The sequence below is a fragment of the Paenibacillus oryziterrae genome (assembly GCF_042610485.1).
In the GTDB taxonomy this organism is placed as follows: domain Bacteria; phylum Bacillota; class Bacilli; order Paenibacillales; family Paenibacillaceae; genus Paenibacillus_AQ.
Genome location: NZ_JBGJZO010000002.1, coordinates 403,451 through 461,121 on the forward strand (window position 1 = coordinate 403,451; position 57,671 = coordinate 461,121).

General features: G+C 47.6%; 42 protein-coding genes, 1 tRNA gene, 2 other RNA genes and 2 pseudogenes (2 of these 47 running past the window's edge). 13 read left to right on the forward strand and 34 right to left on the reverse strand.

Going from position 1 to position 57,671, the window contains the following annotated elements; genetic code table 11:
• Nucleotides 1-17 carry the 3' end of a hypothetical protein gene (locus tag ACAN55_RS04175; protein WP_379128488.1) on the forward strand. 385 nt of this gene lie to the left of the window's left edge, so only the last 17 of its 402 coding nucleotides appear in the window; the start codon falls outside the window, past its left edge; the stop codon is at nucleotides 15-17.
• A gap of 161 nt (nucleotides 18-178) precedes the next feature.
• Here the strand turns inward: ACAN55_RS04175 and ACAN55_RS04180 are convergent, their stop codons facing one another.
• The 3 genes from ACAN55_RS04180 to ACAN55_RS04190 form a co-directional block, all read right to left on the reverse strand.
• Nucleotides 179-2,953, reverse strand: coding sequence for a glycoside hydrolase family 3 C-terminal domain-containing protein (locus ACAN55_RS04180; RefSeq protein WP_379128721.1), 2,775 nt, complete (start codon nucleotides 2,951-2,953; stop codon nucleotides 179-181).
• 243 nt (nucleotides 2,954-3,196) lie between these two features.
• Nucleotides 3,197-7,429 carry a carbohydrate binding domain-containing protein gene (locus tag ACAN55_RS04185; RefSeq protein WP_379128490.1) on the reverse strand — a complete coding sequence of 1,411 codons (4,233 nt, stop codon included), beginning with the start codon at nucleotides 7,427-7,429 and terminating at the stop codon, nucleotides 3,197-3,199.
• A gap of 246 nt (nucleotides 7,430-7,675) precedes the next feature.
• Nucleotides 7,676-8,695 carry a LacI family DNA-binding transcriptional regulator gene (locus tag ACAN55_RS04190; RefSeq protein WP_379128493.1) on the reverse strand — a complete coding sequence of 340 codons (1,020 nt, stop codon included), beginning with the start codon at nucleotides 8,693-8,695 and terminating at the stop codon, nucleotides 7,676-7,678.
• A 165-nt stretch (nucleotides 8,696-8,860) separates the two neighbouring features.
• Between ACAN55_RS04190 and ACAN55_RS04195 the strand changes: the two genes are divergently transcribed.
• The 3 genes from ACAN55_RS04195 to ACAN55_RS04205 all read left to right on the forward strand — a co-directional run bounded on the left by ACAN55_RS04195 (nucleotide 8,861) and on the right by ACAN55_RS04205 (nucleotide 12,185).
• Complete coding sequence (locus ACAN55_RS04195; RefSeq protein ID WP_379128723.1) at nucleotides 8,861-10,171, forward strand: putative DNA modification/repair radical SAM protein; 1,311 nt, start codon at nucleotides 8,861-8,863, stop codon at nucleotides 10,169-10,171.
• Nucleotides 10,171-11,004, forward strand: a complete 834-nt coding sequence (locus tag ACAN55_RS04200) for a TIGR03915 family putative DNA repair protein (protein ID WP_379128496.1) — start codon at nucleotides 10,171-10,173, stop codon at nucleotides 11,002-11,004. The genes ACAN55_RS04195 and ACAN55_RS04200 overlap by 1 nt, the downstream gene beginning before the upstream one ends.
• A 194-nt stretch (nucleotides 11,005-11,198) precedes the next feature.
• On the forward strand, nucleotides 11,199-12,185 hold the full coding sequence (locus tag ACAN55_RS04205; RefSeq protein WP_379128499.1) for a metallophosphoesterase: 987 nt from the start codon (nucleotides 11,199-11,201) through the stop codon (nucleotides 12,183-12,185).
• A 93-nt stretch (nucleotides 12,186-12,278) separates the two neighbouring features.
• On the opposite strand, the gene ACAN55_RS04210 is transcribed toward ACAN55_RS04205, so the two are convergent.
• Both ACAN55_RS04210 and pflB read right to left on the reverse strand, forming a co-directional pair.
• On the reverse strand, nucleotides 12,279-15,347 hold the full coding sequence (locus tag ACAN55_RS04210) for a hypothetical protein (RefSeq protein ID WP_379128502.1): 3,069 nt from the start codon (nucleotides 15,345-15,347) through the stop codon (nucleotides 12,279-12,281).
• 213 nt (nucleotides 15,348-15,560) lie between these two features.
• Nucleotides 15,561-17,789, reverse strand: coding sequence for a formate C-acetyltransferase (gene pflB, locus ACAN55_RS04215; RefSeq protein WP_379128505.1), 2,229 nt, complete (start codon nucleotides 17,787-17,789; stop codon nucleotides 15,561-15,563).
• An 88-nt stretch (nucleotides 17,790-17,877) separates the two neighbouring features.
• On the opposite strand from pflB, the gene ACAN55_RS04220 reads away from it, so the two are divergent.
• The 3 genes from ACAN55_RS04220 (at nucleotide 17,878) to ACAN55_RS04230 (ending at nucleotide 22,031) form a co-directional block, all read left to right on the forward strand.
• Nucleotides 17,878-18,012 carry a hypothetical protein gene (locus ACAN55_RS04220; protein ID WP_379128507.1) on the forward strand — a complete coding sequence of 45 codons (135 nt, stop codon included), beginning with the start codon at nucleotides 17,878-17,880 and terminating at the stop codon, nucleotides 18,010-18,012.
• Nucleotides 18,013-18,044: 32 nt separating this feature from the next.
• On the forward strand, nucleotides 18,045-20,672 hold the full coding sequence (gene adhE / locus ACAN55_RS04225; protein WP_379128510.1) for a bifunctional acetaldehyde-CoA/alcohol dehydrogenase: 2,628 nt from the start codon (nucleotides 18,045-18,047) through the stop codon (nucleotides 20,670-20,672).
• Between the two features lie 207 nt (nucleotides 20,673-20,879).
• A complete protein-coding gene (locus ACAN55_RS04230; RefSeq protein ID WP_379128513.1) occupies nucleotides 20,880-22,031 on the forward strand; it encodes a glycosyltransferase in 1,152 nt (383 codons plus the stop codon).
• A gap of 130 nt (nucleotides 22,032-22,161) precedes the next feature.
• Here the strand turns inward: ACAN55_RS04230 and ACAN55_RS04235 are convergent, their stop codons facing one another.
• The 4 genes from ACAN55_RS04235 to ACAN55_RS04250 form a co-directional block, all read right to left on the reverse strand.
• Nucleotides 22,162-22,338 carry a hypothetical protein gene (locus ACAN55_RS04235; protein ID WP_379128515.1) on the reverse strand — a complete coding sequence of 59 codons (177 nt, stop codon included), beginning with the start codon at nucleotides 22,336-22,338 and terminating at the stop codon, nucleotides 22,162-22,164.
• Between the two features lie 92 nt (nucleotides 22,339-22,430).
• Nucleotides 22,431-23,333, reverse strand: coding sequence for an aldo/keto reductase (locus ACAN55_RS04240; protein WP_379128517.1), 903 nt, complete (start codon nucleotides 23,331-23,333; stop codon nucleotides 22,431-22,433).
• A 376-nt stretch (nucleotides 23,334-23,709) separates the two neighbouring features.
• Entirely contained in the window at nucleotides 23,710-24,471 is a 762-nt protein-coding gene (locus ACAN55_RS04245; protein WP_379128520.1) for an SDR family oxidoreductase, read from the reverse strand.
• The gene (locus tag ACAN55_RS04250) at nucleotides 24,468-24,860 is read right to left on the reverse strand and encodes a MerR family transcriptional regulator (protein WP_379128522.1); all 393 of its coding nucleotides are present in this window, start codon (nucleotides 24,858-24,860) and stop codon (nucleotides 24,468-24,470) included. Before ACAN55_RS04250 ends, ACAN55_RS04245 begins: the two co-directional genes overlap by 4 nt.
• Nucleotides 24,861-25,136: 276 nt before the next feature.
• Between ACAN55_RS04250 and ACAN55_RS04255 the strand changes: the two genes are divergently transcribed.
• A complete protein-coding gene (locus tag ACAN55_RS04255; RefSeq protein ID WP_379128525.1) occupies nucleotides 25,137-27,518 on the forward strand; it encodes a glycoside hydrolase family 94 protein in 2,382 nt (793 codons plus the stop codon).
• Nucleotides 27,519-27,610: 92 nt separating this feature from the next.
• On the opposite strand, the gene ACAN55_RS04260 is transcribed toward ACAN55_RS04255, so the two are convergent.
• Nucleotides 27,611-28,642 (reverse strand): SDR family oxidoreductase, encoded by a 1,032-nt coding sequence (locus tag ACAN55_RS04260; RefSeq protein WP_379128527.1) that lies wholly within the window; start codon nucleotides 28,640-28,642, stop codon nucleotides 27,611-27,613.
• A gap of 130 nt (nucleotides 28,643-28,772) precedes the next feature.
• Between ACAN55_RS04260 and ACAN55_RS04265 the strand changes: the two genes are divergently transcribed.
• Nucleotides 28,773-29,228 carry a MerR family transcriptional regulator gene (locus ACAN55_RS04265; protein WP_379128529.1) on the forward strand — a complete coding sequence of 152 codons (456 nt, stop codon included), beginning with the start codon at nucleotides 28,773-28,775 and terminating at the stop codon, nucleotides 29,226-29,228.
• Between the two features lie 70 nt (nucleotides 29,229-29,298).
• Entirely contained in the window at nucleotides 29,299-29,694 is a 396-nt protein-coding gene (locus ACAN55_RS04270) for a VOC family protein (RefSeq protein ID WP_379128532.1), read from the forward strand.
• A gap of 196 nt (nucleotides 29,695-29,890) precedes the next feature.
• Here the strand turns inward: ACAN55_RS04270 and ACAN55_RS04275 are convergent, their stop codons facing one another.
• Nucleotides 29,891-30,805, reverse strand: coding sequence for a ketopantoate reductase family protein (locus ACAN55_RS04275; RefSeq protein WP_379128725.1), 915 nt, complete (start codon nucleotides 30,803-30,805; stop codon nucleotides 29,891-29,893).
• Between the two features lie 146 nt (nucleotides 30,806-30,951).
• Here ACAN55_RS04275 and ACAN55_RS04280 point away from each other — a divergent pair, with 146 nt between their 5' ends.
• On the forward strand, nucleotides 30,952-31,500 hold the full coding sequence (locus ACAN55_RS04280; RefSeq protein WP_379128535.1) for a TetR/AcrR family transcriptional regulator: 549 nt from the start codon (nucleotides 30,952-30,954) through the stop codon (nucleotides 31,498-31,500).
• Between the two features lie 146 nt (nucleotides 31,501-31,646).
• On the opposite strand, the gene ACAN55_RS04285 is transcribed toward ACAN55_RS04280, so the two are convergent.
• The 15 genes and pseudogenes from ACAN55_RS04285 to ACAN55_RS04355 form a co-directional block, all read right to left on the reverse strand.
• On the reverse strand, nucleotides 31,647-32,564 hold the full coding sequence (locus ACAN55_RS04285) for a VOC family protein (protein ID WP_379128538.1): 918 nt from the start codon (nucleotides 32,562-32,564) through the stop codon (nucleotides 31,647-31,649).
• Between the two features lie 78 nt (nucleotides 32,565-32,642).
• Nucleotides 32,643-33,080 carry a VOC family protein gene (locus ACAN55_RS04290; RefSeq protein ID WP_379128541.1) on the reverse strand — a complete coding sequence of 146 codons (438 nt, stop codon included), beginning with the start codon at nucleotides 33,078-33,080 and terminating at the stop codon, nucleotides 32,643-32,645.
• 133 nt (nucleotides 33,081-33,213) lie between these two features.
• Nucleotides 33,214-33,321: pseudogene (locus ACAN55_RS04295) on the reverse strand (Rpn family recombination-promoting nuclease/putative transposase); the annotation flags it as partial.
• A gap of 52 nt (nucleotides 33,322-33,373) precedes the next feature.
• Nucleotides 33,374-33,743, reverse strand: a transfer-messenger RNA (tmRNA) gene (gene ssrA / locus ACAN55_RS04300).
• Nucleotides 33,744-34,508: 765 nt separating this feature from the next.
• Nucleotides 34,509-36,518 (reverse strand): annotated as a pseudogene (locus tag ACAN55_RS04305) (type I restriction-modification system subunit M); the annotation flags it as partial.
• A 989-nt stretch (nucleotides 36,519-37,507) separates the two neighbouring features.
• Nucleotides 37,508-37,999, reverse strand: a transfer-messenger RNA (tmRNA) gene (ssrA, locus tag ACAN55_RS04310).
• A gap of 190 nt (nucleotides 38,000-38,189) precedes the next feature.
• Nucleotides 38,190-38,669 (reverse strand): SsrA-binding protein SmpB, encoded by a 480-nt coding sequence (gene smpB / locus ACAN55_RS04315; protein WP_379128545.1) that lies wholly within the window; start codon nucleotides 38,667-38,669, stop codon nucleotides 38,190-38,192.
• 344 nt (nucleotides 38,670-39,013) lie between these two features.
• Nucleotides 39,014-41,845: a ribonuclease R gene (gene rnr / locus ACAN55_RS04320; protein ID WP_379128727.1), complete on the reverse strand. Its 2,832-nt coding sequence runs from the start codon at nucleotides 41,843-41,845 to the stop codon at nucleotides 39,014-39,016.
• A 222-nt stretch (nucleotides 41,846-42,067) separates the two neighbouring features.
• Nucleotides 42,068-42,301 carry a preprotein translocase subunit SecG gene (gene secG / locus ACAN55_RS04325; protein WP_379128548.1) on the reverse strand — a complete coding sequence of 78 codons (234 nt, stop codon included), beginning with the start codon at nucleotides 42,299-42,301 and terminating at the stop codon, nucleotides 42,068-42,070.
• A 220-nt stretch (nucleotides 42,302-42,521) separates the two neighbouring features.
• Nucleotides 42,522-43,808, reverse strand: a complete 1,287-nt coding sequence (gene eno / locus ACAN55_RS04330) for a phosphopyruvate hydratase (RefSeq protein WP_379128551.1) — start codon at nucleotides 43,806-43,808, stop codon at nucleotides 42,522-42,524.
• Between the two features lie 62 nt (nucleotides 43,809-43,870).
• On the reverse strand, nucleotides 43,871-45,415 hold the full coding sequence (gene gpmI, locus ACAN55_RS04335) for a 2,3-bisphosphoglycerate-independent phosphoglycerate mutase (protein WP_379128554.1): 1,545 nt from the start codon (nucleotides 45,413-45,415) through the stop codon (nucleotides 43,871-43,873).
• A 2-nt stretch (nucleotides 45,416-45,417) separates the two neighbouring features.
• A complete protein-coding gene (gene tpiA / locus ACAN55_RS04340) occupies nucleotides 45,418-46,170 on the reverse strand; it encodes a triose-phosphate isomerase (RefSeq protein WP_379128557.1) in 753 nt (250 codons plus the stop codon).
• A gap of 24 nt (nucleotides 46,171-46,194) precedes the next feature.
• Nucleotides 46,195-47,376, reverse strand: a complete 1,182-nt coding sequence (locus tag ACAN55_RS04345; RefSeq protein ID WP_379128560.1) for a phosphoglycerate kinase — start codon at nucleotides 47,374-47,376, stop codon at nucleotides 46,195-46,197.
• Between the two features lie 171 nt (nucleotides 47,377-47,547).
• Nucleotides 47,548-48,558 carry a type I glyceraldehyde-3-phosphate dehydrogenase gene (gap, locus tag ACAN55_RS04350; protein ID WP_379128563.1) on the reverse strand — a complete coding sequence of 337 codons (1,011 nt, stop codon included), beginning with the start codon at nucleotides 48,556-48,558 and terminating at the stop codon, nucleotides 47,548-47,550.
• A gap of 107 nt (nucleotides 48,559-48,665) precedes the next feature.
• On the reverse strand, nucleotides 48,666-49,727 hold the full coding sequence (locus ACAN55_RS04355) for a sugar-binding transcriptional regulator (protein WP_379128566.1): 1,062 nt from the start codon (nucleotides 49,725-49,727) through the stop codon (nucleotides 48,666-48,668).
• Nucleotides 49,728-50,026: 299 nt separating this feature from the next.
• On the opposite strand from ACAN55_RS04355, the gene ACAN55_RS04360 reads away from it, so the two are divergent.
• Nucleotides 50,027-50,101: transfer RNA gene (locus ACAN55_RS04360), tRNA-Arg, on the forward strand.
• A 267-nt stretch (nucleotides 50,102-50,368) separates the two neighbouring features.
• Nucleotides 50,369-50,965: an ATP-dependent Clp endopeptidase proteolytic subunit ClpP gene (gene clpP, locus ACAN55_RS04365; RefSeq protein ID WP_379128568.1), complete on the forward strand. Its 597-nt coding sequence runs from the start codon at nucleotides 50,369-50,371 to the stop codon at nucleotides 50,963-50,965.
• Between the two features lie 84 nt (nucleotides 50,966-51,049).
• Here clpP and ACAN55_RS04370 read toward each other — a convergent pair whose 3' ends face one another.
• The 8 genes from ACAN55_RS04370 to rapZ form a co-directional block, all read right to left on the reverse strand.
• Nucleotides 51,050-51,688, reverse strand: a complete 639-nt coding sequence (locus tag ACAN55_RS04370; protein WP_379128570.1) for a GDSL-type esterase/lipase family protein — start codon at nucleotides 51,686-51,688, stop codon at nucleotides 51,050-51,052.
• Between the two features lie 123 nt (nucleotides 51,689-51,811).
• Nucleotides 51,812-52,891: a PdaC/SigV domain-containing protein gene (locus ACAN55_RS04375; RefSeq protein WP_379128572.1), complete on the reverse strand. Its 1,080-nt coding sequence runs from the start codon at nucleotides 52,889-52,891 to the stop codon at nucleotides 51,812-51,814.
• Nucleotides 52,892-53,174: 283 nt separating this feature from the next.
• Complete coding sequence (locus ACAN55_RS04380; RefSeq protein ID WP_379128575.1) at nucleotides 53,175-53,930, reverse strand: SIMPL domain-containing protein; 756 nt, start codon at nucleotides 53,928-53,930, stop codon at nucleotides 53,175-53,177.
• A gap of 118 nt (nucleotides 53,931-54,048) precedes the next feature.
• Nucleotides 54,049-54,573, reverse strand: coding sequence for a GNAT family N-acetyltransferase (locus ACAN55_RS04385; protein ID WP_379128578.1), 525 nt, complete (start codon nucleotides 54,571-54,573; stop codon nucleotides 54,049-54,051).
• 88 nt (nucleotides 54,574-54,661) lie between these two features.
• Nucleotides 54,662-54,931 (reverse strand): HPr family phosphocarrier protein, encoded by a 270-nt coding sequence (locus ACAN55_RS04390; RefSeq protein ID WP_019914358.1) that lies wholly within the window; start codon nucleotides 54,929-54,931, stop codon nucleotides 54,662-54,664.
• Nucleotides 54,932-55,026: 95 nt separating this feature from the next.
• Nucleotides 55,027-55,956 carry a DNA-binding protein WhiA gene (whiA, locus tag ACAN55_RS04395; protein ID WP_379128583.1) on the reverse strand — a complete coding sequence of 310 codons (930 nt, stop codon included), beginning with the start codon at nucleotides 55,954-55,956 and terminating at the stop codon, nucleotides 55,027-55,029.
• 29 nt (nucleotides 55,957-55,985) lie between these two features.
• Nucleotides 55,986-56,942 (reverse strand): gluconeogenesis factor YvcK family protein, encoded by a 957-nt coding sequence (locus tag ACAN55_RS04400; protein WP_379128729.1) that lies wholly within the window; start codon nucleotides 56,940-56,942, stop codon nucleotides 55,986-55,988.
• A 56-nt stretch (nucleotides 56,943-56,998) separates the two neighbouring features.
• On the reverse strand, nucleotides 56,999-57,671 hold the 3' portion of the coding sequence (rapZ, locus tag ACAN55_RS04405; RefSeq protein ID WP_379128586.1) for an RNase adapter RapZ. 227 nt of this gene lie beyond the right edge of the window; the window shows 673 of its 900 coding nt (coding positions 228-900); the start codon falls outside the window, past its right edge; the stop codon is at nucleotides 56,999-57,001.

Here is a 57,671-nt window from a genome sequence, read left to right on the forward strand (position 1 = left end):
AAGGCTTAATGGGATAATGGCGGTGCCGAATAGAACCCTGCTCTACATGGCCTTACATGCTCGGAGAAAATATCTTTATGAAATGCAAAAAAGACACCCCTAAAGGTGTCTTTTGCTTTTGCTTTTTCCATTCGAATTCATTTGCTTACGTTACTTACGCAGCTAATTCGTTCGTGATTTACACTTGCTTAAATTCGATCCAATCGATCTGCAGACCCGGTTTAACAAAATCCAGCTTCAGCTCATATAGACCCGCTTCAAGCCCGACCTTCACGAGCTTCAAGGTAATCCACTTACCTTCGGTTCCGTTCGTTTGAATTGTAGTCACCACTTGATCGTTCACGATCAGGTTGCAGGCACTCTGGGCCAGATTCGTATCCGGAGACATCACATGGGCAAAAATCCGGTATACCCCTGCTTGTTCAACACTCATAAAGGTCGACCCAGATGATGCCATTTGAATCTGTACACCTTGCGTCATCGACTGTGCTTGCTCCGGCGCAAGAGCCGGATTGGCTTTAAAGGTATCGACCGTTTCTTCAACTACCTGTTCCCTGGAGAACACCGGCGCCTGCATCAAGAACTCGCAAATATTAATCGCATTACGCTGCAATTCACCGCGGGTTAAGGTGCCATTACTCAAGGATTCGATCGTGTTGTCTTCAAAAGCATTGGTCTCCGCGCCATAGTTCGTAACCACCATATACAGGTCATTTTGTGCACGGACCATCCAGTTTGTATTTCTCCGGTCCGCAGGACCTCCGTCCACGCAGTCATTCATGACTGCCCACCAGTCGGTCATCACGATACCTTTGAAGCCCCATTCACCGCGAAGGATGGTGGTATTCAGATCATAGTTGGACGCCGCCCAATGCCCGTTAACCGGATTGTAGGAGGTCATGATCGAATTGGCTCCGCCTTGCTTCACTGCCATTTCAAAGCCCTTCAAGTAAATCTCCCTGACGGCACGCTCGGATACCACGGCATCTACCTTGCTGCGGTACTTCTCCTGGTTATTGCAGGCAAAATGCTTCAGCGTGGCATTCGAGCCGCCTTTGATAATCCCGCGTGTGCAGGCAGTGGCAAAAATCCCGGTCACCAGCGGATCTTCCGAGAAATACTCAAAGTTCCGTCCATTCAGCGGGCTGCGCCGTATATTCAGTCCCGGTCCGAGCAGGGTGTCCACCTGATTTCTCAGCAGCTCCTGCCCTTCCAGCACATAAAGCTCTTCGACCAGTTCTGCATTCCAGGTTGCGGCAAGCAGCGTTCCAATCGCTACCTGAGTCGCTTTCTGACCGCTGTCCATACGAATTCCGGACGGGCCATCCGCCGTGCAGCCTACCGGAATACCGTAATTGAACAGGGCATCGCTTACGCCTCCGAAAGCAGAGGCCGTACCCGGCGTTACCAGTGGACTGCTCATACCTTCGCCTCTGACAATCTCGGCCAGTTCCTGATCGCTCAGCTGGGCAATGAAATCCTTCATGCTGACCTTGTGCTCGTGCACATCCTTCAGCTTATATCCTTGATCACCCGTATGCTCGAACGTTTCAGGGAGATTCTTCTCAATCCGCTCAGACAGCGAAATTTGGCGTGTCGGCACCGGGGCATAAGCAAGCTCATACGAGCCGTCTTGGTTACGTGCGCCAGGCACCATCCGATTGAAGCTCTCCGTCGGCGCAAGCGCCTCTTCCAGCTGCTCTACAATCACCAGTGCTTCAACAACATAACCGGCCTGCCCATCCACGCCAATATGTTCCACGTTCTTCACGCTGCTGCCCGCATACAGGTTGTACGTTCCGGCTTCGAGCACATAGGCTGAAGCATGCCCGGTCACACCTGCATCATCATAGGAAGCCATAGAATGAACCGGGAAACTGACGGTTAGCCGCTGCGATTCACCCGGCTGAAGCAGCTTGGTTTTGCCGAAGGCCGCCAGCGCCTTTGCCGGTTGACCCAGCTTGCCTTGCGGCGCTTCGTAGTAGACCTGAACGACCTCTTTTCCGGCAAAAACAGTCCCTGTATTCGTTACGGTTACGCTAACCTCCAGGTACGCTTCCCCGTCCTTATCGGTCAGTTTAGCTTCCTCAGGCTTTATTTCAAACGTGGTATAAGACAGCCCATAACCAAATTCGTATTGAACCTTCTCCGGACAAAAGGTCTCGAAATAACGATACCCGACATAAATATCTTCCTGATATACATTCTTGAACTCATCACCGTAATTGTGGGTCGACGGATAATCCTCAAGCGAATATGCGATCGTATCGGTTAGTTTGCCGCTAGGCGTCACTTCTCCAACAAGCACATCGGCAATCGCATTGCCACCTTCCATGCCCCCCTGCCAGGCATAAATCACACACGCAATCGGATGTACGTAACTTTCGTCGTTCATCCAGCTCATGTCGATAATATTCGATACATTCAGCACAACGACCGTTTGCTCGAAATAAGCGGTGACCTGCTTCAGCATATCCTTCTCTTCATCCATCAACTGGTAGCTTCCCGGCTCATTGGCATTATCCTGATCTTCTCCGGCAGTCCGCCCGATCACCACGATGGCCTTGTCCGACTTGGCTCTTGCCGCCGACACCAATTCACCCGTTAAAGGCATCTCCTTCTGGTGCCATGGCTCAGCAGCCCAGCCGCCTCCACCGTTATCGAACGGGTGACTCTCTATCCACTGCTCATATACAGCCGCCAATTCCTCATTGACGATAATATTCGTTTTATCCCGCAGTCCGCCCAGCAGGTTGGTGGTGTAGGCAACATTGACACTTCCGCCTGATCCGGTCCCGCTGCGGTAATAATCCACCTGTGTCCGTCCAAAAATGGAAACGTTCTCGTTATTCTGAAACGGCAGCACATTCCCGTCATTTTTCAATAACACCGCGCCTTCGGCGGCTACTGTGCGGCTGAATTCAGCGAACCCTTCCAGCGGCACTCCCAGCATATTTGTACTCAAGTGTGTTCTCTCCCTTTAAGTGATTTCTATTTCTATCCATGATACAAGAATCTATAGAGGAATCAAAATCAATAATATTAATATACTAGCATCCCTCCCAAAAAAGAAAAATCGGTATCTCCTCCAATTTTGATGGGATACTCCTCCTAAGCCATATTAAAAAGCCGCCGGGATATTCCCGGCGGCTTGGCCTGCGGATTGCCGCAGGTTTTTTGAATTTGCAGCGTTCAATCAAGGAGTTGTTGGAGCTGTAACGCTTGCAGCCTCCTGTACTCGTACCAGCTTAATGTTGTCGAATACCAGTGTCTGAGGGACCTCATAATTTGTTCCATCGTCCTTCATTTTGCCCAATCCTAACAGGAACTTGAAGCTGCCGGTAGCCGAAACATCTATAATGGCTTCATACGCAGTCTGGGATGGAGTCACATTGAATGTCTTTATAGGCGCACCCGATTCTGCTAATTCGGCATAGACTGGTCTCGACTTATTGGAAGTCAGATTAAATGAAATTTTATACTTGCCCGGTGTAACGGCAATATGTTCTTGATAAAGCTGAATATGCCACCACTCCCAGCCCATCTGGTTTACCGTTGCAGTCAGAGAACCCTGGGAAAATGCAAAGTCCGCCTGTCCAGCCCATATCTCATTATCATTCTTCTGATTATAGATAGACCATCCACTGTAATCTGTGTCAAAAGTACCGTTAGCGAGTAAATCCCCCCCAACTTCCTCCCATACAGTTTCCGGATTCGGCAGCGCCTCCTGCTTCACGGCAGTAAACGCATAGCCAGCTGCTTCAATTCTTACAGTGTAGTTGCCTGATGTAGGCAACACACCGGATTTTAAAGTCAACTTGCCCTCTTCCAGAGTGTATTGGTCAGCTTCAAGCGCGGCATCATTCACTTTGACTGCATCTACTTCGCCTCTCCATGCCGGATCGTCCACAAACGTAATTTCAATGGGCTGACCCACATGGTTCTGCGTAGTATCGCTAACAAGCTTCGGAGAACGTTGAACCGTTGCCCCCTTCACCTGGAACACTACATTGTCAATAGTCACAACGTGATTGCCAATTTCCGATGGTGTTTCTGCAACTGTGCCCAACAGGAACTTCAAATCCACGGTGTCTTTATCAGACATCTTGAACTCAAAGCTGTAAGGCTGCTTATTAGTCGTCAGGTCAACCGTTTGTTGAAAGTAAGGGTGATAACTTGAGTTCTCTGCAATGATCTTCAACGTCCGTGCCAATGTTGACTGGGCTTCAAAGGATACAACATAAGTAATACCGCCGGATAATGGAAGCTTCTCTTGAATGAACATGTTACTCCAAGCCTTATCGCCTAAGCTGCTTACAGTGAGTGCGGCTACCCCGCTATTCTCAGCAGCTGTAATTGCGCCCCCGCTATCAACAGCCGCTCTCCAACCGTCCAGCCCCTGGCTGAAATCCCCGTTCCACAGCGGGTAGAACACCGTGTCCGGCCCATAAACCACGCTGGTCTGAATCAATTTAACGTTATCCAGCTTGATCGTACCGGCGGCACCGCCGACCTTAAGCACAAGCTGGGCGTCGTTCACGGTATTTTCGTCCATGGTGAACGTCACTGTTTTCTTGCCCGCAGTAGTGGTTAACGCAATATTATTGGCAGAAGCATACGTTGCGCTGCCGTCGGCGCTAATTAAAGCCGCTTCGATGATTCTGCTGCTGTCTGCGCTTGCATCAAAGGTCAGTTCATAGTTCTGATCCTTCATCAGGTATATTCCTTTTTGCAGAACCTGTACGGAATCCGCTGCAGCGTTACCCGCGCTGGAAATACGGACATTCAATTTACGCTCTGCCTCATTTACACTTCCTGTAGCAACAGCGCCATCTAAAGTGTTGACATGCCAGTATGTCATACGGCTAGTATCTCCTTGGTCGAAGCTACCGTTATAGACACGATTGCCATCACCTGCAAGCGGCTTTTTCGGTAAATCTCCATTAATAACTATAGAATCGACATTAAGCCGCTCCAGCCGGACATCGCCAATCCAAACCGCATTGCTGTTAGTGCCCATATTAAATTCAGTCCGGGCGGCAAGGTCAGTGTCCTGCTTCATTTGGAAGTACATGGTGTGCTCTTCCATTTGATCAGACAGTGCGATTACTTGGGATCTCGAATATTTCGCCCATCCCCTGGACTCGCCCCCTGTGACACTAACTCTCATGGTTCGTTCTTCCGCCGCCTTGGCCTTGAAGCTCAGCTTGTAGAACTGGCCCTTGGCGATAGAAACCTCATTCAGCATTTGAACGGAATAAGACTGATTGCCCGCTGAAGTAATGTTGACCTTGGCAAAATTCTTGCCGGCAATATTCTCAACCGTAACATTCCCAGCTCCTCCCTCGCCCTGGAAGAGGCTCCAATACTTCGTATTCTCTACGCCCAGGTTCTTAAACCCTGTCTCGTTCGGCTGGTCGAAATTATTATTGTATACCAGATTTCCGTCTACAAGCGGTTGCCGTGCACCTGTTGCCGGCAATTCTTCTTTCGTGTATGTCGGCACGACCGGTTCACGGTATGCTCTGCCCGTCAGTTCATACATGCGGACATAGTCCACCTTCATGGTTTTAGGGAATACTGTGGAAGCATCCGGATTACCGTCAAAGTTCCCGCCGATCGCCAGATTCAGAAGCAGGTGAAACTCCTTGTCGAACGGCGCAGGATACGCATTGTCGGCTGGCTGGTTCAGACTTACGCTGTACCAGTCATTCTGTGTGGAGTACAATTTACCGTCCACATACCAGCGGATTTCCCCCGGCTCCCATTCAATCGCATACGTATGGTAATCTTCGATCGTGCTGCCGTTCTCAAAAAGGTACTGTTTGCCGGTGTTCACATTATCCGGCCATACCGAACCATAATGAAGGGTGCCGGCTACGCGATCTGGCTTGCTGCCCCAAGCTTCCATAATGTCAATTTCACCCGAGGACGCCCAAGTGCCGTACTCATAATTCTCGGGTAGCATCCAGATGGCAGGCCAAATTCCTTTACCGGACGGAAGGCTTGCCCGCACTTCAATTTTTCCGTATTTCTGAGCGTATTTGCCTCTCGTCACCAGACGGGAAGACGTATAATCCGAGCCCATGTACTTCTCCGCTTCCTTGCGGCCTGTGATTACCAGATTGCCGTTCTCCAGCTTCACATTCTCAGGCCGGTTCGTGTAGTACTCCAGCTCGTTATTACCCCAGCCGTCGCCGCCGCTGCCGATTCCCAGGTCGAAATCCCACTTCGCCGGATCAAGGCTCTGGCCGTTGAACTCATCACTCCATTTCAGCGTCCAGTCGCTGGGCGTTGTGCCAGCAGAAGGAGGCGATGTCATCGGGGCGCTGCTGCCCGCCGGGAGCTGGCCGTCATTAAATTTGACACCCTGTGCCTTGTTGTTCGCTTTCTCGATGGTTCCTTTTCCAGCGATAACGGAATCACCCGCATCTTCGGATACATTCAGCACCTTGATTACCGAATGGGCATCCAGTTCAACCTTAGCCTTGCTGTTAAGGCTCAGTGCTGCCGCCGTTGTCGTTCCCGAAAGAACCAGACGGATTTTGTCATCCTTCTTATCTACATTCACATTCCCCAGGGTGGAGTCAACGATATGAATGCTGTTCTCTCCGCCGCCGCGCACGAAGGTCTCGCCTTTCACCGTAACACGCTCCAGAGTGACATCACCCTGGCTTATACCCTCCGTCAAATACAAATTTCCTTCAATAACAGTATCCGTCAAAATAGCACCGGCGCGGTTAACCACCACATTCCCTGTAATCGGGCCGCCCTTAACTGTTCCTGCCTGGTTCACAAGCAGATCCACCATCCGGTCCATTACCGAAGCAAGCTCAGCGCGTGTAATGGTTGTGCCTGGTCTATAGGTGCTATCCGGGAATCCCTTCAGATACCCTTGGGCAGCCAAGGCCTTGATTGAAGCAAGGGTTGCCGCCTCCGTGTTTGTAAGATCGGTGAACTGAACCATCTTCACGTCAACATCTGCTGCACTAATCTTAAAAATCTGATCTAAGGCAACAGCCGCTTCAGCTCTGGTCAGCGGTAAGGTTGGCTCGGCATTCTGCTTGGCATTCAGGCTGAAATAACCTGCCGATAGCGCTTTCAACATATCGGACGAATACCAGGATCCCGCTGGGATATCTTTCGCTGCTGAAGAAGACATTTCCGTAAAATTGAACGTACGGTTCATCAGCGCCGCAAATTCAGCACGGCTGATGATCTGGCCGGGCCGGATCGTTCCATCCGTGTACCCCTGAATTATCCCTAAACCGGACCATTCATTCAGCGCCTTTGCAGCCCAATAATTAGCCGGAAGATCCTTATACTGCTTGGCCGATGCGCTTGCTCCCGCAGCCGGCAACGCGGCCATGATGAATAGCGTACATGCCAAGACGGCCGCGGTCACTTTACGTTTCCTTTGATGATTCATCGATCTGTAGCTCCCTTCATTCTCAAAGTTATTCTTACTACGATTGCTGCACCGTCCATTCCCAGTCTCGTAACTGCAGACCACCCCATTTACCGAAGTAATTGTAAGCGCTTGCTGATTGTTAAGACGTAATGTCCCACGTAAGACATTTTTGAGCTAAAAAATTGTCCTACGTAGGACATTGTGATGTTTTTAATATAAACCCCGGCCCGAGTGCTTGTCAATCCGGGGTTTATCCTTGTAGTATTACAAGCTTTCTCTAATGATTACCTTCGCCTCAAATTCAATGTTCTGCTTATTAGGGATTTCTTCTAAGCCTTCAATTTTATCGATCAGGCAATCCGTTAAATACATCGCCATCTCCACTCTGGGCACATGCATGGTTGTTAAGGACGGATGAATATATTGGGAGACGATTAGATCATCAAATCCCATCAAAGCAACGCGTTCCGGAACGCTGATATTCCGCTGCAGCAAATTGCGCTGAGCGCCATAGGCCGTCAGATCGTTGGAACAGAAAACCGCCCGCGGCAAAATATCATTCTCTACCCAGTAATCAATGGCTTCTACCCCTGATTCCTCCGTGAAGGACCCGTGAAATACCAACTTCTCCGGAACCTTAATCCCATACTTCCCGGCAGCATCCAGAAATCCCTGCAGACGTTCGGATCCCGCATGATTGTTCAAATCTCCTGTAATGATACCGATATTGGTATGTCCCTGTTCAATTATGTATCGTGTCGCTTCGTATGCGCTCTTGCGGTTATTCAGATACGGGATCGGAATGTCCGGAACGCAACCTGGGACGTTGTTCTGGTCGAATACGCCGATCAGGAATCCCGCTCCCTTTACCATTTCAACCACCGGCTGGACATTAGTCCAACTGATGAGCAGCCCGCCGTCGATACTTTTTTGTCTGTACATGCTCATCATCGGTTTGATATCGGAAACGTCCACAATCGTGACCATGGTCCGGTAGCCACGCTTTGTGCAATGGCTGATGATTGCCCCCACCACAACCCCGTAAAACAAATCGTCCGGGTACAGACGGTAATTGCGTTCGTCCTGCATAATAAACAAGCCAATAGTATTGGCCTTTCGTTTCACCAGGCCTCTGGCGGCAGAACTTGGTTCATAATGATGCTCTTCCATCATGCGCACAATTCTATCCCTAGTTTCAGGCCGGACGTTATCCGGGTCATTCAGCACACGCTGGATTGTTTTGCGTGATACCCCTGCCAATCTGGCGATTTCATTAGCATCCATTTGCTGCTCGTCCTATCTCTTGGAATGGTTCCCATTGTTATATGTAAGTCTAGCATGACCATTCTGCTCTTTCAACGAAATGAACGGACAACCACCAGTTGATTTTGACAGGAACATTTGTTCGGGTTATAATTTCTTCTATAGGGAGGGTTCACCGTGAATGTAATGGAGAAGCTTCAAATATTAACCGCTTCGGCGAAATACGATGTAGCCTGCACCTCAAGCGGTTCGAACCGCGCAGGCCAGGCCGGAGGCATGGGCAATGCGGTCAGCATGGGGATCTGCCACAGCTTCGCGGCGGACGGGCGCTGTATTTCACTGCTGAAGGTCCTTATGACCAACGGCTGCGTGTACGATTGTGCTTACTGCGTCAACCGTAAGTCGAACGCTACTCCCCGTGCCGCTTTTACACCGGAGGAGCTCGCGGATCTAACCATGCAGTTCTACCGCCGCAATTATATAGAAGGTTTGTTTCTCAGCTCCGGCATTATGCGTAATCCGGACTACACCACCGAGCAGATGATCGCCGCACTTGAGCTACTGCGGAATACATATCATTTCAGGGGCTATATCCACGTGAAGGCCATTCCCGGTGCAGATGATGTGCTGCTGTCAAGACTCGGCCTGCTGGCCGACCGGATGAGCGTCAATATCGAGCTTCCTTCCAAGGAAAGTCTGGGATTGCTTGCTCCCGATAAGAGCAAAGATTCCATCTTGAAGCCGATGAATTTGATTAAAGATAAGATTGTCGAGAATACCTCGGATATCGTCAAATACAACCATGCTCCCCGTTTCGCTCCCGCAGGACAAAGCACGCAGATGATCGTAGGTGCGACGCCGGATACCGACTACCGGATTCTGACGCTCACGGAAGGGCTCTACCGGAAGTATAATCTGAAGCGCGTTTTTTTCTCCGCTTATACGCCCGTTGTCGAGCATTCACTCCTGCCCTCACCGGATACCAAGCCGCCGCTGCTGCGGGAGCACCGGCTCTATCAGGCCGATTGGCTGCTCCGCTTCTACGGGTTCGAGGCTAAGGAATTACTGGATGAAGCCGTACCCAACTTTAATCCGCTGCTGGATCCGAAATGCAGCTGGGCCATCAACCACCGGGAGCAGTTCCCCGTTGAAATCAACCGTGCACCGTATGAGATGCTGCTGCGTGTGCCGGGTGTCGGCGTAAGAAGCGCTCAACGGATTGTAAAAGCACGAAGAGCAGGAACCTTGGATTTCCATGCGCTGAAGAAGCTCGGCGTCGTGCTCAAACGCGCCCAATTCTTTATTACTTGCAAGGGTAAAGCACTGGAAGGACTTAAGGTAGGGGAACACACCCTGCTACGCTCTCTCATGTCAGGGCAAGAGCTCTCCCAATATCAGCAGCCGCAGGTCGAGCAGTTGTCCCTGTTCGAAGATAAAGATTTCCTGGCCCTGCCGGCAGCAGGATCAACAGCACTCAGTAGAGGAGATTGGCCCTGATGTTTAGAACCGTCCCCTTGGCATATACCTACGACGGCAGCTTCGAAGGCTTGCTGTGCTGCGTATTCGAGAGCTATCAATGGAAGGAGACGCCGCTCGCTATTCAGTCTGAAGAAGACGAACAAAGCCTGCTGCTCGAATCGAAGTGGATTGATACTGATGATGACAAGGCGGACCGGGTGCTGCGATCGATCCCGATTCGCATCTGCCCTGAAGCAGAAGAATTGGTGCGGTACGGATTCTGGAGCCGCACACCAGACAAGGACCTACTGCTGCTTAACTTTCTGCAGCTTGGATTCAGTCATGGCCATAAGGTGATGGATATGCTTGCCAACGATACAGTGAATGCCCTGCTCAAGTCCGTCCAGCAGCTGAAGCGGGAGGGCCATCTGTATCTGGGATTTGTGCGGTTCTCCATTTATGGTTCCGTCATGGCGGCGGTTATTGAACCGGTCAACTTCATCCTCCCTGTTATTGAGGGTCATTTCTGCGACCGGTTCCAGAATGAAAGCTTCATTATCTACGACAAAACCCACCGTATGGCACTCATCCATCAGCCCGGTAAGCAGGCGATTATTCCGCTCGACGAATGGACACCACCGGAACATGACGCGGCGGAAGAACAATACCGCCGTCTCTGGCAAGGCTTCTACGACGCCATCGGCATTCAGGAGCGCCGCAACGACCGGCTGCGCTCTTCGCTGATGCCCAAACGTTACTGGAAGCATATGACGGAGATGAACGGCGGGGGGAATAGTAGAATGAAGAATAAAGAGAAGCAGGACAAAGCGCCTCAGCACCTGGAGAGCAGGGAGAATAATACGTTACTCTAAAAAAGACACCTGTGAGGGTGTCTTTTTCTATCTGAAATATCTATTAAACAATGCTATACATGGATCATATATCTATCCCAGGCTGTAGGTCAGCCACTGTTCCAGCGGCTTAAGCTTTCTTTTTAATATAAATCACGAGAAATATTGCTAAAATGAGTGTACGTATAGATTTAGAACCAAAGGATGGATGATATATGGACATGAAAATAGATGAGATGGGCAAAATCGCAGATTATTTGGAGGAAACAGTTGGCATGATTCTGGTCACCAGCGATATTCACGGCCATGTGTATCCGACAGATTACAGCGCGAAGGAAGAGTCGCAGCTTGGCCTGGCCAAGCTGGCAACCCTCATACGGAGTGAGCGGGAGCGAACGCCTGACCTGCTGCTGGTGGATAACGGGGACGTGATTCAAGGAACGCCGCTTTGTTCTTTTTTTGTAGAGCAGCATTGGGGAGAAACACACCCGTTGATCACCGTAATGAATGAGTTAGCTTATGATGTGGCGGTACCGGGCAATCACGATTTTAATTACGGTTTGGAAATGCTGCGCCAAGCTATGGAAGATTCGCGCTTCCCCTGGCTTTCGGCAGGAATTGTAGAGACAGAGTCAGGACGTCCGGCATTCGGAAATCCCTATATGGTAAGAACCACCGGCGCAGGGATCAAAATCGCCATTCTGGGCGTCACCACTCACTATATCCCGTATTGGGAGAATCCCCAGCATATCACCGGCCTAGAGTTTCAGGATGCGCTGGAGACGGTGAAGACCTGGGTTCCCCGCATCCGCAGTGTGGAGAATCCAGACCTTATGATTGTGTCCTATCATGGAGGATTTGAACGGGATTTGCAGACAGGAGAGCCGGCAGAGGGGCTGACAGAAGATAATCAAGGGTATGCGATGTGCCTGGAAGTACCAGGGATTGACGTGCTTATTACCGGCCATCAGCATCGGCTCATTACCCAAGAGGTCGGTGGGGTGACGGTGATTCAGCCTGGCTCGGCCGGAGAAGCATTGGGGAAAATCTCCGTTACGTTCCAGCGAAATAAAGACGGTGCCTGGATCATCCGCGAAAAGACAGCCACGCTACTGCTACCTGATGAGACGGTATCAGCTGACACCAAGGTCCTGGAACTTATCTGGCCTTTGGAGTCGGAAACGCAGGCATGGCTGGATTAACCCATCGCTCCTCGTTCGCTTCCTTTCTAGGCTTATGGTATAAATGTAAAAGCCCAATTACCTGGGTATTCCGGGTAATTGGGCTTTTGATGTTTAGGGCTTATCCTTGATCCGGACCAGTAATCCGTCCGAACCGACAGCCAATAGATCCGTTCCTGTCCAGATCATATGATTGACTGAGAACATGTCTTCGTTCTCGTAGAACTTCCATGATATCAAATCCTTAGAGACACCGAGAATATGGTTCTTGTAGTAGCGGTAATCCTTGCCTGTCCACAGGATTCGACCGCTGCTGTTGGCTTCAAGCCGTTCACTAATGAACTGGTCGTAGTTACCCTTTATCGTCGACCAGTTCACTCCGTCCTTCGAGCTATAGATCATATCCGACATGATCAGGAAGCGGTCATTTACCCATTGCACACCTGCAAAGGTGACCCTTGCATCATAATCAAAGGAAGCGGAACTCATCCCTGTCTTCCAATCCTTGTTGTTACTGCCTAAAACGAACGTTTTCTCCTGCCACTTGGTCAAGTCTTTGCTGCTCATAGCCAGTCCCTGCTGATTCTTGGAGCCAACTGCAACCAATGTGCCGCCGTGAGCGGCAAGGTCCGACAGGACACTCGTAGTACTGAGTGATACCTTCCAGTTCACTCCGTTGGTTGATGAATACACTACGTATTTCTTATTATTTATACTATTGGATACCCCCAGCGCCGCAAAACGGGTACCAGTCCAAACCACTTTCTTTAGATTCAAACCTGTAGCCGTCGTTTGCTTCTGCCATTTCACTCCGTCCTTGGAAGTGTACGTGTACGCCCCGCCGACAGCTACGTACAGCTTCCCATTCCATTCAACCGACTGAATGTCATCCTCAGGTCCTGTCTTGAACCGGTCCGAGGACAACACCTTGGACCATGTGCTTCCGTCTTTGCTGGATAATATCATAGGAACGTTATAAGAAAATTCTCCACCTATAATCGTATAACGTCCATTAGCCTTGATCACTTGATTCATGGATTGAGTGATCAAAGCCGGCCGTATGATCTTCCAATTCACTCCGTCCGTGGATAACGCAATCTGTCCACCTTGGCCGAACCCTACGAATCTGCCGCCCGATTTGATCACTCTCATCGCCAGAGAAATATTCTTGATTTTAACCTGACTCCAATGAATCTTATCTTTAGACGTCAACACCGCAATTTCATCCCGCCAGAACCCGCCAAAGATGAAATACTGGTTCCCGTTCTGAATCATTTCTCCCCGTTCATACAGCTTATCAAACACCTCAGGACCTGGCTTCAACGTAAAGGTAATTCCATCCTTGGATGTCAGAACATTTCCGTACGAATCGTAGAGCGTTATGATCCCATTCGCCACTGGCTCCATAAGATTTACATCATAGTTTTTGACCGGAACACCGTTCACGGTGAATCTATAAGTCAACGAGCTTTTGACAGTACCCGACTGCTGAGTCCATCCCGACAGATCGTTAGAGGTATAAACAACCAATTCTCCAGCTTGCTTATCCGAACTGTCGATGACGAACTGATTCCGCTCCTTCGCGCTTCCGTAATAGCGGTACCCGCTTGAAATGGCCGTGTATCTTGCCCCATTCCATAAGATTTCATAAATCTTATCAGAAGGTATGATACCTGTCTGTTTCCAGTCGATTCCGTCGGTTGAGGTGAATACGTAAGTGTGGTTGTCTGCATCATAGCTTGCCGCCATCACATATTGGTTTCTTAACAGGAATACATTTCTCGGGGTCAATGCACCGTCCGGTCCTTCCAGATTAAGAGGGGTCCATTGTTTACCGTCTTTAGACTGGAATATCTTGGGATCACTTGTGTTATAGGTCCAGAAGTAAAAGTTGTTCCCTGTATGCTTAACCATCGAAAAATTGTCTGAAGCAGGTATCTGATTCTTGGCCCAGTGCTCACCGTTGTCGCTGGAAATGAGCAAGCTGGAGGATGCGACCGCAATAATCGTACCCGTACCATTGCTTGCCACCGAATCGATGTTGTTTCCTTTTCCACCCAAGAAATTGTAAGTAAAATGATCGGTCGCCTTTTCAGCAACCGGAGCGAACATCACCTGAGCAGGGATCTTCACAGCAACGGTCTTGGAATCCGTTCCCGTTTCACCTTCCGAATTGCTTCCCCAGCCCCATACGGTTTGATCCTTAAGAATTGCAAAAGAATGATCCGTTTGGTACCCGCTGAATATGGACTCGACGTCGGATAAGCCCTTTACCTGCTTGGGTTCTACTGAGTCTTCAGTATTCCCGGTACCGAGCTGTCCCTTATCGTTCTGACCCCAAGCCCAGACGGTTCCGTCTTCTTTGAGCATCAGGAAGTGGTGAAAGCCTGCGGCAAGTTCCTTGACGTTCTCCATGCCAGAGACTTGAACCGCTTTGAAAAATTCCTTACTACCCGTTCGCAAATAAGGGAGCTTCAACGTTTCGAGATTCGGGTTCCCCCATGCCCAAACGGTGCCGTCCTTCTTCAAGGCATAACCGGTCTGATTCAAGTTCCCTACGGTTATTTGGCGTACATCTGTAAGTCCCTCAAGCTTTCTTGCATCTTCCTTGCGTCCCATCCCCAAGTACCATACGGTACCTTCAGCGGTGACTGCATAGTCGCCCGTCAACTGAATAATGTGCTCCAGTTCCGATATGACCTTAGGCTTCTCAAAGTTATAAGAGTCTGGAGCATACCCGTTCCACATCCAAACCTTACCGTCTGAATCAAGCGCATATGTATAGTAGGGAGCTGTCCCGATAGATTGAATTCTTGTCAGCCCTGGAACCTGTCCGAACAGCTCTTTGGAGGAACCTCCCTCCGCCCGGACCCAAACCGTACCATCCTCCAGCAGGACCGTCGCCGAATTGTATCCCGTCTGCAGATCCTTGATCTTTTTACCTTTGAAAAAATCAATATACTTCGGATTTTTTAATCCTCCGAACATAAAGCTTTGGTATGCGCCCCATGCCCATAGTTCACCTTTGGTATCCAAGGCGTATGACTGCTCAAATGATGCCGCAACTTTCTGGAGGGTAACCACAGGAGCCTGATCTGATCCGGCTGCATCCGCTGCCTGCAAGAAATGCGGTTGATAGACTTGGGAGGACATCAACACCCCAATGAAAATCCAAATAATCATAACTTTTACTTTCAAATGCTTCACCAAACCATTCCTACTCCTTCCTGCCTTGTCAATTTTTTCTGCATTGTTAGCATAATGGATTTGACGACTTTTGTCAGTAATTAGTAGAGAGACTCTACCGCTATATAATATAAAAGACACCTGTGAAGGTGTCTCAGCTGGCGTTAGCGTAATCTGAATTTTCTTAATCGTCCAATTAACCGGCCTCCGTCAGATTTTCTCATGGAAGGTTCTGCTGATAACATCAAGCTGCTGCTCTCTGGTCAGTTTGATGAAATTCACCGCATAACCGGATACTCGTATCGTGAGCTGCGGATACTCTTCCGGATGTTCCATCGCATCCAGCAAGGTTTTGGTATCAAAGACATTGATATTCAAATGATGACCGTCAGCCTCCGTATACCCGTCGAGCAGCGCGGTCAGATTACGGACCCGATCCCCTTCATTCTTCCCAAGCGCTCCCGGGATAATCGAGAACGTATTCGATATGCCATCCAAGGCGTACTCATAAGGAAGCTTCGCTACAGAGGCCAATGAAGCAATTGCCCCTTTCTTGTCCCGGCCGTGCATCGGGTTCGCCCCTGGAGCGAAAGGCTCGCCTTTCTTTCTCCCATCCGGCGTATTCCCGGTCAGCTTACCGTACACCACGTTGGAAGTAATCGTCAGCACCGACATCGTGGTTCTAGCCTGCCTGTAAGTCGAATGCTTCTTAAGCTTGCGGTAGAACCGTTTGACGAGGTCAATCGCAATCTCATCGGCACGGTCATCATTATTGCCGTAAGCCGGATATTCCCCTTCAATGATATAGTCGACAGCAAGACCGTTCTCATCGCGAACCGGCCGGACGTTGGCATATTTAATAGCACTGAGCGAATCGGTTACGACCGACAGACCCGCTATCCCGGTTGCCATGGTCCGCATCGTCTCCTGATCGTGAAGCGCCATCTCGATGCGTTCATAACAATATTTATCATGCATGTAGTGAATGACATTCAAGGTGTTGATATAGAGCTCGGCCAGCCATTCCATCATATGGTCGAAAGCCGCCATCACTTCATCAAAGTCCAGTTTCTCTGACAGAATCGGCCGCATGGGTGGGGTGATCTGCACCTTCATCTGCTCATCCATTCCGCCGTTAATTGCATACAGCAGGGCCTTAGCCAGATTCGCCCGGGCGCCAAAGTACTGCATTTGCTTCCCGATCCGCATGGCGGACACGCAGCAGGCTATCCCGTAATCATCACCGAAATAAGTCCGCATTAAATCATCATTCTCATATTGCAGTGAGCTGGTCTGAATCGTCATGTGGGCACAATATTCCTTGAACTTCTGCGGGAGCCGGTGCGACCAAAGCACGGTCAGATTCGGTTCCGGAGATGGACCGAGTGTCTCCAGCGTATGCAGGAATCGAAAGGTGTTCTTTGTGACCAACGGACGGCCATCCAGTCCAATACCTCCAAGCGACTCGGTGACCCATGTCGGATCGCCGCTGAACAGGGCGTTATATTCCGGTGTCCTTGCGAACTTCACCATCCGCAGCTTCATGACAAAATGATCGACGAGCTCCTGCGCTCCTTGCTCTGTTAGCCTCTCCAATTTGAGGTCACGCGCGATATAGATGTCCAGAAAGGTGGAGGTGCGGCCCAAACTCATCGCAGCCCCGTTCTGCTCCTTGATCGCGGCAAGATACCCGAAGTACAGCCATTGAAAAGCTTCCTGCGCTGTCTCCGCCGGTCTGGTTATATCGAATCCATAGTTAGCGGCCATCTGCTTCAGCTCCGTAAGAGCGCGAAGCTGCTCCGCGATTTCTTCACGTGCCCGGATGACATCTTCACTCATGGTGCGTTCGTCGAAGAAGGAGAGCTCGGTTTTTTTGCTTTTAGCCAGAAAATCCGTTCCATACAAGGCAACGCGCCGGTAATCGCCAATGATACGTCCCCGGCCATACGCATCCGGTAGCCCAGTGATAATTCCGGCTTTTCTGGCGAGACTCATGGCAGGCGAATAGCCGTCAAATACACCCTGATTATGTGTTTTCCGGTAAGTCGAGAAAATATGCTCGATTTCCGGGTCCAGCTCATAACCGTAAGATTCACAAGCATTTTTGGCCATGCGGATCCCGCCGTAAGGCTGAAGAGCCCGCTTGAATGGTTTATCCGTTTGCAGGCCCACGATGACCTCAAGCTCCTTATTCAAATAGCCGGGGCCATGCGAAATAATGCTGGAGACCACCTCCGTATCCATATCCAGAACTCCGCCTTGTTCGCGTTCTTGCTTCGCCAACTCCATAAACTGCTCCCAGAGCTGTTGCGTTGCTTCCGTGGAACCCGCCAGAAAAGAGTTATCTCCTTCATAAGGCTCATAGTTGAGCTGGATGAACTGGCGGACATCGATCTCTTCCTGCCAGTTTCCTGATTTAAAGCCGTTCCATGCCTGCATCGTTCAGTTTCCTCCTTTAATACCTCGTCATGGTTGCGGGGATGTGCTTAGTATGATCCGACTTGGCGAATATAAAGGAGGTACAAAAATGGATAGTATGGGGGATATCGCCTTTTACACCCGGCCTGAAACGGTAGTGATTGGGAGCGGGCATAATCACACGAAAGCAGGTAAAACTGTACTTGTTAACAAGGACTTTATTGATTACAAGGCCCATAAGTAACCACCACGGGTACAGGCCAGGGAGGGACAATGATGGCTGTTAAACAAAGCCAGGTAGAAGATAACGAAAGCATGACCGAGAAAAAGCAATCCGCTCAGGATGAGGTTAACCGCCTAGTCACCCGCGCAAAGGCATCGCTAGAAATGTTCCTCTCCATGAATCAGGAACAGGTTGACCGCATTGTGCAAGCTATGGCGCTTGCCGGACTCGACAAGCATATGCTGCTTGCCAAAATGGCGGTTGAAGAAACCGGCCGCGGTGTATACGAAGATAAAATAACCAAGAACCTTTTTGCCTCCGAGTACATTTATAACAGCATCAAGAACAACAAAACCGTCGGGATTATTGAGGAGAATCTGTATGAGAATTATCAGCGGGTAGCCGAACCGGTCGGCATTATTGCCGGTGTTACACCCGTGACCAATCCGACGGCCACGACGATATTTAAAACGCTGATTGCCACGAAGACGCGGAATCCCATTATTTTTGCTTTCCATCCTTCCGCGCAAAAGTGCAGCTCGGAAGCAGCCAAAACATTGCTGGAAGCAGCTGTAGCAGCAGGAGCACCGCCGCACTGTGTGCAGTGGATTGAGAATCCGTCGCTCGAAGCAACCCAACTGCTCATGAACCACCCGGATGTAGCCCTGGTGCTCGCCACAGGCGGTTCAGCAATGGTGAAATCGGCCTACAGCACTGGTAAACCTGCGCTTGGCGTCGGACCCGGGAATGTACCCTGTTTTATTGAAAAAACGGCTGATTTGAGACAAGCGGTTACCGATCTTATTCTATCCAAAACATTCGATAACGGGATGATCTGTGCTTCCGAGCAAGCCGTTATCATCGAACAGCCGGTGTATGATGAGGTTCGCAAAATGATGATAGACAACGGTTGTTATTTTCTGAATAAAACAGAAACAGCGGCCGTCTCAGGTTTGGTGATCACCGGGGAGAAATGTGCCGTCAATGGTGTTATTGTCGGACAGCCTGCTCATAAAATTGCCGAGATGGCCGGTCTTCAGGTACCGGTGACTACGAAGATTCTTGTCGCCGAACTGGAAGGCGTGGGAACAAGCTTCCCGCTGTCCGCTGAGAAGCTAAGCCCTGTTCTTGCCTGTTATAAGGTAACCTCTGCCGAACAAGGTATTGATCGCGCAGCTGAAATCGTCGCTTTTGGCGGTTTGGGTCACTCCTCCGTCATTCACTCCAAGGACAATAAGGTGATTGAGGCCTTCGCGGAACGGTTACAAACCGGACGTGTCATCGTCAACTCTCCTTCTACGCAGGGGGCAATTGGCGATATTTACAACACCAACCTGCCGTCACTTACCCTAGGCTGCGGATCTTACGGCAAAAACTCGACCACTTCCAATGTAACTGCGGTCAACCTGATCAATATCAAACGTGTCGCCTACCGGAGGGTTAATATGCAGTGGTTCAAAATCCCGCCTAAGATCTATTTTGAAAAAGGGTCCACGCAGTATCTCGAGAAAATGCCAAACATCTCCAAGGTGTTGATTGTTACTGACGCTATGATGGTGAAGCTCGGATACGTAGAGAAAATCGAATATTATTTGCGGAAGCGTACCACGCCTGTATCTGTTGAGATCTTTGCCGATGTCGAGCCCGATCCGTCTGTAGAGACCGTTGAACGCGGAACCCGCATGATGGAGAACTTCCAGCCCGACTGCATCATTGCACTGGGTGGCGGCTCGCCCATGGACGCGGCGAAGGCGATGTGGTTATTTTACGAATACCCGGATACAAGCTTCCATTCAATCAAACAGAAGTTCCTCGATATCCGTAAACGGGTCTACAAATATCCGCGATTAGGCGTCAAAGCTCAATTTGTCGCGATCCCGACAACGTCAGGTACAGGCTCAGAGGTAACTTCCTTTGCCGTAATCACGGATAAAAAAGAAGGAAATACCAAATATCCGCTGGCCGATTACGAGCTGACCCCGGACGTGGCGATTATTGATCCGGAGCTGGTCTATTCCCTGCCGAAATCGGCAGTGGCGGATACCGGGATGGACGTACTAACGCATGCTATTGAATCTTATGTTTCTGTCATGGCCAGTGACTACACCGATGGACTTGCGCTTCATGCCATTAAGCTGGTATTCCAGTACCTGGAGAAATCATTCCATACAGCCGATCCGCTAGCCCGTGAGAAAATGCATAATGCATCAACGATCGCGGGTATGGCTTTCGCCAATGCTTTTCTCGGCATTAACCACAGCTTGGCGCATAAATGGGGCGGGGAATATCATACGGCACACGGACGTACGAATGCGATTCTTATGCCGCATGTCATTCGGTATAATGCCCAGAAACCGTCAAAATTCGCATCGTTTCCAAAATATAATTATTTTATCGCCGATGAGCGTTATGCGGAAATCGCCAGAATGCTTGGACTCCCTGCCAGTACCACAGAAGAAGGAGTCAACAGTCTGATTGCGGCTATCCGCAAGCTGAACCAATCGCTCGCTATTCCGGAGAAGTTCCAGGATCTTGGCTTCGATCCGTCCGACTTTGAGTCCAAGGTCGACTATCTGGCCGATCGCGCGTTCGAGGACCAATGTACCACAGCCAACCCACGAATGCCGCTGGTCAAAGAACTTGCAGACGTTTACCGGAATGCGTTCTACGGCAGATTCTAGTCTCATTGCTAAATAAGCCTCTCCTCCGAATGGTTGTACGAATCAACCATTCACCGAGGAGAGGCTTTTTTTGTATGAAAGCCCTAATAAACCAAGCTCATTTCAGCCCTTAAAGGGTGTTTGACCAGACCAGGCTAAAGCCATTGAATATATTGTTATTACCCATCCTATTAAAGGGGGTTCTAACAATGATCGGGGGAGATCCTATTGGCTATCCGCTACAGCATCGTCATCCCAACCTTTAACCGAAACCAGCAGCTCCTGCTCACACTTGCTTCATTCGAAGCCCAAACGTATCCTAAACCTCTTTTTGAAGTCATTGTAGCCGATGACGGTTCTACAGACGGTACGAAGGAAATGGTCGAAGGCTTCCAGGCAACCTATTCTCTCATCTATGTATTCCATCAGGAACAACGCGGTCGATCTGCCATTAGAAACTTAGGGCTAAAGCACGCGAAAGGGCGATATGTTATCTTCTGCGATGCTGACTTTTTGGTGTTACCTGAATTTCTTAGAACGATGAGCCGCTATCACCGCAAGTATCCAAGAGCCGTGCTTTCAGGGATTCCTCACTCGTGGGATGATGCCTATACCCATTATTACCCTGACTTTTCCCCGGAGGAGCAAGAACATTGCCGGAATACCCTTACTCAAACCGGCTTATGGAATCCGGACTTTGAAGCAGCGAATGACATTATTCCGCTAATCACACCTGAAGATATCCTTCATCAGAGTGATATGTTGTCCAAAGTTGTGTTCCCCTCAAGGGTTCCCCTCAATATTAAAAAACAATTCGCTGCAACAGATGTAGCTCCCTGGATGTTGCTGGTGACTCGTTGTGTAGCCATCCGACGCAGCCAGTTGAATCGTATTAAAGGTTTCAATGAACGTTTTGTACTCTATGGTTTAGAAGATTGGGACCTGGGCTATAGGCTGCACCGCCTGAAGGTTCGATTTCATTGCATTCAAGAGGTTGTCGGATATCATCAGGAGCATCCTAACGCTTTCAGAGGGAATCTTCTAAATATTGAAAATCTAAAAATCATGTTCGAAACCTATGGGTTCAATGACTCCTCCATAAATTTATTGGCGCTTGTCCCGCCATCCGAGGATCTGGAGGCTTACAAAAATACGCTGCGCGTATTGCGCAGAGGATACCGGTCTAAATTCACACGTTCGTCAGCAATGCTGCTCGAGAGAACACTGCGAATTGGAGCCAAGCAGTTCTATCAGCAAAACAACACCCAAGCACACCAAAAATCACTGCTATGGATAAAAAAGAAAGCCGCCGGACGAAAAAGCCATGTCGCGCACGTGTTACGGGAAATGGTGCAGAGGTCCGAGAAGCTACTAGAGTAACCCGACAGTGGCTTTATAGCAAATGGGTCTAAGTTGTCACCTGTTGTGGGATAGACCAACAAAAAAGACACCCTTCAAGGTGTCTTTAGCTGTGTCTCCACATGGAGCCCAGTAGGCTTATCGAATCGATTTAAAAATCCATCCAGAAAAATTGAGAGACCGCAAGAATGAGCCCAACCCCATTCACGACGATAAAAAGCCACTTTTTAGCTCTTCGGGTTACAGACTCTCCAGTTAACAAAGTCCATATTAAAATTCCGTTCAACACAACCATGATAATGAGAGCCAACCACCAATTCGCTGCCATTCGATTCCCCCCAGTGTTTGAATAGAACCCTTGGAATTATAATACTACGGTTTATTAACAAAGATGTTGAAGAGCTATGTAAGAATTATTACTCACCGGTGAACCGTATACAGGTTTGCTCTGGTTATTGTCCGAATGACCTCCCGTTCGCCGGCTGAAAGCGGTGTGCCCGCAGCAGTAACATTGTTCCGAAGCTGTTCCAGACTGCTCGCTCCCGGGATCGCAACGCTGACTCCAGGTTCATCCAGGACATACCGGATCGCAATCTGCGCCAGTGTACGCGTATCGCCTGCAAGCTCAATAAGTCTGCTTCGAACTCCGGCCAACTCCTCACGGCTATAATCCAGATAGTCCTTATCTGCCTTGTTCGCCCCTCCAGACGTTAAAATGCCTCCGGCAAGCGGACCGCGCGCAATCAACCCGATTTGATTCTCCACAAGCTGCGGAAGCACCTCCTCAGGACGCCGATCAAGCATGCTGTACTGGCTCATCAAGCTTGTAATATTCGAGCGCTGTACATATTCCCGAATGACATTCGGGCGTATCGAAGATATCCCGTAATGACGAATGAGTCCTTCCTGCTTCAGCTCTTCAAAAGCTTCTATCGTCTCCTCGATAGGATCTTCAATCGTTCCTCCGTGCAGCTGATATAAATCGATATAATCGGTGCCCAGCCGTTTGAGACTTTCCCTTACCGCAGAATGAATATAGGCCTTGGAAGGGTCCCATATCCAACCCTCTTTGCCCGGTACCCGGCGATTCCCCACTTTTGTTGCCACAATGACCTCGGAGCGATGGGATTTGATTGCCTTGCCGAGAAGCTCCTCGTTTCGCCCGTTATCATATAAATCTGAAGTGTCGAACAAATTAATCCCAAGCTCTAACGCTTCCTGAATGATAGCAACAGCCCTGGATTCGTCAGTCCCAAGAGACATACAGCCCAGACCTATCTCACTGACGTAAAGGTCCGCAGCTCCCAATCGATTGTGTTTCATTAGCACTTCTTCCTCCTTGTATGCCTTTGATTCATCTATTCCATGCTAACCCTTTTGAAAAAGTATATCAAAGATAAAGCTAGTTTAATTTGAAAATACTATATTTCTTTCTCCAAAGGGTGATCGTAGAGTACATTAGCTTTCCTGACCCATACAATAATATCTTTCAGATCATTTGTACGGCATTCGTTTTTTTATTATCCTTTATTTTGACTTCATTATTAGTTAGTGAAAAAAATGAGTACTCCCCAAAATAATCGCCCCATTAAAACATGAAAAGAGACCCTACGGGGTCTCTTTCTAATAATCTATGTTGGAGCGCGGTATTCTACCGTACCGCCTGTCCGGATAAAACGCCACGTAAGCGTAATTCTTATTACTCAATCATGCTTTTGGTTGCCTCATACATCTTCTCGACGTATTGATCAACTTCATCTCTGGACATGCGCAGGCGCTCTGCAGAAGTACCATACCCAATTTCTTGTTTTCCCTCTTGAAGCCCCTTGAAAATCCCGTCCGTGAAGGCATCCAGTGGTTCCCCATGCACATGCAGCCCCGTTCCGCCTAATTGCGTATTCACCGCCGGAGGAGCAACTTCGATCACTTCTACAGATGTATCAGATAGCTGATGTCTCAGGCTCATGGTAAAAGAATGTAGCGCCGCCTTGCTAGCCGAATAAATCGGTGCAATCGCAAACGGCGTAAACGCCAGCCCGGAGGTGACATTAATGATCGCCGCCTCTTCTTTTGCTGCAAAAAATGGAGCAAACAGCATAGAGAAGTGAATCGGCGCTTCGATATTGGTTGTGATTTCGTTATTGAAATACCCCCAATCGGTCTTAGCCTTCGATTTCAGCACATTAAACCGCTGCTGGATTCCTGCATTATTAATCAATACATTTACTTCCGGATAATTAGCAGTCACCCATTCAAATAAGGCAACACGCTCAGACTCCTGATTCAAATCGCTTACGCGAGTAATGAGTCCAGGGAGTTTTTCTTTCGCCTGTTCAAGTACAGCTTCACGCCGTCCACACACAATCACTTGGTTCCCCATTTGTATGAAACGTTCTGCAAAAGCCAGCCCGATACCGGAACCTCCACCTGTAATCAAAATCGTATTTCCTGATAGCTTCATTGTTGTTCCTCACCTTCATCATTTTTTTCTTCCATCCGTTTGACATAACGGTTAATTTTCCAGTCGATTCCTTCAATGGATTCGGTCATTAACGAAATTTCGGCCAGTACGGCCTGCTTGTGAGCCCTCATCATCTCCAGCCGGAGCGCTACGGTCTCATCACCTTCTACGATCCAATCAATATATTGCTTGATGCGGCTTATAGGCATATTTGTGTTTTTCAGACAAATCACCGTTCCAAGAAGCGACAGATGATCCTCCGAAAATAACCGCCTGCCCGCTTCATCACGCTCGATCCCAGGCAACAGCCCTTTTTTCTCATAATAACGCAGTGTTGATTCTGGTACATTAAATCTGGCCGCAGCTTCGCCAATGGAATAATACTTCATCCGGAGGCCTCCCGTTAACTCTGTTCTTGTCGACAGAACTAGCATACGACTTAAACCGTGGTTTAAGTCAACTAAAATGTTGCACTGATTGCCCGTCACCTACCGTGTAACTACACCTATTTAAAAACACCAACCTATTGTTCATTTTTTCTCAATTATGGGGGTTATAGGTTACTGGGAACTACTTTATAATGAAATTGGGCGTGGATACTTCATCTTTTTGTGAACGCGCGTTTATTGACCTGCCCATTATCCATTTTAGTAGGAGGAATGGTTATGCAATACGGTTATTTCGACGAAAAGAACAAGGAGTATCTCATTACGAAGCCGAATACGCCTGCCCCTTGGGCGAACTACCTCGGTTCGCCGGAGTACGGCGCCATCATCTCAGGCAACGCAGGAGGCTATAGCTTTGTAAAATCTGGAGCAAACGGACGTCATATCAGATACCACTTCAACTCCAAGGACGAGCCGGGACGCTACATTTACGTGAGAGATTTGGAGAACGGGGATTATTGGTCCGGCTCCTGGCAGCCGGTGGGCAAGGATCTGGAGCAGTACAAATCCGTATGCCATCATGGAACCGGTTACACGAATATCACCTCGGATTACGACAGCATCCAGACGGAAACGTTATATTATGTGCCGCTGAATAAAACTTATGAAGTGTGGCGCCTGAAGGTCCGTAATAATAGCTCCAAAGCGCGGAAGCTGGCTCTCTTCGGATTTGTCGAATTCACCAATGATAACAACTACGAGCAGGATACCGTCAACCTTCAGTACACACTGTTTATCTCACGGACCTACTACAAGAATAATATGATCCTTCAAGCCATCAACGAAAACATCCCTGAAGACCAGACCTGGAGATTCTTCGGCGCTGCAGGCGCGGAAGTTACCGCATACGACGGCGACCGGGATACGTTCCTCGGCGATTACCGCAGTTACGGGAATCCGGCCTCCGTTGCAAATGGACAGTGCTCCAATTCATTGAATTACAACACCAACTCCTGCGGTGCCTTGCAGATCAATGTTGACTTGCAGCCGGGAGAGGAAAAAGAACTCGTATTTCTTCTGGGCCAGTACGACGAGAAAGGCGCATCGGAAATTCTCAGCCACTATAAAGATTTGTCCGTCGTGAGTAAAGAGCTCGAAGAGCTGAAAGAATTCTGGCACAGTAAGCTTAACCGCTTCCAGGTCCAGACCCCAAGTGAGAACCTGAACAGTATGATTAACACTTGGAATGCGTACCAATGCTTCATTACTTTCATCTGGTCACGTGCCGCCTCCTTCCAATACTCCGGCCTGCGCAACGGACTCGGGTATCGGGATACTGTGCAGGATATTCAAGGAATCATTCATCTGGATCATGAGATGGCTCTCGAACGTCTGAGACTGATGATCTCCGCCCAGGTCTCCAACGGCGGCGGTCTTCCGCTCGTTAAATTCGACCATAATCCGGGACATGAGGGTACGCCCGATGACCCGGATTATGTGCGGGAAACCGGACATCCCCATTATCGCGCCGACGATGCTTTGTGGCTGTTCCCAACCGTCATCAAATACTTAAATGAAAGTGGCAACTGGGCTTTTACAGATGAAGTCATTCCTTATTCGGATCATGGAGAGGCCACGGTGTACGAGCATCTGCGCCGAGCACTTCATTTTAGCCTGGAACGCATGGGTGCCCACGGCATGCCCGTAGGACTTCACGCGGACTGGAACGATTGCCTGCGTCTAGGAGCCAAAGGCGAGTCGATATTCGTCGCATTCCAGCTGTACATGGCCTTCAAAACATTCATGGAAATCGCGCACATCAAGAACAAGCCCGAAGACGTTCAATGGGTGCAAGGCCTGCTCGACGATCTAGATAGAAACATTCAAAAGCATGCCTGGGAAAACGATCAGTTCATCCGCGGTTTTACCGAAGACAACTACACGATTGGCTCCTGGGAGAACGAGGAGGCAAAAGTCTGGCTGAATCCGCAAAGCTGGGCGGTATTAAGCGGCGCCGCCCGCCCGGATCAGGCGAAGCTCGCTATGGACAAAGTATACGAGAATCTGCGGACCGATTACGGCACCATGCTCTTCTACCCGCCATTCCGGAAATACGGTTTGCCCGTGGCGCGGATGGCCCTCTTCAACGCCTCAACCAAAGAGAACGCCGGTATCTTCAGCCAGCCGCAGGGATGGCTCATTTTAGCAGAAACCATGATCGGCAACGGAGACCGTGCGTTCGAATATTTCCTGAATTGCAGTCCGGCCAGCATGAACGATAAAGCCGAAATCCGCAAACTTGAGCCCTATGTACACGGGCAGTTCGTCGAGTCCAAAGACAGTCCGTACCAAGGACGGGCGCATGTCCACTGGCTCACCGGCACCGCCTCGACTGTAATGGTCTCCCTGGCAGAGGGCATTATGGGCGTTCAACCACAGTTTGATGGCCTTCGCATCAACCCGTGTATCCCCTCCGGGTGGAAAAAATTCACTATGGTGCGGGAATTCCGCGGCAAGAAGCTAAACATTCAGGTGGACAACAAGAACGGCGTACAAAAAGGAGTTACCCATATCATCATCAACGGCAAAGAAATTCAAGGCGATCTAATCCCGGTAGCCGAAATGATTGCTGAAAACAGCGTGCAGGTCATTATGGGGTAAGGAAACAGTTTATGCTGTGATAGAAAGACAGATGGACGAACCTTGCTGGTTCGTCCTCTTTCTTTTGCGACGAGAATGTCTTGTCCCAGCTCTCATTTTAGAATTCCATATTCAATCATGCTATTGATCGAAGCAAGAATCGTTTCTTCATTCGTTGCAATCGGTGCCCACCCCAACATTTTCTTAGCCTTGTTATTACTCACATTGCGGTTCATCCTTAACAGCAGCGCTGCCTCTTTGGCCTGCTCATTGAATAAGGCTGCTGCATAAATAACCCAGTTCGGTAATGATCGTGAAGAAACTTTTTGCGCGACGCTGGCTTTTTTATTTTTCAATACTGCTGCAATTTCAGGCATCGATATTTGACCGTCTGCTGATGCGATAAAACGTTGTCCGTTGGCCTTAGGATGTGTCATGGCACGAATATGTAGATCAGCCACATCACGGACATCTACAATATTTAAAGGAATAGGGGGAACCACTTTCATCGATCCGTCTAATAAATGTTTAAGAAGACCGAAGCTGCCTGAGACGTGAGCACTTAAAGAAGGCCCCAGAATAGCAACCGGATTGATAGTAGCAAACTCCAGATTACCTCCTTCATTCTTAATGAAATCCCAAGCAGCACGTTCTGCGAGCAGCTTTGACTTCTCATAAGCCGATAACCCTTTTTCATTCAGATCTGTCCAATTGGCCTCCGTCGTAACTGAATTCGTGTTCTTATTGCTGAATCCAACTGCACCGAAGTTCGAAGTCATTACCACACGTTTAACTTCTGCATTTCGAGCCGCTCTCAACACACGAACGATGCCATCCACCGCAGGGCGTATCATTTCATCCTCATTTTTGGGCTTTGTCAAAAAAACGGGTGATGCCACGCTTAATACGTAATCACAACCTCTCATAGCCTCGTCCCAGCCATTATCTTTGGATAAATCAGCTTCCACAAAGGTAAGATGGTCTAACGAAGTGACCCCGTTAGCTTGTAGTGGATCAATGACCTTGCTTGTCATGCTTAGCGAGCGCAGCGTGGTCTTTACGTGATACCCTTTTTGCAACAATTGAAAGATGATCTGTGTCCCAACAAAACCTGTACCTCCTGTTACTAAAACCGTTTCTAACATATTTTAAACCTCCTCTAAATAGTTAAGGATCATTTGAACAATGAGCCGCTTATGCTTTATAGTTACGGTAATACCTAGAGTTATATCGAGGTCAAGCTTTTGCCCATACCTTTTTAAAGGAGATGTTAAATTGACTACCTTCACTATAAAAGATGTAGCAGAAACAACAGGACTCTCCATTTTCACCATCCGTTTTTATGATAAAGAGGGACTGTTGCCATTTGTCTCAAAAGACGCATCCGGAAGGAGAGTATTCACAGAGTCTGATCTATATATGATTCGGACGATTTGTTGCCTTAAGAACACCGGAATGCAGATCAAAGAAATCAAAAAATATATTGATTACTGTATGGAGGGTACCAGTTCTATCGATCTGCGGAAAAATTTAATGGCGGAACACCGGCAAAAGATCCTCGCCGATATCGAAGCACTCCGAGAAAATCTGAACCTTGTTGAATCAAAACTTGAAATCTACGATTCTCCTCATGCCGTCGAAATTATTAATGGTCAAATACAGCATGTTGGAGATGAAAAACGTAAGAATTCCTTGCCCAATCCATATAGCAAAGACAAGATTCCTAATTAAACTTTATATTTTTCATAAAAAAGGAAAGTATAATAGAAGAGAATTGGAAGTCATACTATAGGAGGAACATATGGGCAGACTACTTCATTTCGAAATTCATGTCGATGACATGGAACGTGCTAAGAACTTTTATGGCGAGGTATTTGGGTGGACCTTTGAGGATTGGAGCGACTATGCCGGAATGCCTTATTGGGGAGCAGTGACAGGCGATGCCGATGAACTCGGAATCAACGGAGCTTTGATGCAGCGTCAAGGCCCTTCCCCGGAGCCCGGTCAGGCCATGAACGGGTTTGCGTGTACGATGGGAATCGGTGACTACGATGCTACGGAAGCCAAAATTCTAAATCTTGGAGGCAAGCTTGCATTGCCTAAACATGCACTACCCGGAATGGCGTGGCAAGGGTATTACACGGATACCGAAGGCAATCTCTTTGGGATTCACCAGCCGGATAAGGATGCGAAATAGAGTTAATTTATTAATGGCATGGGAGGCCGACTCCGGGAACATGCATATTCTTACGACTTGCGGAAATGGCAGACCAGGGCCAGCAATGGCTACTATCCGTCCACAAGCGCGCCCATGGAAGCAAAAAACCCGCTTAGATAGCGGGTTTTCCTGTTTAAGTACTCTGATTTTGATTTAATTTAGCTGTTTTCGATTCTTATAGTGTGATATCCTTTTGACTTAAAAACTTCAATAAATCATTATTCAGCTGCACCACTTCGTTGTTTGCATTAATCGCATACTCCGGCAACAGCATATCCTTCACCATTTTAGTCCGCAGCCACATCATAAAGAACAAATCCAAGATCAAATCTGGACATCTAAGCACCATTTTAAATACAGATGGATTAATAGTAACGCCAGCTTTTTGTATTGCCCTTAAATACGTCTTTAAAGTGAGGGTTATTCGGTGTGCCGTTTGTCTGGTTCTGGCTGTTTTTTCCTCAATAATCTTATCTTCAAAATGTAAAGCGCCAACCAATGCAATGTCCGAAACTGAATGTGTGATTAGATATGATTTCATATCCTTTTTAATCGAGTAGGGAAGCTTTGCAGTTATAAATAATTGCGCGAGGTTTTCTACACGTTCTGTCACTATACCGCTTATTTCTCCAAACATAGCACCTATCAGAATCTTTGGCGGGAACCGCGCATATAAAATACCCTCTTTAATCTGCCCGCCTGCACCCGGAAAAGCCGGTAACAGCCTGTCTCCAACTATCTCCAGCCAAGAAGAAAATCCAGCTGAAGTATTAGTCATAGTAACAATATTTCGGCTTTGATTGTCTTTCAGAGCTAACAACGCCTGTTCCGATTGATCGTAACGGACTGTAACGAAAATATAATCATATACATCATCATTTTCAAGCTTATCAATGACATTTACCTGTATAGATTTAACCGCACCTTTATCGTTATACTGCAGACCATTTTCTTTCAATGTCTTAAATCTATTGGAACGCGCAAACATTGTAACGTCAATCCCTGCTTCAATGAATTTGATTGCGTATGCGCTCCCTATAACACCTGCACCAAAAAATAAAACTCTATATTGTTTTACTGGTATATAAATCGCTCCTTTTTTGACATATGTCGATTTATCAACTAACGTCTTGTATAATTATTATCAGAACTTTTAATTTCGCTCAATGTGTAAAAGGTTTGGATTTGTTGATTAATTAACATAATCATTCGATGTGTCTTTTAAAGGAGCAAACCATGGATAGACGAATACAAAAAACAAGAAACGCGATTAACGAAGCTTTTATAGGACTTATGGCAGAAAAGAATTTTGAACAAATCACGATAAATGAAATTGCAGACAGAGCTGATGTACACCGTGGTACGGTTTATTTGCATTATGTGGACAAGCATGATCTTCTAGAACAATGTATTGAAATGCATTTAAATCAATTATTTCAGAATCAGTGTCCTCCCGGTGGAGACACCGATAACTTTTCTTCAAAAGATGCTATGCTCCGTATGTTTCAGTATTTAGAGCAGCATGCTTTTTTCTATTCCACCATACTAACCCATAAAGGCATTCCTGCATTTAGAAAGCGGCTGCTAGATATGGCTAGGAATAGCCTGAATGCACAAGTTAATAGGAGCGGCACCGAGCAAAACATTCATAAGGACGTACTTGTACAATTTTTAGCATCAGCCGGAGTCGGTCTAATAGAATGGTGGATTACGAACTCTATGCCTTATCCCTCGAAGGATATGGTAGAGGAATTCTGGCAACTTCTAGACCGCTTTGAGCTTTGATTAGCTTCATTGCCAATTAAGATGTAATATCCATATGGACAACAAAAAAGCGGTGAGGGCTTTCTCTCATCGCTTCTTTTTCATTACTATAATCACGCTTTCTCTGGTAACCATACTTTCTCTGGCAGAGGGTAGAGTTTCTACACTCACTCGCCCTTATAAGCCTTTTGCAATGCTGCAAGGTCGAATTTCTTCATCTGCAGAAAAGCCTTCGTCACACGCGCAATTTGCTCCGGTGTTCCCTTCTCCAACATCTCGTCCATCTCGGCCGGAACAATCTGCCACGACACACCAAACTTATCGGTCAGCCAGCCGCATTGTTCAGCCTCGGGAACTGCAGAAAGCTTCTCCCAGTAATGATCAATCTGCTCTTGCGAATCGCATTTCACCATAAAGGAGATTGCCTCATTGAAACTGAATTTATGATCATGCGCACTATCCATTGCGACGAACCACTGCTTTTCCAGCATAAAGTCAGAGAACATAATGGTTCCTTCCTGGTCAGGCTCCATACCTTTGGGATAGCGCGCAATCGTTCCCTGCCGCGAGTTGCCAAATACAGATAAATAGAGAGACATGGCCTCTTCCGCCTTACCACACTTATCACCGACAAACAGTAACGATGGTATGATAGCCGGACGCTCCTCACCTTCCGGATTTGTAAGCATCAGCTGCCAGGACACGCCATATTTATCCTGAATCCAGCCGTACCGCTCACTGAATGGATACTTATCCAGCGGCATTAAAGCTTGACCACCTTCTGATAATTTGTTCCAGACCTCATCTATTTTCTGTGCTGCGTCTTTATCGCGTGACGGATCAAAATTAACGAAGAAAGACACGGACGGATTTAACTTAAAATACGGCCCTGCACTGATGGCCATAAACTTCTGTCCCCATATTTCAAATGATACTTGATCACAGTCACCTGACGGTGTGTCATGAATGGTCGTAACACTCGTAACCTTAGATTCGGGGAATACAGAAGCGTAAAAATTCGCGGCTTCCACCGCTTCTTTGTCATACCATAGATGAGGCACGATGGTCTGATTCGCATTTATCACAAGTCATTCCTCCTCAGCTTTCCTGTCCATCTGGAAACAGTAAGCTGTATTGTGGGTAGAGTGAAAACTGCGTAACTGTTATCCCTGCGGCTGCTCCCCTGGAACATTCACTTGAAAAGTAACGCTGAACTTGTCCTTAACAATTCCATACAAAGGGCTCCAATCCGTCTTCTGCAAAGGCATGACCACTTGACCCCCGTCTTCCAGTGCGGCGAAAATCTCCCGTGCCATCGCCTCTTCTGTAGGATGAATAGCAATCTGAACCGTATCCCCGTCCGCCTGATGCGACGTACCCGGAAAAGTATCGGAGAACATGAGATCTGCATCACCAACCTTCAAATGCGCATGCATCACAAGAGACTTCATCTCCTCGGTCAGCGGATGATTCGGATCTTCCGGCAAATCCCCAAACGTCATGATCCCGACCACGCTCCCGCGCAGCGCTTTTTCATAAAATTCCACAGCTTCTCTCGTGTTTCCGTTAAAGACTAAATACGGGTTCAAACGGATTGACATCATTCTTCATCCCCTTTGGAACAAGTTGGTCAGTCAGCTTCAGCTTTATTATACACAAAAATTGAAGGAAATAAACGGTTTTTTACGAACGTATGAGCCCCTATTTCAATCCGGATGGTTCATCTTCAGCACCACTAACCATTTTACCTTCGGAGGTCTTGGCATAAACATCAAAGATGGATTGTTTGTCGAGTGGATTGTCTTTATCCGTATCTGGGTTCGTCAATATGATTTGGGTCAATAACTTCAGAAATGAAAAAAGACACCCCTAAAGGTGTCTACACTGATACTCCATATGGAGCCGAGGGGAGTCGAACCCCTGTCCGAAGGCAACGCCACATAAGCTTCTACGAGTGTAGTCACAGTTTTGATGTCACCCGAGTATCGCCCCGTAACCGGCTATACGTTGGGTCAGCCTGATTGTCTTCTTCCGTTGACCCAACCGGAGACCAAGCGGCGTATCCCACTACTAGTTAGCCCCTATCCCTGTCACATGGGCGATGCAGGGTAGAAGCACGCATACAGTCTCTTAGGCTGATCGTACTAAATCATTACTAAACCGTTTCAGTCAATTTCTTTTGATAAGAATTTATCAATTTGATCTCGTAACAGCTTCTCTTCTTTTCTCAATTCGAAAATCTGACTTCTTTTAGTAATTACATCTTTATTCAGTTCAATAAGATTATCTGATAAAGAGATCTTTAATTCCAACATTTCGCTGGGATCTAGTCTAGCATGCCTTTTCCCAGATTGAAGTTTTCGGTATGCTTCACACATTTTAGGATGCATTAACAAGTATGCCATAATTTCAGTAGGAACATTCTTCTCAATCTTAAATCCAACCCATTCACTAGAACCCAGACTACCTGAAGGTGGATTAATTATCACTTTTCCCAAATAGGGTTCCAACTTAGAAAAAGCTAAATCAATTTTTTCAAAAATTACTTTATCAGAACCTATTTGATCAACAACAGGGACAAATTCTGAAACAATTGCTTGCCTTGTTTCTACATACTCCAAGTCAATAAGCGGAAAATCCGCCTCCAGTTCTCCTTTTACCTTCTTTTCCAACTTCACAATTGACAGATATTCTCCAAGTGGCTTTAGATCCTCCGACTCTCCTAGTACTTTACCTTTTTCATAATCCCATAACCATCTATATTTTGGATCAAGCCTAAAATTCTTTCTGCTGAACACATTGCTTAAGTTAGAGTAAAAACCGAAGGTCAGAGAACACTTTTCATAATCTTTTCTCAGAAAGCTACTTAAAACACTTTCTCCATCCATAAATATTTGATTAGAATTCATATCCTCTTCATACAGATCATTTCTGTCAAGAATATCAGGAAGATTTTTCCTCCTTTTATATCCCACTTTTTGAGGCTCAGCAAAAAATATTTTTTTTTCGTCCCATCTCAACTCTTCTACTATTTGTCTTAGTAATTCTTCCTCTGTAAAACTTCTCTTAGATGTCTTCAAATCATTATATTTTTTTTCAAACTCTTTTATCTCTTCTTTTTTTCGCTTCCTAGCGTAGACAATACATGTTTTTGTACTAGTAAACGGCTTAAAGGTATCATATGGCAGAGAAACCACAGCAAGTAACTCAAAGTGTTTAAGAATAAACATTCTAGCGGATTTGTTAGTGCTTGTATCTAAAATAGCTTCTGGTAACACACAACAAAAATGACCATCTTCTCTTAGTAATTGATACCATCTTTCAATGAAAAGAGATTCACTTAAACTTAAATAACCAGAAAAAGCATCTTGAACTTCCTTTTTTTCATCAGGAGACATAGTGATAGAAAAAGGCGGGTTACTAATAACAAAATCAAATTGCTCATTTATAGCATTTTTATAAACATGATCTGCATCAATATTCTTACTTGTACCTAAAAAGTTATGTCTACCATCAATCCAATATTTATTAAACGGCAACAATCCACTTCTAATCCAAGTATTCATACTTCCGTCTCCGTGTAACACCATATTTACTTTTGCCCCAAGCCCTAAATCATAATTATTCTCAATCCCGAATAAATAATCTCTAGCCCAGTTATTTTGAGAAGGACCGCTAAACCAAGCATCGTGCATAGCAACTAATCTATCTGGTAAATTCTTTTTTATTTCAATTGGAGCTAAAGAATCTCTTATAAGCTTCATATATTCGATTAGTATAGTGCCGGACCCACAAGAAGGATCAATCACATATGGCAATCTATATCTCCCAAGGTGATCTTTTTGAGTAAGCATGATGTTTCTTGCTTTATCCACGACGCCCATTAAAGACAACATAAAACGAACGATTTTAGGTGGGGTAAAGAATTGTCCCTTGGATTGGGTAAAATCTTGAGCTACAATTTTTTCGAAAAATTCTCCCAGTAGGTCTCCTTCATGAATATTCTGTGTAATTGATATTCCTTCTAAGCGACCAACTACATATGCAATTTTTTCAGGAGCAATTCTGGCTGTATCAAAAGCAGGTCCCGCACTTGCTTTAGGTAAAGCTAAATACGACTCTTCGGCTGATTTATATAATGCATTCATTCTCTTCACGAGACTTTCTGATGACTCAGGAGTTAATGCATCACCCAATCTTTGAAATCCATACTCTTTTTCAGGTATGGTTTCTTGTTCGTCAAATATTTTACAAAGTATTAACTTCGTAATATAAACAAATACCTCGTTATTGTTTGTACCGCCGCCACCCCAAATAACTTGGTTTATTTCATTACGAATCCGATTAAAGGTTTGCGGGGTAGTAGCCTTATCTAAGGGCTTAGCATTTGCAGATTCTATTTGCACTTTTGCATATTTTTTCTTTTTAGCAATCCCATAGTTCAACGGGATGGAATCGACAATGGGTTGCCCTGCATCATCCCAATCTTCATATTCCGAAAAAGTAGTAGTATCAACTAAAATGATTCGTTCTCTAAGAATATCTAACTTTTTTTCCACAGTAAAATAAACGAGGTTTCTAGGACGAACTTTTTCTTGTTTACTTAGTCTAAAAAGCTGACCATCTATTAATTTAAAATCTTCATCAAACTTCTCTGGAGCTTTACATTCGATAAATAAAAATGCATCTCCCTGTTTGTTCACATCTTGGGTCCTTACAATTATATCAATTCTTCCGCCCTTTCCTGGCCTCCCTACTGATTTGTAAGTTCTTTCAATTTCTATAACTGTTGCTCCTAAAGGATACTTATACTTTGAGACAAGGTTTAGTATTAAGTATGCTCGCACGAGTTCTTCATCACCGATATTTGTAGTAGCCCCATTAAAATTCATTGCACTAGGATCCACAAATATATTCAGTGTATTGTAAGTTATCTTTCCTGTCCCATCGGAATTATAAACTATATTTTCAATAACATCTTTGTATTTTTCATGATGTAAAATATAATCTATAATGTGTTTTCTAAAGTCTAAGTTCATTGTATGCTTTTCCTCCTAAAATTCATGGCACTAGTTAGTATACCAAATAAATATACTGATTATTCACGTAACTGTATTTATTTGAATTAAGAAGCACTATTGACTATATTTTATACTGAATTCTACAGTCAACGATACCTTTAATATTTTTATGGAAGCTACCAAGACTATCGTTAGTGTTGGCTACTTAATCCCTTCCTGCTGTTTACTTGATCTAGACAAAGTTATTAAATTTCCCAACAATTTTAAAATGAAACATTTCGCCAAAAAAACTCCATTTTTTTCTTAACGACAAGTTGATAGGTATGAGAGAACATATGCTGTGATAATTCAACGTTAAATTTCTATTGTATCTATTTTCACAAGCTCAATTCTAACATGATCCGAATAACTTTACTTTCTATCCACCATCACATACGATAAAAACATCTTCACTCACTCATTCATCAACTGCAGACTCGGCATTTCCTCATCCAACAGGGCTATCATCGTCTTAAAGCTTTCTTGTGATACATTAAACGGTTGATTGGCTGATTGGTGATCGGCATGCTCTCTTCGCTTTTCTGCCAGGTATTGCTTTCCACCATATGTAAGAAAAATCTTATATTTCAGAATTTAATAATCGCCATTGTTTCTGGGATAATAACTGGAATACTACAGGATATCATTAATGCTCATTAGGCTATAAGTAAAGAAAATTCGCGAAAGCGGCTTTGGGATGTAAATCACATGGACGGAAAATGTACCGATCTGTTCGCCTATCGCCTAAGATGGAGGATATTACAATGAATACAGATATAGATATGAAGCTCGTCCGACAATCTCAACAACTTCACTTATTCTTTGCCCCTCCACACCCTACATCATCAGGATTTCCTCGTATTCGATCTCAAACATATTAAAAAGCCCGGTACTACGTGGTTTTACCAACCGCAACGTATACGATAACGTAAAAAAAAGACCCCTAAGGGTCTCTTTTCTGATACTCCATATGGAGCCGAGGGGAGTCGAACCCCTGTCCGAAGGCAACGCCACATAAGCTTCTACGAGTGTAGTCACAGTTTTGATGTCACCCGAGTATCGCCCCGTAACCGGCTATACGTTGGGTCAGCCTGATTATCTTCTTCCGTTGACCCCAGGCGGAGACCAAGCGGCGTATCCCACTACTAGTTAGCCCCTATCCCTGTCACATGGGCGATGCAGGGTAGAAGCACGCACACAGTTTCTTAGGCTGNCAGCCTGATTATCTTCTTCCGTTGACCCCAGGCGGAGACCAAGCGGCGTATCCCACTACTAGTTAGCCCCTATCCCTGTCACATGGGCGATGCAGGGTAGAAGCACGCACACAGTTTCTTAGGCTGCGAAAGCGTAGTTTGTTTGTTGTTTGCCGTTTAATAGGCTTTAGCGTTGATGAAGCGGACGCGTCCCCACTACTCGCTACCCATGCTCGAACTACCCCCGTCGAATCCAAGAACGGCCCCTCATTAAAAAGGGCGCTTCGGATCAAGCGGATCTTCAAGCAAGAGAGATCCATCCACAGCTCTTCTAACTGAAGAAACTGCATAGAAGCAATTTACTACCTCAGTATATCACATTTATCAACACTTTAACACGTGGGTTAAAGGAATTGAAGGTTGAATCTGGAACACATCCCATGCCCCGGTAATCCTGTTATCTGGCAATCTTTTGTTTCTCGCGCAGTACGCGCTGGATATCACGCTGAGCATCCCGTTTCGCGGCGCTATCGCGTTTATCGTATTCTTTCTTCCCTTTACCGAGGCCAATTAGCAGCTTGGCATAGCCATTACGCACATAGATCTTCAGCGGCACAATGGTGAAACCATCCCGTTTAGACAAGCCCAGCAGCTTATGTATCTGCTCCTTATGCATCAGCAGCTTGCGCGTGCGCGTCGGATCATCCGGATTTGCCCGGTTCCCCTGCTCGAATGGACTGATGTGCATATTGTGAATATGGATCTCACCGTTGCGGATCGTAGCAAAAGAATCCCCAATGTTAGCACGCCCGTTGCGCAGCGACTTGATCTCCGTACCGGTCAGAACCATGCCTGCCTCATAGGTATCCTCGATAAAATAGTCATGGGAAGCTTTCTTGTTCTGTGCAAGCACTTTACCGTCCGCTTTTTTGCCCATGAGGATCACTCCCTGAATCGTATTTCTTATGCTCTGATGATCAGAACGTCAGATCTATATTGTATCAAAAGCATGGAAAGGTACGCAAGGAGCATACGCAGCCCCCGTTAATAGGTAGTTTGGGTAGTTTGGGTAGTTTGGGTAGTTTGGGTAGTTTGGGTTGTTTGGGTTGTTTGGATTGTTTGGATTGTTTGGACAGTTTACGCACCGTGCGTCCATTCTTCGCCTTACATTGAAATTCGCCCGCGCCTTAACACAACTACATTTCATTTAAAAAGAGCGCTGATTCCCGTTCAGAGAATCAGCGCTCTTATGCATTCTTTCGAATTACCCGCCCCGGAAGGTTATTTTTTCTTCTTCTTGCGGGTCCGGCCTTCACCGGTGCCGCCGCCTTTGCCGGAAGCCTGAACCGATCCCTCTCCGCTGCCCGGAGTTACGGACTGGCCAATGAAGACGCCGCCCTTGGACTTCTTCTTATGACGCGGTTTGCCTTCACCGCCAGGGCGATCCGGATTTGGACCGCGGTCTTCCCGGCTGCGGAACTTCGTGTTGCGGTCGAAGCCGAGGGATTCTCCCCCGCCAGGACCGGTGTAGCCGCCTTTACCGGAGCCAAAGCCGAAGTTAATGCCTCCGCCTCCTGAGCCGCCTCCCGAAGCGCTCTTGCCACCGCCCTTGCCCAGCGCGCGCTCACGCGCTGCGGCAGGCCCGGTTCCGCGGGCTGCGCCCCCGCGTTCCCCACCGCCAGCGCCGCCGCCCGGCGCTGGCGCAAAGCTCCGGCTCGCATCCTCGCCGGAAGCCGGCCCGCGCTTCCGCTTGCCGCGTCCGCCCGGCGCAGCACCACCAGCGGCCGCTCCGCGCGGCCCGCTGTCACCTCTGCCCGGACCTGCGGATCCGGGCTTGCCTTTCCCGCCGCGGCCTTTACCGCCGCCACCGGGTCTGCCACCGCCGGCGGCCTTGCCGTTGCCGCCGCCATTACCGAAGCCGCCTTTGCCTCCACGGCTTCCAGGTCCGCCGCTGCGCCGCTCGCCCGGCATGCGCGGCTTCATATCGACGAGCTCAAAGTCGATATTGTGCTCGTCCATGTTCACCTTGGCGACTCGGATCTTCACCTCGTCGCCGATACGGAACACCTTGGAGGTACGCTCGCCGATGAGCGCCATATGAGCTTCGTCGAAGTGGTAATAATCGTCCGTCAGCCCGCTGAGACGAATGAGCCCTTCTACGGTGTTATCCAGCTCGATGAACATCCCGAAACTGGTCACACTGCTGATCATGGCTTCGAATTCCTCGCCCACCTTATCGAGCATGTACTCGCATTTCTTCAGCTGCTCGGTATCACGCTCTGCTTCAACCGCCACGCGTTCACGCTCGGAAGACTGCTGGGCAATGTCCGGCATACGGCTGGCCAGATAGTCGTGACGTTTCTGGCTTAAGGTACCTCCACTCTCCAGTACCTCCCGCATCACGCGGTGGATCACCAAATCCGGGTAACGCCGGATCGGCGAAGTGAAGTGAGAATAGAATTCTGCAGCCAGTCCAAAGTGGCCTGTGCTCTCGGCGTCGTATTTCGCCTGTTTCATGGAACGCAGCATCATGGTGCTGATCACCGTCTGCTCCTTGGTGTCCTTGATTTCCTCCAGCAGGTTCTGCAGCGCTCGCGGATGAACCGAATTGCCCCGGCCCTTCACGTGGTACCCGAAGTTCGCGGCAAAAGCCATAAAGTTCTGCAACTTCTCCGGATCCGGATCTTCATGAATCCGGTACAGGAACGGCACCTTCAGCCAGTGGAAGTGCTCCGCCACCGTCTCGTTGGCCGCCAGCATGAATTCCTCGATAATCTGCTCGGCAACGGAACGCTCGCGTTTAACGATATCAATCGCCTTGCCGTTCTCATCGACGATAATTTTGCTTTCTTCGAAATCAAAATCAACCGCGCCTCGGCGCATCCGCGCATCGCGCAGCTTCATCGCCAGCTCTTTCATAAGCCGGAAATCCTCAATCAGCGGGCTGTATCGCTCCAAGAGCTCAGGATCCTCGTCTTCCACAATCTTACGGACGTTCGTATAGGTCATTCTTTCTTTAGTACGAATCACACTTGTGAAGACATCATGCTTCACGACCTTCATATGCTCATCAAATTCCATCTCACAGGACATCGTCAGCCTGTCCACCTGCGGATTAAGACTGCAGATACCGTTCGACAGACGGTGCGGCAGCATCGGAATTACGCGGTCCACCAGATAGACGCTGCAGCCGCGGTCATAAGCTTCTTTATCGAGCGCCGAGCTTTCAGGCACGTAATAGCCAACATCAGCAATATGCACACCCAGCTTGTAATGACCGTTCTCCAGACGCTCGACATTAACGGCATCATCCAAGTCCTTGGCATCTTCACCGTCAATAGTCACAATATTAAGTCCGCGAAGGTCGCGGCGGCCCTGCTGGATAATCTCTTCTTCTGTAATGGAATCGGGAGCACTACCCGCTTCAGCCATGACCTCATCCGGGAATCCTTCCGGCAGCTGATGCTTGCGGATGATCGACAGAATATCAACACCCGGGTCATCCTTATGCCCCAGAATCTCAATAATCTCGCCTTCCGCCGCCGCACGGCCCTCCGGATAATTCACAATACGGACAACAACCTTCTCGCCACCAACTGCACCCTTAAACGATTCACGCGGAATAAAAATATCACGGTTGATCCGTTTATCATCCGGCAGCACAAAGCCATAGGTCTCCAAGTTCTGGAATACCCCTACCGTCTGCAGCACGCCTCTCTTCACAATCCGTACAACCTGACCTTCCATCCGACCGCCGGACTGGCTTCTCGAGGTTACACGCACCAGCACGATGTCCCCGTTCATCGTTCCCTTTAAATCATTCGCATGAATGTACACATCAGGATGATCCCGGTCATCCGGAATGAGAAAAGCGAACCCTTTGGCATGAGCCTGCAATCGTCCGCGAATTAGATCCATTCTTTCCGGTACACCATAAGCAGCACCCCGGGTTAAAATAATTCTTCCATCCTGCTCCAAGTCAGCCAGCAGCTCTTCAAACTCCTTGAACTCCTGACTGGTCTCCAGCCCGAAATGGCCCACCAGCTCGTCATACGTCAACGGCTTATAAGCGGTCTCCCGCATAAAATCCAGCAATGTCTCTTGTGATATCATTATCGTCACCTTGCCTTCCATGGCAGCCTTTTGCCGCCGGCATTATATGTATGTTTCTTCCTATAATAACTTCATACCCTAGTATACACGAAATCAATCTTGATCATCCCTATTCTTGTCCACCCGCACAGAAGATCCTTAAAAAAGACAACAAAAAACCTCCGCCCGGTTCATTCCGAATAGAGCGAAGGTTGATTTCATCATATGCGCAAAAATAGTTCACTAGTCAACAAAAACAGCCACTAGGATAGACATGATAAAGAATCCGGCTGCCAGTCCAACTGTAACACGTTGAAGAACAAGCTCCATTCCGCGTGCCTTTGATTTACCGAAGAGATGCTCAGCGCCGCCTGAGATGGCACCGGAGAGACCTGCGCTTTTTCCCTTTTGCAGAAGAACCACCGCGATCAAACCTACGGAGAAAATAAGGAGCACTACTTTCAAAAAGATATCCATTAACTTCCACCTCCTACGCCTAAGCATCACTATCTATGGTAATTAAGACATTCACGTTTCATAAACAGCATTTTTATTTTATCATAGCACGTTAGCTAATACAACCATTTAACCACTAATTCCTGGGTTTGACTTCTTGTATTTCAAAAAAAAATGCCCCGCAGCCTCGAAAGGCTTGCGGGACATTGTAACCTGAAGCATCTCCGGTTAAGAAGAGCTATTATCTTTTCAGGTTGTAGAAGGATTTCAGGCCGTTGTATTGAGCCAATTCACCCAGTTCGTCTTCGATGCGAAGCAATTGGTTGTATTTAGCAACACGGTCTGTACGGGAAGGAGCACCTGTTTTGATTTGACCAGCATTAGTCGCAACAGCGATGTCAGCGATTGTGCTGTCTTCGGATTCACCGGAACGGTGGGAGATAACAGCTGTGTAACCAGCGCGTTTAGCCATTTCGATAGCGTCGAAAGTTTCAGTCAATGTACCAATTTGGTTAACTTTAACCAAGATGGAGTTACCGATACCTTTTTCGATACCTGTTGCAAGACGCTCAGTGTTTGTAACGAACAAGTCGTCACCAACCAATTGGACTTTGTCGCCCAATTTTTCAGTAAGCAATTTCCAGCCATCCCAGTCGTCTTCGGACATACCGTCTTCGATTGTGATGATTGGGTATTTCTCAACCCAAGAAGCAAGAAGGTCAACATACTCAGCGGAAGTGTAAGATTTACCTTCGCCAGCAAGTGTGTATTTACCGTCTTTGTAGAACTCAGTAGAAGCAACGTCCATACCCAGGAATACGTCAACACCTGGTTTGTAACCTGCTTTTTCGATAGCTTCGATGATTGTAGTGATAGCTTCTTCATTCGAACCAAGGTTCGGTGCGAAACCACCTTCGTCACCTACAGCTGTGTTCAAGCCTTTGGAGCTAAGAACGGATTTCAAGTTGTGGAAGATTTCTGCGCCGATGCGAAGAGCTTCTTTGAAGCTTGGAGCGCCTACAGGCAGAACCATGAATTCTTGAACGTCGATGTTGTTGTCAGCATGCTCGCCACCGTTGATGATGTTCATCATTGGTACTGGAAGAGCTTTAGCGTTGAATCCGCCCAGGTATACGTACAAAGGAATATCCAGAGCTGCTGCAGCTGCACGAGCTACGGCCATGGATACAGCCAGGATTGCATTAGCGCCCAGTTTGCCTTTGTTATGAGTTCCGTCCAAAGCGATCATCAGTTTGTCGATGCCCACTTGGTCAAGAGCGTCCATACCGATTACTTCTGGAGCGATAACTTCATTTACGTTCTCAACAGCTTTCAGAACGCCTTTACCCATGTAACGGGATTTGTCGCCATCACGAAGCTCAACAGCTTCATGAGCGCCAGTGGAAGCGCCGGAAGGAACGATAGCGCGGCCTTTAGCGCCGGATTCCAGATAAACGTCAACCTCTACCGTAGGGTTACCGCGGGAGTCAAGGACTTCGCGTGCATACACATCAGAAATAATAGTCATGTAAGTTAATCTCCTTTTAACATTGGTTTTTTGGTAAAACAATTAGCAAAACGGAATTCAGCTTATTTACGGCTGGCAATCATGGATTGTCCGGTCATTTCCGCTGGTTGCGGAAGTCCCATCAGATCCAGAATGGTTGGCGCTACATCAGCAAGAATACCGGATTCGCGCAATACTACATCGTTGGATGTCAAGATGAAAGGAACCGGATTTGTCGTGTGAGCCGTAAACGGACGGCCTTCTTCGTCAAATACCATGTCCGCATTACCGTGGTCGGCGATAATGATCGCTACGCCGCCTTTAGCAACAACGGCATCCACTACCTTGCCAACACATTCATCCGTAACTTCTACAGCCTTGATTGTTGGCTCCAGCATACCGGAGTGTCCAACCATATCAGGGTTCGCAAAGTTAAGGATAATGGCATCTTGTCTGTCTGCTTCGATCTCCGCTACGCAGGCCGCTGCCACTTCGTAAGCGCTCATCTCAGGTTGCAGATCATAGGTTGCCACTTTCGGAGAGTTGATCAGGATACGGGTTTCACCCGGAAGCTCCTCATCGCGTCCACCGCTGAAGAAGAAGGTAACGTGAGGATACTTTTCAGTCTCCGCGATACGCAGCTGCTTCTTGTTATTCTGTACAAGCACTTCACCCAAGGTATTATCCAGGTTCTTCGGCGAGTAGGCTACGAAGCCTTGTACCGTTTCGCTGAATGTGGTCAGGCATACGAAGTGCAGGTTCTGCGGGAACAAAGCACCACGGTCGAAGCCGCGGAAATCTTGGTTCGTAAATACTTGTGACAGCTGAATGGCGCGGTCCGGGCGGAAGTTGAGGAATACGACGGAATCGCCGCTTTCTACTGCTGCCAACGGTTTGCCTTCGCTGTCTACAATAACGCTTGGTTCAACGAATTCGTCATATACGGAATTCTGGTAGGATGCAGTGATTGCTTCCAGTGCATTTGTATATTTAGGGCCTTCGCCATATACCATTGCGCGGTAAGCTTTCTCTACACGTTCCCAGCGTTTGTCGCGGTCCATTGCATAATAACGTCCGGAGACAGTAGCAATGGCGCCTACGCCAACTTCCTCGATCTTCGCTTGCAGATCCTGAATGAACTTCTGTCCACTGTCAGGAGCTACGTCGCGTCCATCCATGAAAGCATGAACATAAACTTCATGCATGTCTTCTTTTTTAGCAAGATCCAGCATTGCGAACAAGTGCTGAATGTGGCTATGTACGCCACCATCAGATACAAGCGCGTACAAGTGAAGTTTCTTGCCAGTGGTTTTAGCGCTTCTTACCGCCGCAACCAATGTTTCGTTCTCGAAGAATTCTCCGTCGCGGATGGACTTGTCGATACGGGTCAGATCCTGGTATACGATCCGGCCTGCGCCGATGTTAAGGTGTCCGACTTCGGAGTTCCCCATTTGTCCTTCCGGCAGTCCCACAGCTTCACCGCAAGCGGTAAGCGTGGTGTTCGGATATTCTTTCAGGTAACGGTCGTAGTTCGGTTTATTGGCTTGAGCAACCGCGTTGCCTTCAGCCGTATTGCGCAAACCGAACCCATCCATAATGATCAAAGCAACGGGTCTTGGTGCTGACATCCTTACTTCGCCCCCTCAACTAGTGAAACGAAGGAAGCAGGCTGCAAGCTGGCACCGCCGACAAGAGCGCCGTCGATGTCGCTTTGTCCCATATACTCAGTTACGTTCTCAGGCTTCACGCTGCCGCCGTATTGAATACGTACCACTTCAGCAGTTGCTTCATCGTACAGACCTTTTACAAGGGTACGGATGTAAGCAATAACTTCGTTGGCATCTTCGGAAGTGGAAGATTTGCCTGTGCCGATGGCCCAGATAGGCTCATAAGCGATAACCACTTGTGCTGCTTGTTCTGCACTAAGGCCGGCAAATGCCGCTTCAGTTTGAACTTTGCATACGTCTTTAGTCTGGTCAGCTTCACGCTCTTCAAGCTTCTCGCCTACGCAGACAATTGGAGTGATGCCGTGGCGGAATGCCGCATGCATCTTTTTGTTAACGATTTCGTCCGTTTCACCGAAATAGGCACGGCGCTCGGAGTGGCCGATGATAACATAATCTACGCCGAGATCTTTCAGCATTACACCGCTGATCTCGCCAGTGTAGGCGCCGTTATCTTCGAAGTGCAGGTTTTGTGCACCAACTTTAATGCTGGTGCCTTTAACTGCTGCTACCAAAGCTGGCAGGTTGGTGAATGGTGCGCAGATTACTGTTTCTACGCCATCTACTTCTGCTTTGCCTTTGATTTCAGCAACAAAGCTTTCGGCTTCCGGAACGGTTTTGAACATTTTCCAGTTGCCTGCGATAATAGGTGTTCTCATATCTTGGAATGCCTCCTTCTCGTCTTACTTGTCGTTCAGTGCTTCTACGCCTGGAAGTGCCTTGCCTTCCATGAACTCAAGAGATGCGCCGCCACCAGTGGAGATGTGATCCATTTGGTCAGCCAGGTTGAATTTCTCTGCAGCAGCTGCAGAATCACCACCGCCGATAATGGTGTAACCTTCAGTAGTTGCACACGCTTTAGCTACAGCAATTGTACCTTCAGCGAAGATGTCGATTTCGAACACACCCATAGGTCCGTTCCAAACAACCAGCTTGGATTCTTTGATAACGTCAGCATACATTGCTGCAGTTTTCGGTCCGATATCCAGACCCATCCAGCCTTCAGGGATTTCGTTGATGTCAACAACTTTGGTATTGGCATCTGCACCGAATTTATCAGCAACTACTGCATCCACAGGAAGCAGGAAGTTTTTGCCTAGTGCTTTTGCTTTCTCAATAAAGCCAAGAGCTGTATCGATTTTGTCGTTATCAACAAGGGAGTTTCCGATTTCGTGACCTTGAGCTTTGGAGAACGTGAAAGCAAGTCCGCCACCAATCAATACATTGTCAGCCAAAGTCAGCAGGTTATTAATAACATCGATCTTGTCTTTTACCTTGGAACCGCCAATGATAGCAGTGAAAGGACGTTCTGGTTGAGCAAGTGCTTTACCAAGAACAGACAATTCTTTCTCCATCAAAAGACCGGATACTGCCGGCAGATAATGAGCGATACCTTCTGTAGAAGCATGCGCACGGTGAGCCGCGCCGAATGCGTCATTCACGAACAGGTCAGCCAGTTCAGCGAACTGCTTAGCCAATTCAGGATCGTTCTTTTCTTCACCTGGGTAGAAGCGAACGTTCTCAAGTACGAGTACATCGCCTTCACCAAGCTCAGCGATTTGTGCTTTAACAGCTTCGCCAACAGCTTCGTCAGCCTTAGCAACCGGTTTGCCGAGAAGCTCGGACAGACGTGCTGCTGCACCTGTCAAACGCAGGGAATCTACAAATTGACCGTTTGGGCGGCCCATATGGCTGGCCAGAATGACCTTTGCACCGTTCTCGATCAGGTATTTAATAGTAGGAAGGGTCTCGCGGATACGTGTATCATCCGTGATTTTACCGTCTTCTACTGGCACGTTGAAATCTACGCGTACAAATACGCGTTTACCTTTAACTTCTACATCATGGACACTTTTCTTGTTCATGTTTGTTTCCTCCACACACAAATTTATACAATCCCGCATTTAAGGCATATAATTCTCAAGAAATATAAGCAAAGTATGAAGTATCCTTATACTTTGCTTAATATTCTCAGAAAGAGCGGAAACAATGGAATTCTGTTTCCGCTCTTAAGCTGGACTTATATAAAAACAATATTACTTAGCGATTTTTGCAAAGTGTTCCAAAGTACGGATCAATTGTGCAGTGTAGGACATTTCATTGTCATACCAAGCAACAGTTTTAACCAGTTGTTTGTCGCCAACAGTCAATACTTTAGTTTGTGTAGCATCAAACAGGGAACCGAAAGTGATTCCTTTGATGTCGGAAGATACGATTTCATCTTCAGTGTAACCATAAGTTTCGGAATCAGAAGCTGCTTTCATAGCTGCATTGATTTCTTCAACAGTTACGGTTTTTTCAAGAACAGTTACCAATTCAGTCAGGGAACCAGTTGCTACTGGAACACGTTGAGCTGCACCGTCCAATTTACCTTTAAGTTCAGGGATAACCAGGCCGATTGCTTTTGCAGCACCGGTAGTGTTAGGGATAATGTTCTCTGCTGCTGCACGAGCACGTCTGAAGTCACCTTTAGCGTGTGGAGCATCCAAAGTGTTTTGGTCGCCAGTGTAAGCGTGAATTGTAGTCATCAAACCTTCTACAACGCCATAGTTGTCTTGAAGAACTTTTGCCATAGGAGCCAGGCAGTTCGTTGTGCAAGAAGCACCGGAGATTACAGTTTCAGTACCATCAAGGATGTCATGGTTAACGTTGTAAACAACGGTTTTCATGTCGCCTGTAGCTGGTGCAGAGATAACAACTTTCTTAGCTCCACCTTTAAGGTGTTTTTCAGCTGCTTCTTTAGTTGTGAAGAAGCCTGTGCACTCCAGAACGATGTCAACGCCAAGCTCGCCCCAAGGCAATTCTTCAGGGTTGCGGTTCGCAAGAACCTTAACGTCTTTACCGTTTACTTTGAAGAAACCGTCATGAACTTCAACATCACCGTTAAAAGTTCCTTGAGTTGTATCATATTTCAACAAATGAGCAAGCATCTTAGCGTCTGTCAAGTCATTGATAGCTACCACTTCGATACCTTCTACATTTTGAATACGGCGGAATGCAAGGCGTCCAATACGTCCAAAACCGTTAATACCAACTTTTACACTCATTGAATAGTTCCTCCTAGATTTCGTTTTATTTATTCAAGACAGGATGTTAAGCCTGTCAAGACAACAAGGTTAAGTATAATGCATGTTGGAAAATTATGCCCCCCACATTATGGAAGACGAAGGATTAAATGTGCTTGTTCATCAATTTCCCTGCCAATTTCTACTGCGGCTGCCTCATCCGTGACCAAAATATCCTCCTGGCCGAAGCGAAGCATCGCATGAATGGCTTTTGCCTTGCGCTTGCCCCCTGCTATTCCAATGACAACCTCTGTCCGGACAATGTCCTCCAGACGCAGTCCCATCGTTAGCATGGTGTGGACAACCTCGCCATTCTCGTTGAAGTAATATCCGAACGATTCGGCTACGGCACCTTCTGCCTGAATCTCAGCAACGGTTGCCTCGTCCAGCTTGCGGCGGCGGGTCATTTCCAGAGCATCCCCGATGCCATGCACAATAATGCGTGAGCGCCGGATAATCTGCACAATTTCTCTTGTATTCGTATCCTCAGTAAGCGACTGGTAAGCATTCTCCCCGAGCAAATCAGGAACATGCAGCAGCCGATATTGCGCTCCAATCCGTTTAGCCATTGTGGATACAATGGTATTGGCTTGGATCTCCATGCTTTCTCCCAGTCCTCCGCGTGCCGGTACGAACCAGGCATCCTTGCAGGAAAGGGATATGGGTGGTGTTAGCTGATCGGCCATCTCGGCCAAGGTTGAACCACCGGTAACAGCAACTGTATCATTGCACCGTAATACACTAAGCAGCGCTTTTGCACCTGCCCGCCCAAGCTCACGCTTGGTGAATGGTGATGTTTCACAATCGCCTGGCACAATTATTACTTTGCTAAGACCGTATTTGGCACGAATTTTCTCCTCCAGATCGTCCAGACCGAACAGGCTCTTGGCGACTGGCTCTAGCAGGTCCAGCAAGCTTCGGCCCGCATCGCTGATGCGCATGCCTACACTTTCGATCTCGATAAGCCCCTGCGATTTCAGAAGGTCTGTCTCGGCACGCAATGTACGCTCTGTCATATCCAAAGAATTGGCTAGCGTTCTGCGCCCAATAATATCGGACAGCATGATCTGATGAAGAATCGTATACCGTCTCTTAAGGGTTTCCATGAGATCAGGCAGAAGCTGCTTTTGTATTTCCAATAAGTTACGCATGCTTTCACTCCTGCAACTTCGTCTTTCTCTATCCCCTTGTTTATGGCCTTAAAATGTCCCGGGTTAACTTTTTAAGTCCCACCCATATTCTACCCAAATATTGCCCTAAACGCAAGTCTTCCGAGAGTAGAATTAACAACTGCTTTTCTTCTTATGCATAGATGGTCTTAAATGGCCAAATGAAGCGCTTTTTTATAAGACGGGCGCAAATCAAATATTCCCTCTATCTTGCTGTACCTGTGAAGGATGGTAGATAAAGATTGCTTTTGCTTCCTATTTGTATTATAATAATTTTTGTTGCGCCCGTGGTCCAATGGATATGACGTAGGCCTCCGAAGCCTGAGATCCAAGTTCGATTCTTGGCGGGCGCGCCATAATTTTATAATTAGCCCGTACTATATTTAACCAAAAGATACTCATTGACCCATAAGATGGAAACTTTTAATAAGTGACCTTCATTATGGGTCATTTTTGTTGTATACAAAAGCAGGAACAGACCCCAAATTTCAGAAAACAGACTTTTTTTATAATAAGTTTGACTTTCTTTGACTTTTTGTTTGAATTTGTTTATCATGTGGTTATTACGGTAAGAGTAACAATGAAAGACATTCCACCAGCCCATTTTCAAGGAGGTTTTCCACGTGAGTTACATTCCTATGGTCGTAGAACAGAGCAACCGCGGTGAGCGAGCTTATGACATCTATTCCCGCCTGCTGAAGGACCGCATCATTTTCCTTGGTACAGAGGTTAATGACGTGGTAGCCAATTCCATTATCGCGCAGATGCTGTTTCTGGCTGCCGAAGAACCGGATAAGGACATCCATCTGTACATCAACAGTCCGGGCGGTTCGATTACCGCAGGTATGGCTATTTTCGATACAATGCAATATATCAAACCGGATGTATCCACGATCTGTGTGGGCATGGCGGCAAGCATGGGTGCATTCCTGCTGAACGCTGGGGCTAAAGGCAAACGGTTCGCGCTGCCTAACAGTGAAATTATGATCCACCAGCCACTGGGCGGAGCCCAAGGCCAAGCTACTGATATTGAAATCCGCGCACGTCGCATTCTGAAGCTTCGCGACAAGCTGAACCGCATCCTCTCTGAGCGGACCGGTCAGCCGATGGAACGTATCGAAAAAGATACCGACCGCGATTACTTCATGACTGCTGCCGAAGCTGCGGACTATGGAATTGTCGACAAAGTGATCGAAAGACCCATTGCTGTTGGCGTATAAGCACTATACTTAGAAAGCTCTTGAGCATAAAAGAACCCGTACTTCACACTAGTGAAGTACGGGTTCTTTGTTATGTGCATACGGTCAGTAGAGCCGGCCATATCCAAGTGCGTTAAGCTGATTGGCTATTACCTGATACCCGCGGCCATTGGGGTGAAGATGATCCAGTGACAGCAGTGTTCTTTCATGTCCGGCAAAGGAACTATAGATCCCGGCGAAGCCGGTCGTTCCGCTATTGTATTGCGAAGCATAACGGTTAAACTGCTGGACCCAATTCGTTGCCTCACGAAACTCAGGGAACGGATTATACAATCCGACAATCCGAACGATATAAGGCTCACGCGAGCCTGACTTTAATCCGCTGACTGTGCCCATGATTACTGAGAAATTATGCCTGCATTCCTGCAGCGCCTCACCCAATATTCTTGATGTATTCTGAGGCTGCCTTGAAGCCGACCTCGCCGCATGGATCAGATCATTGCCGCCGATTGAGATGGTGATGAGCTCCGCCTCTTTTAACGCCCCTCGAAACATATCATTCCTGCGTACGCGCTGTGAAAGCTCCGCCGAAGTTAGTCCGTTGATACCTAGATTCACTAAACTTATGGGAGTCCTCAGCCTGCTTTCTGCCATCCTCCGGTATACCGGCACAAATCCGTTTCCGGGAAGCGCTCCGAACCCGGTCGTTAAGGAATCTCCGATCGCTGTATATTGATAGCCCACTGCTCTCCCTCCTCCCTCATGAGCTGGCTGCTTTCTTCAGCATATGAGCGGAGGAGGAACCTGGACACCGGAAGATGTCCCTGGACATTAGCGGAAATATTGTATACCCTTCTGAGCTTAAGCTTATTTTAGACTCGTGAATGGACTGCTTCCATCCGGCAGAAGCTCTTTAAAGGTGAAAGTATATTCAGGGAAGCCCTGAGCATACGCCGTATATTCATATAATTGGAAGAAGAGAACGGCCTTGCCGTCCTTTAGATAGAAGTATTTCTCGGTCGCAAGTCCGGTGAACCCTCCCAGATATCCGCCTTCCGCTTTTAGCTCCTTGTTCAGCCTCGCGTTCAGCATCTTTTTGTAATCCGGATTCTTTCCAAACAGATCACCGAGCAGCAGGCGTTTTCCGTCTTTCAAGGAGAAGGTAAAAGCATTACGGTATGTCATCCCGTGTGCGCCTCCAGTATAACCGTATTGGCTTGTGATCAGACTTAGCACACCATTCTGATTGTAAGTAACGATATAATTGCCTACGAACTCATACGGACGGTCTTCCTCTGTTCTATTGGCGATTTCCTGCTCCGCCCCGGCGGCATAGCTGGTAATGGTCTGCTTCAGCGTATTGTTAATTGCCTTCTGTGCATCCGCATTCGCAAGCCCGCTTACCTGCGGATACTCCAGCTTCATAGTCACACCAGTCATCTCTTTCTCATAACTTTCCGTTGATATGGTGATGGGATTCTGTGCTCTATTCAACACATTCAGGCGTCCAGTGGAAGCACTCCAGTCTCCCTGATAACCTAAATAATCACTCAGCAGATCAAATGGAACATAGAGCTTATTACTTAGCATCTTCCCTTCATATTCCGAGATATAATAATTGTTTACAAAGATGGCGACGCCATATTCCGATACCATAAGCCTGGTCTCTTTGTTTCCTGTACCGATGGTGTAGGTATTCTCTGCTTTATTAAAAGAAACCGGCATGCGAAGCGTATCCCGCATAAAGCTTACCGGAACCCACACTTTTCCATCCCTGAAGATTCCCTGTTGCTCTGTGACCACACCATTTCTTTTCAGCACCACAAGTGAGCTGACGCTTGCCTTCACCTGTACGGGCGAAGCTCCCGCTGCTGCTTGATCCGCTCCCCAGAGGCCTCCGCTAAACAATACTCCGGCTGCCATAACGCTGATGCCCCATTTTCTCACGCTTCTCCACTCCTGCATATCTTCTTCTCCTTTTCACTGGCTCGATATTTGTCATAAGGTTAGCCCACAGCTTCCATTATAAAGAGTAGCTTCGAACGGAGTGTTACAACTCCCCTTACATTTTCTTAGTATTTGCCCATGATTGTTAAAGCTCTTGTTACCTTTCTTTAAACAAACTGAGAGATTTCACACATTCGCTGCCTAAGTTAAAAAATAAGGGAGGCATCCTCCGCTTAGCGGCGATATCCTCCCTCACTGTTATACCGGAAATCCTCCGGGTAACCTATTTCAGTTCATACATTACGCTGAGCTGTGTTGTAATCTTCACTTCTCCCGGTTGAACGGAAGTACCGGCAGCCGAATCAGCTGCAGCAGCCTCAAGCTTCATGTTTTGATTGAAATACACCGGATTTACGCTACTGTCATTTTGGCTGACACTGATGACCACACCCAGACTGCGTTTTGCTGCTTTAGCGATTGCTGATGCTTTAACATCTGCGTTAGCCATTGCTTTCTCAATCACTTGAGCTTCAAAGGCAGAAGTATCTTCTACTGCAAAGCTCGCATTGCCGATGTTGTTCGCGCCTGCTCCTGAAACAGCATCAAGGAGTGCGCCTACTTTATCGAGACTGCGGTAAGCAACCTGAAGTGTATGGTGGGCATTGTAGCCGTTAACCTTTTGGCCTTCTTTTTCACTGTAGGAATAGTTAGGCTGTACATAGAATTGAACGCTTTGGATATCCTTGTCTGCAATACCCCAAGTGGTCTTCAGCACCGAGGTGATCTTCGAGATTTTCGCTGCATTGTTCTTTTGCGCTTCCTGAGCCGTAGCTGCCGATGTATCCACACCGATCGACAGGTAGACGATGTCCGGCTTAATCGAAAGTTCACCTTTACCGACTACGCTTACAATGTTTCTCTGTACATCCTCGGCAAAAGCTTTTTCCGGTCCTTGAAATGCACCACTCAGAGCCATCCCTCCCATCAACAAGCTTCCCGCAAGCAATACTGAACCCACTGATTTCATCCATTTCTTCACGTTTGCCATCCCCTTTCGATTCTTGTAAATGTTTGTACCCTCTAGACGCTGCGATTTGGGAAATGTTGCATCGTTACGTGGGCCAATCCACAAATTATTTTACACCCGGTACGTAATCTCAAGCTTCAATCCAAAAACGTTTAATCACGTTGCCGTCTTCTTCGGTATAAGGGATATCCTCGATGCCCCCATTGTTGCGTATAGTACGCTCCGAGGCGATATTCACCGCATCACATACCACAAGAACCCTGCTAATTCCGAGCTCCTTCGTTATCTGCAACGACTGCTTCAGCAGCTCTGTGGCATAACCCCTGCGTCGTGCGGAAGGCCGGATGCCGTATCCGATATGTCCCCCGCGATTCATCAGCTCATTATTCAGACTATGCCTGATGTTAACCGCACCCACCACATTGTCATCCGAATCCACCAGCCAGGAGGTAGTTGATGGTACCCAGCCCTCTGGAAGGTCCACTGCTGTCTCAGTATTCCCCAGAAATTTCAGCATATCTTCAAAGTCGGACGGATCTCTCTTGATGACCCATGGAACCATCTCTTCCCCGCTATGTATCCACTCCTCGTAAAAATCCAGATACTGCTCCTTGAGCTTCATACTCGGCTTCACTAAGCGTACTCTGCTCTCCATCTCCACGCCCCCTGGTTATTAAAGAAGTTTATAGCTAATAAAAAAAGCCCCAAAGGGCTTTTGCTCAATTTCAGTATAGCTCAGCTTATTACTGGTTTTCGAGCTCTTCCTTGCTCACAAGACTCGTCAAAGCGGTTACAGCTTGATCCGCGTCAGCGCCATCCGCGCTGATATAAATCTCCGTGCCCGAACTGATCGCAAGGCTCATAATCCCCATGATGCTCTTTGCGTTCACTTTTTTATCGTCTTTTTCCACGAAAATCTCCGACGAAAACTTGTTTGCTTCCTGCACGAACAATGCCGCAGGACGAGCATGAAGACCCGTCTTGAGCCGTACAACTACCGGGTGCTTTGTCATGAAACGCTTACCCCCTATTTGAGATCTGCACAAAAATTCACATTAAATTTTATAATATTATATCATTATAACGTAATCCACACTAGAACAAAATATCAGCCGCCGCGCACTTTATCCGCCAGCTCATCAATCTTACGAAGCCTGTGGTTAACCCCGGATTTGCTTACACTACCCTTAAGCATCTCCCCGACTTCCTTCAGGTTAATGTCCGGATGGGCCAGTCGAATCTCCGCCACTTCCCTGAGTTTGTCCGGCAGACTCGCAAGTCCTACCTCCCGCTGCAGCAGCTTGATATTCTCAATCTGCCGTACAGCCGCACTGATGGTCTTGTTCAGATTGGCGGTCTCACAGTTGACGATGCGGTTCACGGAATTGCGCATATCGCGCATAATCCGCACATCCTCAAATTTGAACAAGGCTTGATGCGCCCCGATCAGACTGAGAAACTCAATGATTTTCTCGCCTTCTTTGATGTACAGGATAAAGCCCTTCTTGCGCTCGATGCAGCGGGCGTTCAGATGAAACTCCCCGGCGAGGGTTACAAGCGCCTTGCAGTGCTCCTCATACATCGAAGCAATTTCCAGGTGATAGGAGGAACCTTCCGGATTGTTAACAGAGCCTCCAGCCATAAAGGCACCGCGCAGATAAGCACGTTTGCAGCAGTTCTTGTGCACGATATCCTCTTCAATACCGTCAGTAAAAATAAAGCCTGAGGAAACAATACGCAAGTCGTTCAGTATTTCCTGCACGCGTGTAGGGATACGCACGATATAAACGTTATTTTTCTTCAAACGCATTTTTTTACGCACGAGAAGCTCAATATGGACCTGGTAATATTTCTTAAGCAGGGAATATACACGCCTTGCAATCGCGGCATTCTCCGTCGAAATATCCAAAACAACCTTTTTGCTCGAAAGCTGGACCGAACCGTTCATTCGGATGAGTGCTGACATTTCCGCTTTATCGCAGCAGGGCTGGCTTTCGACCATCGTCAATTCCTTTTTTGTAAGCGCCGCAAAAGACAAGGGTCTCACCTCTTTCTTGATGTTGCAAGCTACACCCCGCTACGCGAGGGGGCTCTGTTGATCCAATCTTGGACAAGCTGGTAAATGTGGTGACTCAGCTTATCTGTATCGTGCCGCAGATAGGTCCGGAATAATACCAGCTTATCTGCTATGACCTTGTATCCGCTCTCGTCTAAGGCTTCCCGGTCAAGCATAACCGGACGGGCACCCTTCTCTGCATATTTACTCTGCACCTGAAGCGGAATTTCTCCGTCGTTGACAATAACATAATCGAAAAGATGAAGTCCAATATGATCATATACCGCCTGCAGATGATCGCTGACGGTGTAATTATCCGTTTCACCGGGCTGCGTCATCACGTTGCAGACAAAAATTTTGATCGCCTCGGAAGCTACCACAGCTTCTGCCAGCTTTGGTACAAGCAAATTCGGCAAAATACTGGTGTACAGGCTTCCCGGGCCAAGAAGGATCGCATCCGCATTCTGAATCGCTTCCAGCGCCTCCGGCAGCGGTTCGACATCCGCAGGCTCGAGGAATACGCGCTTAATGACGCCGCCTGCTTCCGGAATCTTCGATTCCCCTGTGATAATAGTGCCATCCGACATTTCCGCATGAAGAACTACGGCTTCACCCGCAGCAGGCAATACCCTGCCGCGTACAGCGAAGAGGCGGCTTAGCTCACGTACTGCTGTTACGAAATCACCAGAGATATCGGTCAGCGCAGCCAGAATCAGGTTGCCAAGGCTATGCCCCGCAAGTCCTTCTCCAGTGCTGAAGCGGTACCTCATAATATCGGCCATTAGCGGCTCTACGTCCGCCATGGCGGTTAACACATTGCGGATATCGCCGGGGGGCGGCATTTGCAGCTCGCTGCGCAGAATGCCGGAACTGCCGCCGTCATCAGCTACCGTTACGATAGCCGTAATATCCAGCGGCTTCTCCTTGAGCCCTCTGAGCATCACGGATAATCCCGTTCCCCCGCCCATCACAACAATACGCGGCCGTTCTCTTTGTTGTTCAGGCACTGTAATCCCTTCTCTCGTTAGTGCCGATCGCGTTCGGCATCCCGGTGGCTCACTGTTACTGACTCTGTCTCACTGACTCCCAGCATTTTTCCTAAATATTCAGAAATCGCCACCGAACGGTGCTTCCCGCCGGTACAGCCAATTCCAATAATAATCTGGGATTTGCCTTCCTTGCGGTATTGGGGAATCAGAAAATGAAGCATATCGAGAAGTTTAGTCAGGAACGCCTGCGTTTCGGGCCATTTCATCACGTAATCGTACACATCGTTGTCTTGGCCGGTTTTGGGCCGCAGGTGGTCCACATAATGCGGATTAGGTAAAAAGCGGACATCAAACACTAGGTCGGCATCAATAGGTATTCCGTATTTGAAGCCAAAGGAAGTAATATTGACGGACATCGTACTTTTCCCGAGATGGGAAAAGCGGGATACAATCTTCTCCTTGAGCTGGGCCGGCTTCATGCTGCTGGTATCGAGACAAAGAGTAGCCGAGTTCTTCAACTCTTCTAGCATCTTGCGCTCAAGCTTAATTCCATCAAGAGGCATACCCTTAGGTGCCAGCGGATGATGGCGACGGCTCTCCTTGTAACGTTGAACCAGCACAGAATCGGTAGCATCCAGGAAGAGAATTTCGCAGCCAATGGACGATTCCTCTTTAATATAGGTAAGTGATTCAGATAAAGCGGTGAAG

What these genes read in the sequence shown, in the direction of transcription:
- secG (WP_379128548.1), bottom strand. Translation starts at nt 42,301, where the DNA reads ATGGATATCTTTTTGAAAGTAGTGCTCCTTATTTTCTCCGTAGGTTTG.
- adhE (WP_379128510.1), top strand. Translation starts at nt 18,045, where the DNA reads ATGGCTGTTAAACAAAGCCAGGTAGAAGATAACGAAAGCATGACCGAG.
- ACAN55_RS04210 (WP_379128502.1), bottom strand. Translation starts at nt 15,347, where the DNA reads ATGATTATTTGGATTTTCATTGGGGTGTTGATGTCCTCCCAAGTCTAT.
- ACAN55_RS04290 (WP_379128541.1), bottom strand. Translation starts at nt 33,080, where the DNA reads ATGTCAATCCGTTTGAACCCGTATTTAGTCTTTAACGGAAACACGAGA.
- ACAN55_RS04385 (WP_379128578.1), bottom strand. Translation starts at nt 54,573, where the DNA reads ATGGAGAGCAGAGTACGCTTAGTGAAGCCGAGTATGAAGCTCAAGGAG.
- gpmI (WP_379128554.1), bottom strand. Translation starts at nt 45,415, where the DNA reads ATGTCAGCACCAAGACCCGTTGCTTTGATCATTATGGATGGGTTCGGT.
- ACAN55_RS04270 (WP_379128532.1), top strand. Translation starts at nt 29,299, where the DNA reads ATGGGCAGACTACTTCATTTCGAAATTCATGTCGATGACATGGAACGT.
- ACAN55_RS04235 (WP_379128515.1), bottom strand. Translation starts at nt 22,338, where the DNA reads ATGGCAGCGAATTGGTGGTTGGCTCTCATTATCATGGTTGTGTTGAAC.
- ACAN55_RS04255 (WP_379128525.1), top strand. Translation starts at nt 25,137, where the DNA reads ATGCAATACGGTTATTTCGACGAAAAGAACAAGGAGTATCTCATTACG.
- ACAN55_RS04390 (WP_019914358.1), bottom strand. Translation starts at nt 54,931, where the DNA reads ATGACAAAGCACCCGGTAGTTGTACGGCTCAAGACGGGTCTTCATGCT.
- ACAN55_RS04245 (WP_379128520.1), bottom strand. Translation starts at nt 24,471, where the DNA reads ATGAAGCTATCAGGAAATACGATTTTGATTACAGGTGGAGGTTCCGGT.
- ACAN55_RS04195 (WP_379128723.1), top strand. Translation starts at nt 8,861, where the DNA reads ATGGAGAAGCTTCAAATATTAACCGCTTCGGCGAAATACGATGTAGCC.
- tpiA (WP_379128557.1), bottom strand. Translation starts at nt 46,170, where the DNA reads ATGAGAACACCTATTATCGCAGGCAACTGGAAAATGTTCAAAACCGTT.
- ACAN55_RS04180 (WP_379128721.1), bottom strand. Translation starts at nt 2,953, where the DNA reads ATGCTGGGAGTGCCGCTGGAAGGGTTCGCTGAATTCAGCCGCACAGTA.
- ACAN55_RS04200 (WP_379128496.1), top strand. Translation starts at nt 10,171, where the DNA reads ATGTTTAGAACCGTCCCCTTGGCATATACCTACGACGGCAGCTTCGAA.
- gap (WP_379128563.1), bottom strand. Translation starts at nt 48,558, where the DNA reads ATGAGTGTAAAAGTTGGTATTAACGGTTTTGGACGTATTGGACGCCTT.
- ACAN55_RS04250 (WP_379128522.1), bottom strand. Translation starts at nt 24,860, where the DNA reads ATGAAGTATTATTCCATTGGCGAAGCTGCGGCCAGATTTAATGTACCA.
- ACAN55_RS04260 (WP_379128527.1), bottom strand. Translation starts at nt 28,642, where the DNA reads ATGTTAGAAACGGTTTTAGTAACAGGAGGTACAGGTTTTGTTGGGACA.
- ACAN55_RS04355 (WP_379128566.1), bottom strand. Translation starts at nt 49,727, where the DNA reads ATGCGTAACTTATTGGAAATACAAAAGCAGCTTCTGCCTGATCTCATG.
- ACAN55_RS04240 (WP_379128517.1), bottom strand. Translation starts at nt 23,333, where the DNA reads ATGAAACACAATCGATTGGGAGCTGCGGACCTTTACGTCAGTGAGATA.
- ACAN55_RS04205 (WP_379128499.1), top strand. Translation starts at nt 11,199, where the DNA reads ATGGACATGAAAATAGATGAGATGGGCAAAATCGCAGATTATTTGGAG.
- ACAN55_RS04220 (WP_379128507.1), top strand. Translation starts at nt 17,878, where the DNA reads ATGGATAGTATGGGGGATATCGCCTTTTACACCCGGCCTGAAACGGTA.
- ACAN55_RS04345 (WP_379128560.1), bottom strand. Translation starts at nt 47,376, where the DNA reads ATGAACAAGAAAAGTGTCCATGATGTAGAAGTTAAAGGTAAACGCGTA.
- ACAN55_RS04190 (WP_379128493.1), bottom strand. Translation starts at nt 8,695, where the DNA reads ATGGATGCTAATGAAATCGCCAGATTGGCAGGGGTATCACGCAAAACA.
- rnr (WP_379128727.1), bottom strand. Translation starts at nt 41,845, where the DNA reads ATGATATCACAAGAGACATTGCTGGATTTTATGCGGGAGACCGCTTAT.
- ACAN55_RS04185 (WP_379128490.1), bottom strand. Translation starts at nt 7,429, where the DNA reads ATGAATCATCAAAGGAAACGTAAAGTGACCGCGGCCGTCTTGGCATGT.
- smpB (WP_379128545.1), bottom strand. Translation starts at nt 38,669, where the DNA reads ATGGGCAAAAAAGCGGACGGTAAAGTGCTTGCACAGAACAAGAAAGCT.
- eno (WP_379128551.1), bottom strand. Translation starts at nt 43,808, where the DNA reads ATGACTATTATTTCTGATGTGTATGCACGCGAAGTCCTTGACTCCCGC.
- ACAN55_RS04400 (WP_379128729.1), bottom strand. Translation starts at nt 56,942, where the DNA reads ATGGGCGGGGGAACGGGATTATCCGTGATGCTCAGAGGGCTCAAGGAG.
- ACAN55_RS04280 (WP_379128535.1), top strand. Translation starts at nt 30,952, where the DNA reads ATGGATAGACGAATACAAAAAACAAGAAACGCGATTAACGAAGCTTTT.
- pflB (WP_379128505.1), bottom strand. Translation starts at nt 17,789, where the DNA reads ATGCAGGCATGGAACGGCTTTAAATCAGGAAACTGGCAGGAAGAGATC.